Annotated in this window: 54 protein-coding genes, 6 tRNA genes and 2 other RNA genes (2 of these 62 only partly in view); 34 read left to right on the top strand and 28 right to left on the bottom strand. The window is 61.0% G+C overall.

Annotated features, from left to right (window positions below):
* Positions 1–136 carry the start of a glycosyl hydrolase family 18 protein gene (locus ACOWVD_RS17480; RefSeq protein ID WP_049243134.1) on the bottom strand. Its footprint begins 1,364 nt before the window's first position, so 136 of the gene's 1,500 nt are visible here — the first part of the coding sequence; the start codon lies at positions 134–136; its stop codon lies beyond the left edge, outside the window.
* A 294-nt stretch (positions 137–430) separates the two neighbouring features.
* Here ACOWVD_RS17480 and ACOWVD_RS17475 point away from each other — a divergent pair, with 294 nt between their 5' ends.
* The 7 genes from ACOWVD_RS17475 to ACOWVD_RS17445 all read left to right on the top strand — a co-directional run bounded on the left by ACOWVD_RS17475 (position 431) and on the right by ACOWVD_RS17445 (position 4,845).
* On the top strand, positions 431–757 hold the full coding sequence (locus ACOWVD_RS17475; RefSeq protein WP_004936551.1) for a phage holin, lambda family: 327 nt from the start codon (positions 431–433) through the stop codon (positions 755–757).
* On the top strand, positions 747–1,148 hold the full coding sequence (locus ACOWVD_RS17470) for a M15 family metallopeptidase (RefSeq protein ID WP_033643981.1): 402 nt from the start codon (positions 747–749) through the stop codon (positions 1,146–1,148). Before ACOWVD_RS17475 ends, ACOWVD_RS17470 begins: the two co-directional genes overlap by 11 nt.
* On the top strand, positions 1,145–1,525 hold the full coding sequence (locus ACOWVD_RS17465; RefSeq protein ID WP_044030723.1) for a DUF2570 family protein: 381 nt from the start codon (positions 1,145–1,147) through the stop codon (positions 1,523–1,525). The genes ACOWVD_RS17470 and ACOWVD_RS17465 overlap by 4 nt, the downstream gene beginning before the upstream one ends.
* Positions 1,506–1,679: an Rz1-like lysis system protein LysC gene (gene lysC / locus ACOWVD_RS17460; protein ID WP_004936544.1), complete on the top strand. Its 174-nt coding sequence runs from the start codon at positions 1,506–1,508 to the stop codon at positions 1,677–1,679. Before ACOWVD_RS17465 ends, lysC begins: the two co-directional genes overlap by 20 nt.
* A 214-nt stretch (positions 1,680–1,893) precedes the next feature.
* On the top strand, positions 1,894–4,173 hold the full coding sequence (gene maeB, locus ACOWVD_RS17455) for an NADP-dependent oxaloacetate-decarboxylating malate dehydrogenase (protein WP_004936542.1): 2,280 nt from the start codon (positions 1,894–1,896) through the stop codon (positions 4,171–4,173).
* 109 nt (positions 4,174–4,282) lie between these two features.
* Complete coding sequence (locus ACOWVD_RS17450) at positions 4,283–4,492, top strand: type II toxin-antitoxin system Phd/YefM family antitoxin (protein WP_274864587.1); 210 nt, start codon at positions 4,283–4,285, stop codon at positions 4,490–4,492.
* Positions 4,489–4,845 carry a type II toxin-antitoxin system death-on-curing family toxin gene (locus tag ACOWVD_RS17445; RefSeq protein ID WP_025303801.1) on the top strand — a complete coding sequence of 119 codons (357 nt, stop codon included), beginning with the start codon at positions 4,489–4,491 and terminating at the stop codon, positions 4,843–4,845. The genes ACOWVD_RS17450 and ACOWVD_RS17445 overlap by 4 nt, the downstream gene beginning before the upstream one ends.
* Positions 4,846–4,854: 9 nt before the next feature.
* Here ACOWVD_RS17445 and mmuM read toward each other — a convergent pair whose 3' ends face one another.
* Both mmuM and mmuP read right to left on the bottom strand, forming a co-directional pair.
* Positions 4,855–5,793 carry a homocysteine S-methyltransferase gene (mmuM, locus tag ACOWVD_RS17440; RefSeq protein WP_421105704.1) on the bottom strand — a complete coding sequence of 313 codons (939 nt, stop codon included), beginning with the start codon at positions 5,791–5,793 and terminating at the stop codon, positions 4,855–4,857.
* Positions 5,783–7,192 (bottom strand): S-methylmethionine permease, encoded by a 1,410-nt coding sequence (mmuP, locus tag ACOWVD_RS17435; RefSeq protein ID WP_421105703.1) that lies wholly within the window; start codon positions 7,190–7,192, stop codon positions 5,783–5,785. The genes mmuM and mmuP overlap by 11 nt, the downstream gene beginning before the upstream one ends.
* A 177-nt stretch (positions 7,193–7,369) precedes the next feature.
* Here mmuP and ACOWVD_RS17430 point away from each other — a divergent pair, with 177 nt between their 5' ends.
* From ACOWVD_RS17430 to ACOWVD_RS17415, 4 genes are all read left to right on the top strand, one after another.
* The gene (locus tag ACOWVD_RS17430) at positions 7,370–8,209 is read left to right on the top strand and encodes a ChaN family lipoprotein (RefSeq protein WP_342135135.1); all 840 of its coding nucleotides are present in this window, start codon (positions 7,370–7,372) and stop codon (positions 8,207–8,209) included.
* A gap of 102 nt (positions 8,210–8,311) precedes the next feature.
* Positions 8,312–9,109: a TonB family protein gene (locus ACOWVD_RS17425; protein WP_049243141.1), complete on the top strand. Its 798-nt coding sequence runs from the start codon at positions 8,312–8,314 to the stop codon at positions 9,107–9,109.
* A gap of 54 nt (positions 9,110–9,163) precedes the next feature.
* Positions 9,164–11,290 carry a S9 family peptidase gene (locus tag ACOWVD_RS17420; protein WP_080356252.1) on the top strand — a complete coding sequence of 709 codons (2,127 nt, stop codon included), beginning with the start codon at positions 9,164–9,166 and terminating at the stop codon, positions 11,288–11,290.
* Between the two features lie 122 nt (positions 11,291–11,412).
* Positions 11,413–13,674, top strand: coding sequence for a TonB-dependent receptor domain-containing protein (locus tag ACOWVD_RS17415; protein WP_049243142.1), 2,262 nt, complete (start codon positions 11,413–11,415; stop codon positions 13,672–13,674).
* Positions 13,675–13,696: 22 nt separating this feature from the next.
* Here ACOWVD_RS17415 and ACOWVD_RS17410 read toward each other — a convergent pair whose 3' ends face one another.
* From ACOWVD_RS17410 to amiA, 3 genes are all read right to left on the bottom strand, one after another.
* Positions 13,697–14,152, bottom strand: a complete 456-nt coding sequence (locus tag ACOWVD_RS17410) for a YaiI/YqxD family protein (protein ID WP_004936514.1) — start codon at positions 14,150–14,152, stop codon at positions 13,697–13,699.
* Positions 14,152–15,072, bottom strand: coding sequence for an oxygen-dependent coproporphyrinogen oxidase (hemF, locus tag ACOWVD_RS17405; protein ID WP_015378680.1), 921 nt, complete (start codon positions 15,070–15,072; stop codon positions 14,152–14,154). The genes ACOWVD_RS17410 and hemF overlap by 1 nt, the downstream gene beginning before the upstream one ends.
* A gap of 65 nt (positions 15,073–15,137) precedes the next feature.
* Entirely contained in the window at positions 15,138–16,019 is an 882-nt protein-coding gene (gene amiA / locus ACOWVD_RS17400) for an N-acetylmuramoyl-L-alanine amidase AmiA (protein WP_021505629.1), read from the bottom strand.
* A 204-nt stretch (positions 16,020–16,223) separates the two neighbouring features.
* Here amiA and ACOWVD_RS17395 point away from each other — a divergent pair, with 204 nt between their 5' ends.
* Positions 16,224–16,649, top strand: coding sequence for a GNAT family acetyltransferase (locus ACOWVD_RS17395; protein WP_004936504.1), 426 nt, complete (start codon positions 16,224–16,226; stop codon positions 16,647–16,649).
* Between the two features lie 41 nt (positions 16,650–16,690).
* Here the strand turns inward: ACOWVD_RS17395 and ACOWVD_RS17390 are convergent, their stop codons facing one another.
* The gene (locus ACOWVD_RS17390) at positions 16,691–17,089 is read right to left on the bottom strand and encodes a YgiW/YdeI family stress tolerance OB fold protein (RefSeq protein WP_004936500.1); all 399 of its coding nucleotides are present in this window, start codon (positions 17,087–17,089) and stop codon (positions 16,691–16,693) included.
* Positions 17,090–17,262: 173 nt separating this feature from the next.
* Here ACOWVD_RS17390 and ACOWVD_RS17385 point away from each other — a divergent pair, with 173 nt between their 5' ends.
* From ACOWVD_RS17385 to ACOWVD_RS17340, 10 genes are all read left to right on the top strand, one after another.
* Entirely contained in the window at positions 17,263–17,727 is a 465-nt protein-coding gene (locus ACOWVD_RS17385; protein ID WP_049243144.1) for a DUF2919 domain-containing protein, read from the top strand.
* 156 nt (positions 17,728–17,883) lie between these two features.
* Entirely contained in the window at positions 17,884–18,471 is a 588-nt protein-coding gene (locus tag ACOWVD_RS17380) for an RpoE-regulated lipoprotein (RefSeq protein WP_004936494.1), read from the top strand.
* Positions 18,472–18,639: 168 nt separating this feature from the next.
* Complete coding sequence (locus tag ACOWVD_RS17375) at positions 18,640–19,539, top strand: Dyp-type peroxidase (RefSeq protein ID WP_004936493.1); 900 nt, start codon at positions 18,640–18,642, stop codon at positions 19,537–19,539.
* A 200-nt stretch (positions 19,540–19,739) separates the two neighbouring features.
* Complete coding sequence (locus ACOWVD_RS17370; protein ID WP_033632428.1) at positions 19,740–20,762, top strand: sulfate ABC transporter substrate-binding protein; 1,023 nt, start codon at positions 19,740–19,742, stop codon at positions 20,760–20,762.
* Positions 20,763–21,602 carry a sulfate/thiosulfate ABC transporter permease CysT gene (cysT, locus tag ACOWVD_RS17365; RefSeq protein ID WP_004936486.1) on the top strand — a complete coding sequence of 280 codons (840 nt, stop codon included), beginning with the start codon at positions 20,763–20,765 and terminating at the stop codon, positions 21,600–21,602. It begins immediately after the preceding gene.
* Complete coding sequence (gene cysW / locus ACOWVD_RS17360) at positions 21,602–22,477, top strand: sulfate/thiosulfate ABC transporter permease CysW (RefSeq protein WP_049243148.1); 876 nt, start codon at positions 21,602–21,604, stop codon at positions 22,475–22,477. The genes cysT and cysW overlap by 1 nt, the downstream gene beginning before the upstream one ends.
* Positions 22,467–23,555, top strand: coding sequence for a sulfate/thiosulfate ABC transporter ATP-binding protein CysA (gene cysA, locus ACOWVD_RS17355; RefSeq protein WP_049243150.1), 1,089 nt, complete (start codon positions 22,467–22,469; stop codon positions 23,553–23,555). The genes cysW and cysA overlap by 11 nt, the downstream gene beginning before the upstream one ends.
* 82 nt (positions 23,556–23,637) lie before the next feature.
* Positions 23,638–24,519: a cysteine synthase CysM gene (gene cysM, locus ACOWVD_RS17350; protein ID WP_004936477.1), complete on the top strand. Its 882-nt coding sequence runs from the start codon at positions 23,638–23,640 to the stop codon at positions 24,517–24,519.
* Positions 24,520–24,775: 256 nt separating this feature from the next.
* Positions 24,776–25,456, top strand: coding sequence for a response regulator transcription factor (locus ACOWVD_RS17345; RefSeq protein WP_021505622.1), 681 nt, complete (start codon positions 24,776–24,778; stop codon positions 25,454–25,456).
* 6 nt (positions 25,457–25,462) lie between these two features.
* Complete coding sequence (locus ACOWVD_RS17340) at positions 25,463–26,785, top strand: ATP-binding protein (protein WP_164095974.1); 1,323 nt, start codon at positions 25,463–25,465, stop codon at positions 26,783–26,785.
* 75 nt (positions 26,786–26,860) lie between these two features.
* Here the strand turns inward: ACOWVD_RS17340 and crr are convergent, their stop codons facing one another.
* From crr to cysZ, 5 genes are all read right to left on the bottom strand, one after another.
* The gene (gene crr / locus ACOWVD_RS17335) at positions 26,861–27,370 is read right to left on the bottom strand and encodes a PTS glucose transporter subunit IIA (RefSeq protein ID WP_004936467.1); all 510 of its coding nucleotides are present in this window, start codon (positions 27,368–27,370) and stop codon (positions 26,861–26,863) included.
* Between the two features lie 49 nt (positions 27,371–27,419).
* The gene (ptsI, locus tag ACOWVD_RS17330) at positions 27,420–29,147 is read right to left on the bottom strand and encodes a phosphoenolpyruvate-protein phosphotransferase PtsI (protein WP_004936461.1); all 1,728 of its coding nucleotides are present in this window, start codon (positions 29,145–29,147) and stop codon (positions 27,420–27,422) included.
* A gap of 46 nt (positions 29,148–29,193) precedes the next feature.
* Complete coding sequence (gene ptsH, locus ACOWVD_RS17325) at positions 29,194–29,451, bottom strand: phosphocarrier protein Hpr (RefSeq protein ID WP_004936458.1); 258 nt, start codon at positions 29,449–29,451, stop codon at positions 29,194–29,196.
* A gap of 399 nt (positions 29,452–29,850) precedes the next feature.
* Positions 29,851–30,819: a cysteine synthase A gene (gene cysK, locus ACOWVD_RS17320; RefSeq protein WP_004936453.1), complete on the bottom strand. Its 969-nt coding sequence runs from the start codon at positions 30,817–30,819 to the stop codon at positions 29,851–29,853.
* 185 nt (positions 30,820–31,004) lie between these two features.
* The gene (gene cysZ, locus ACOWVD_RS17315; RefSeq protein ID WP_033632432.1) at positions 31,005–31,763 is read right to left on the bottom strand and encodes a sulfate transporter CysZ; all 759 of its coding nucleotides are present in this window, start codon (positions 31,761–31,763) and stop codon (positions 31,005–31,007) included.
* 221 nt (positions 31,764–31,984) lie between these two features.
* On the opposite strand from cysZ, the gene zipA reads away from it, so the two are divergent.
* The 3 genes from zipA to ACOWVD_RS17300 all read left to right on the top strand — a co-directional run bounded on the left by zipA (position 31,985) and on the right by ACOWVD_RS17300 (position 35,326).
* Positions 31,985–33,010, top strand: a complete 1,026-nt coding sequence (gene zipA / locus ACOWVD_RS17310) for a cell division protein ZipA (protein ID WP_085337352.1) — start codon at positions 31,985–31,987, stop codon at positions 33,008–33,010.
* Positions 33,011–33,089: 79 nt separating this feature from the next.
* Entirely contained in the window at positions 33,090–35,111 is a 2,022-nt protein-coding gene (ligA, locus tag ACOWVD_RS17305) for an NAD-dependent DNA ligase LigA (RefSeq protein ID WP_049243161.1), read from the top strand.
* Positions 35,111–35,326 carry a DUF3820 family protein gene (locus ACOWVD_RS17300; protein ID WP_004936441.1) on the top strand — a complete coding sequence of 72 codons (216 nt, stop codon included), beginning with the start codon at positions 35,111–35,113 and terminating at the stop codon, positions 35,324–35,326. Before ligA ends, ACOWVD_RS17300 begins: the two co-directional genes overlap by 1 nt.
* Before the next feature lie 26 nt (positions 35,327–35,352).
* Here ACOWVD_RS17300 and ACOWVD_RS17295 read toward each other — a convergent pair whose 3' ends face one another.
* Positions 35,353–36,345 carry a bile acid:sodium symporter family protein gene (locus ACOWVD_RS17295; RefSeq protein ID WP_197800072.1) on the bottom strand — a complete coding sequence of 331 codons (993 nt, stop codon included), beginning with the start codon at positions 36,343–36,345 and terminating at the stop codon, positions 35,353–35,355.
* A 97-nt stretch (positions 36,346–36,442) separates the two neighbouring features.
* Between ACOWVD_RS17295 and ACOWVD_RS17290 the strand changes: the two genes are divergently transcribed.
* Positions 36,443–37,363 (top strand): LysR family transcriptional regulator, encoded by a 921-nt coding sequence (locus tag ACOWVD_RS17290; protein WP_049243165.1) that lies wholly within the window; start codon positions 36,443–36,445, stop codon positions 37,361–37,363.
* Between the two features lies 1 nt (position 37,364).
* Here ACOWVD_RS17290 and ACOWVD_RS17285 read toward each other — a convergent pair whose 3' ends face one another.
* Positions 37,365–37,832: a FlxA-like family protein gene (locus ACOWVD_RS17285; protein ID WP_049243168.1), complete on the bottom strand. Its 468-nt coding sequence runs from the start codon at positions 37,830–37,832 to the stop codon at positions 37,365–37,367.
* A 52-nt stretch (positions 37,833–37,884) separates the two neighbouring features.
* Positions 37,885–38,433 carry a nucleotidyltransferase family protein gene (locus ACOWVD_RS17280; protein ID WP_015378665.1) on the bottom strand — a complete coding sequence of 183 codons (549 nt, stop codon included), beginning with the start codon at positions 38,431–38,433 and terminating at the stop codon, positions 37,885–37,887.
* 159 nt (positions 38,434–38,592) lie between these two features.
* Here ACOWVD_RS17280 and ACOWVD_RS17275 point away from each other — a divergent pair, with 159 nt between their 5' ends.
* Together ACOWVD_RS17275 and eutC are read left to right on the top strand one after the other, a co-directional pair.
* Positions 38,593–39,978: an ethanolamine ammonia-lyase subunit EutB gene (locus tag ACOWVD_RS17275; RefSeq protein WP_004936427.1), complete on the top strand. Its 1,386-nt coding sequence runs from the start codon at positions 38,593–38,595 to the stop codon at positions 39,976–39,978.
* Positions 39,975–40,766 carry an ethanolamine ammonia-lyase subunit EutC gene (gene eutC, locus ACOWVD_RS17270; RefSeq protein ID WP_197800070.1) on the top strand — a complete coding sequence of 264 codons (792 nt, stop codon included), beginning with the start codon at positions 39,975–39,977 and terminating at the stop codon, positions 40,764–40,766. Before ACOWVD_RS17275 ends, eutC begins: the two co-directional genes overlap by 4 nt.
* Here eutC and ACOWVD_RS17265 read toward each other — a convergent pair.
* Positions 40,745–41,647 carry a LysR family transcriptional regulator gene (locus ACOWVD_RS17265; RefSeq protein WP_049188764.1) on the bottom strand — a complete coding sequence of 301 codons (903 nt, stop codon included), beginning with the start codon at positions 41,645–41,647 and terminating at the stop codon, positions 40,745–40,747. The genes eutC and ACOWVD_RS17265 overlap by 22 nt on opposite strands.
* A 450-nt stretch (positions 41,648–42,097) precedes the next feature.
* Between ACOWVD_RS17265 and budA the strand changes: the two genes are divergently transcribed.
* From budA to ACOWVD_RS17250, 3 genes are all read left to right on the top strand, one after another.
* Positions 42,098–42,877: an acetolactate decarboxylase gene (gene budA, locus ACOWVD_RS17260; RefSeq protein ID WP_004936416.1), complete on the top strand. Its 780-nt coding sequence runs from the start codon at positions 42,098–42,100 to the stop codon at positions 42,875–42,877.
* Between the two features lie 32 nt (positions 42,878–42,909).
* Entirely contained in the window at positions 42,910–44,595 is a 1,686-nt protein-coding gene (alsS, locus tag ACOWVD_RS17255) for an acetolactate synthase AlsS (RefSeq protein ID WP_004936413.1), read from the top strand.
* A 140-nt stretch (positions 44,596–44,735) separates the two neighbouring features.
* The gene (locus ACOWVD_RS17250; protein ID WP_421105702.1) at positions 44,736–46,322 is read left to right on the top strand and encodes an ABC transporter substrate-binding protein; all 1,587 of its coding nucleotides are present in this window, start codon (positions 44,736–44,738) and stop codon (positions 46,320–46,322) included.
* Positions 46,323–46,350: 28 nt separating this feature from the next.
* Here ACOWVD_RS17250 and ACOWVD_RS17245 read toward each other — a convergent pair whose 3' ends face one another.
* From ACOWVD_RS17245 to ACOWVD_RS17200, 10 genes are all read right to left on the bottom strand, one after another.
* Positions 46,351–47,157 (bottom strand): ABC transporter ATP-binding protein, encoded by an 807-nt coding sequence (locus ACOWVD_RS17245; protein WP_164095978.1) that lies wholly within the window; start codon positions 47,155–47,157, stop codon positions 46,351–46,353.
* Between the two features lie 17 nt (positions 47,158–47,174).
* Positions 47,175–48,212, bottom strand: coding sequence for an iron-enterobactin ABC transporter permease (gene fepG / locus ACOWVD_RS17240; RefSeq protein ID WP_004936405.1), 1,038 nt, complete (start codon positions 48,210–48,212; stop codon positions 47,175–47,177).
* Complete coding sequence (gene fepD, locus ACOWVD_RS17235; protein ID WP_421105701.1) at positions 48,212–49,267, bottom strand: Fe(3+)-siderophore ABC transporter permease; 1,056 nt, start codon at positions 49,265–49,267, stop codon at positions 48,212–48,214. The genes fepG and fepD overlap by 1 nt, the downstream gene beginning before the upstream one ends.
* 212 nt (positions 49,268–49,479) lie before the next feature.
* A complete protein-coding gene (gene fepB, locus ACOWVD_RS17230) occupies positions 49,480–50,487 on the bottom strand; it encodes a Fe2+-enterobactin ABC transporter substrate-binding protein (protein ID WP_004936399.1) in 1,008 nt (335 codons plus the stop codon).
* A gap of 199 nt (positions 50,488–50,686) precedes the next feature.
* A non-coding RNA gene (locus ACOWVD_RS17225) (RtT sRNA) lies at positions 50,687–50,810 on the bottom strand.
* Between the two features lie 75 nt (positions 50,811–50,885).
* A non-coding RNA gene (locus ACOWVD_RS17220) (RtT sRNA) lies at positions 50,886–51,009 on the bottom strand.
* Positions 51,010–51,084: 75 nt separating this feature from the next.
* Positions 51,085–51,160: transfer RNA gene (locus ACOWVD_RS17215), tRNA-Lys, on the bottom strand.
* Positions 51,161–51,167: 7 nt separating this feature from the next.
* Positions 51,168–51,243: transfer RNA gene (locus ACOWVD_RS17210), tRNA-Val, on the bottom strand.
* Between the two features lie 39 nt (positions 51,244–51,282).
* Positions 51,283–51,358: transfer RNA gene (locus tag ACOWVD_RS17205), tRNA-Val, on the bottom strand.
* Between the two features lie 29 nt (positions 51,359–51,387).
* Positions 51,388–51,463: transfer RNA gene (locus tag ACOWVD_RS17200), tRNA-Val, on the bottom strand.
* Between the two features lie 294 nt (positions 51,464–51,757).
* On the opposite strand from ACOWVD_RS17200, the gene gltX reads away from it, so the two are divergent.
* Positions 51,758–53,173 (top strand): glutamate--tRNA ligase, encoded by a 1,416-nt coding sequence (gene gltX / locus ACOWVD_RS17195; RefSeq protein WP_049243119.1) that lies wholly within the window; start codon positions 51,758–51,760, stop codon positions 53,171–53,173.
* Between the two features lie 70 nt (positions 53,174–53,243).
* On the opposite strand, the gene ACOWVD_RS17190 is transcribed toward gltX, so the two are convergent.
* Entirely contained in the window at positions 53,244–54,029 is a 786-nt protein-coding gene (locus ACOWVD_RS17190; RefSeq protein WP_015378658.1) for a formate/nitrite transporter family protein, read from the bottom strand.
* 308 nt (positions 54,030–54,337) lie between these two features.
* Between ACOWVD_RS17190 and ACOWVD_RS17185 the strand changes: the two genes are divergently transcribed.
* Positions 54,338–54,413, top strand: a tRNA-Ala gene (locus tag ACOWVD_RS17185).
* Between the two features lie 59 nt (positions 54,414–54,472).
* Positions 54,473–54,548: transfer RNA gene (locus ACOWVD_RS17180), tRNA-Ala, on the top strand.
* Between the two features lie 118 nt (positions 54,549–54,666).
* Here ACOWVD_RS17180 and ACOWVD_RS17175 read toward each other — a convergent pair.
* A protein-coding gene (locus ACOWVD_RS17175; protein WP_004936373.1) for a NupC/NupG family nucleoside CNT transporter crosses the window boundary here: on the bottom strand, positions 54,667–54,737 show its end. 1,117 nt of this gene lie beyond the right edge of the window; only the last 71 of its 1,188 coding nucleotides appear in the window; the start codon falls outside the window, past its right edge — the gene reads right to left on this strand; the stop codon is at positions 54,667–54,669.

The raw sequence follows: 54,737 nt of genomic DNA, 5'->3' as shown, positions 1-54,737 counted from the left end.
GCGTCAGCTGTTTGGCTTTGGCCGGCGTGATGTTGGAAACCGGGAACGGCACGATAGAGGTATCGGACTCGGTGTAATTATTGATTTGGTTGGTTGGAATAAAATAATACCCAATAACGGCTTTGCGTGTGGACATGGTATTTCTCCAGAGTGGATGTTTTTATGATGGGGAAGTATTTCCCACCGCCATTAATGTTTATTTTTCGTAAAAACAAAAGTCGAAATAAATCACCATAAGAATGAATTTTTTATTTACTGCCGCCTGTCTTGGCGTTTATGTGTTGTGCCAACGTTCAGCGTGAATGAATTCGACCATAGGGCCTGTATTTATTCATTTGCTTTGTAATAGCATCCTTAACTAGATTCTGATTATCCGATGTTCCACCGGCCGTGATTGGCATTTAATTAAAAATAAAAAAGGAGATGAGCTATGTCCAGCATAGAGCCTGACGCTGTTGGCTTAATAGTCCAGCGAGTATGTGAATATCTTCAGCCGGTATTGAACGCCATTTTGGCCGGCGTGATGGCGCTATTACATGGCGCCTACCGCAACGTGGGCATTCGGCGACGCTTATTGAATGCGGCGATGTGCGCGTTATTGGCCTGGACGGTACGCGATGCGCTGGCGTTGATGGGCCTGGAATTAAAGTGGGCGAATTTGGCCAGCGTACTGATTGGTTTTATGGGGGCGGATTACATCAACGCCTTAATTAAAAAATTCATCGGCAAAAAGACGGGGTTTAAAAATGTTAAATGACATTGAAGAGATTCGTTTTACCGCCCGCAGCGAAGAGAACCTGCGCGGCGTGCACCCGGATCTGGTGCGCGTTATTCGCCTGGCGCTGCGTTATTCGCTGGTGCCGTTTTCCGTCAGCGAGGGGCTGCGCAGCATGGCGCGCCAGCGGGAAATGGTGCGCGCCGGCAACAGCCAAACGCTGCGCAGCCGCCACCTGACCGGGCACGCGGTGGACGTGGTGGCGATGCCGGCGGGCGTGGTCTCCTGGGAGTGGGATTACTACGCGCAAATTGCGGTGGCGGTGCGGCGCGCGGCGCGTGAATGCGGCATCAACGTCGAATGGGGCGGTGAATGGAAAACCCTCAAGGATGGCCCGCACTTCCAGCTGCCGTTTCGGGACTATCCGGCATGAGCGGCTGGCTGCAAAAACTGATGCAGGGCGGGTTGCTGCTGCTGTTGCTGGCGGCTATCTGCCTCGGCGGCTACAGCGCGCTGTTGTCGCACCAGTTGGCGTCCGCGCGGCAACAGGCGGCGGAATTGCAAAAAAGCCTGGCGCAGCAGGCGGGGCTGATCGCCACCTTGCAGACACAGGACGCGCAAAATCGTGCGCTGATGGCGGCGCAGCAGCGGCAGGAACAGCAGCTGCGCCAGCAACACGAGGCTTATCAGAGGAAATACCGTGAAGCGATTAAAAACGATCCCTGCGCCGCTCAGCCTCTGCCTGGCGCTGTGTTTGAGCTCCTGCGCCCGGCCGCCGGCGCCGCCGGCCGTGCCGCTGTTGCCCCCTGAGTCGGTGTTCGCGCCCTGTGAGCAGCCGCAGCTGCAGGGGGAGACCTGGGGCGATGCGGTGAGCTATGCCCTGGCGTTACAAACCTCGTTACACATTTGCGCCGGCCAGGTGGAGACGCTCAACGCCTGGCGCGCCACGCTGCCGCCGCGCTGACGGCGGCGTTTCTCCGCTCGTCCCGCAGGCCTTCTTTTTTTACTTTTAAAACGCTCTTTCGACCAAGGTTATGGCGCGCTTCAAAGTTTGTGATGTTTCTCTCACTATACTTCAAGGCTGTGCCCTGTCATTGTAATTGGGCGCCATGGCCCACGGCAGGGCGCAGCCTCAAAGCCTTACCTCAACATAAAAGCAAAAAACAAAGGAATCCATAATGGACGAACAGCTCAAACAGAGTGCCCTTGATTTCCATCAGTTTCCTGTCCCAGGGAAGATCCAGGTTTCCCCTACCAAACCGTTGGCGACTCAGCGCGATCTGGCGCTGGCCTATTCGCCGGGCGTCGCCGCGCCTTGCCTCGAGATCGCCGAAGATCCGCTGGCGGCCTACAAATACACCGCGCGCGGCAATCTGGTGGCGGTGATTTCCAACGGCACGGCGGTACTGGGTCTGGGCAATATCGGCGCGTTGGCCGGTAAGCCGGTGATGGAAGGCAAGGGCGTTTTGTTCAAGAAGTTTTCCGGTATCGATGTATTTGATATCGAAGTGGATGAGCATAACCCTGACAAATTAATCGACATTATCGCCGCGCTGGAACCGACCTTCGGCGGCATCAACCTGGAAGATATCAAGGCGCCGGAGTGTTTCTACATCGAACAGAAACTGCGTGAACGCATGAAGATCCCGGTGTTCCACGACGACCAGCACGGCACGGCGATCATTACCACCGCCGCGGTGCTTAACGGCCTGCGCGTGGTGAAGAAGAACATCTCCGATGTGCGGCTGGTGGTGTCCGGCGCCGGCGCGGCGTCCATCGCCTGCCTGAACCTGCTGGTGGCGCTGGGGCTGCGTCAGCAGAACATCACCGTCTGCGACTCCAAAGGCGTCATCTATAAAGGCCGCGACGCCAATATGGAACAGACCAAAGCCGCCTACGCCATCGAGGATAACGGCCAGCGCACGCTGGGCGACGCCATCCCGAACGCCGACATCTTCCTCGGCTGCTCCGGCCCGGGCGTCCTGACGCAGGATATGGTGAAAACCATGGCGCGCGATCCGCTGATCATGGCGCTGGCCAACCCGGAACCGGAAATTCTGCCGCCGCTGGCCAAAGCGGTGCGCCCGGACGCCATCATCTGTACCGGCCGTTCCGACTACCCGAACCAGGTGAACAACGTCCTGTGCTTCCCGTTCATTTTCCGCGGCGCGCTCGACGTGGGCGCCACCACCATCAACGAAGAGATGAAGCTGGCCTGCGTGCACGCCATCGCCGATCTGGCGCTGGCGGAGCAGAGCGACGTGGTGGCTTCCGCGTATGACGATCAGGATCTCTCCTTCGGGCCGGAATACATCATTCCGAAACCGTTCGATCCGCGTCTGATCGTCAAGATCGCGCCGGCGGTGGCCAAGGCGGCGATGGATTCCGGCGTGGCGACGCGCCCGATCGAAGACTTCGACGCCTACGTGGAGAAGCTGGCGGAGTTCGTCTACAAAACCAACCTGTTCATGAAACCGATCTTCTCGCAGGCGCGCAAAGAGATGAAGCGGGTGGTGCTGGCGGAAGGCGAGGAAGAGCGCGTGCTGCACGCCACGCAAGAGCTGGTGTCGCAGGGGCTGGCCTTCCCGATCCTGGTCGGCCGGCCGAGCGTGATCGAGATGCGCTTGAAAAAGCTGGGCCTGCAGCTGACGCCGGGCAAAGATTTCGAAGTGGTGAACAACGAGTCGGATCCGCGCTTCAACGAATACTGGGGCGAGTACTACCAGATCATGAAACGCCGCGGCGTCTCGCAAGAGCAGGCGCGCCGCGCGGTGATCGGCAACCCGACGCTGATCGCCGCCATCATGCTGCACCGCGGCGAAGCGGATGCGATGATCTGCGGCACCATCGGCAGCTACCACGAGCATTACGACGTGGTGAAGAACGTGTTCGGTTTCCGTGAAGGCGCGCACGTCGCCGGCGCGATGAACGCGCTGCTGCTGCCGAGCGGCAACACCTTTATCGCCGACACCTACGTCAACGACGATCCGACGCCGGAACAGCTGGCGGAGATCACCCTGATGGCGGCGGAAACCGTGCGCCGCTTCGGCATCGAACCGAAAGTGGCGCTGCTGTCTCACTCCAGCTTCGGCTCGTCTGATTGCCCGGCGGCGCGCAAGATGCGTAAAACGCTGGAGCTGGTGAACGAGCTGGCGCCGGAGCTGGAGATCGACGGTGAAATGCACGGCGACGCCGCGCTGGTGGAAAGCATCCGTCACGATCTGATGCCGGACAGCCCGCTGAAAGGCTCGGCCAACCTGCTGATCATGCCGAACATGGAAGCGGCGCGCATCAGCTACAACCTGCTGCGCGTCTCCTGCTCGGAAGGGGTGACCGTCGGGCCGGTGCTGATGGGGGTCGCCAAGCCGGTGCACATCCTGACGCCGATCGCCTCGGTGCGCCGCATCGTCAACATGGTGGCGCTGGCGGTGGTGGAAGCCCAGACCGAACCGCTGTAAGGCCGGGATGAGTGACTGGCCCCCTGCGCCGTTGGCGCCGGGGGCTTTTTTATTTCCAGCGGACGTGGTACAAATAATCGTCAAATATGTACATGTACAGGTAAAGAAAATGACTACGATCAGCTACACGGCGGCGAGAAACAATTTGGCTGAGGTGCTTTTGGAAGCGCAAAAACAGCCGGTGGAAGTGACGCGCCGCGGACACGATGAGGTTTACATCATCAGTAAGGCCGACTATGAGGTTTTGGTCAAAGCCAAGGTGAAAGCGCGCATTCAGGCTAAACACGCGGATACGATTAAGACGCTGGCCAATAGATGATCTTTTTGACCGCAGAGGATATTGCGGAATTCAATGCTGAAATTGTGCCTCACGGCCGCCAGGAAGGCAGCAAGGTTGAGGCTGTAGCCAACCGCGTGCTCAATGCTTACCACTATGAGAACGTCACCGACGTTTACCGTTTGGCCGCGCTCTATCTCATCGCCATCAGCCACGGTCACATTTTTCTTGATGGCAATAAGCGCACGGCCTTCCAAAGCATGGCGCTATTTCTCGGTATTAATGGCATTGCACTGCGGGAAGACGCAGAACTGGTCGAAATTACGGTTGAAGCAGCCCAAGGCCGCCTCAACGTTGAACAAGCCGCTGAACATTTACGCCGGCTAACCGAATAACCCCCTTTCTCATTTCTTGCAGCGCGCGGCGATGGCGCGAATATCCTGCGGGGTGGTGCGGCAACAGCCGCCGATCAATTGCGCGCCGAGCGCGCGCCACTCCGTCGCCTGATCGGCCAGGCTGCCGTGTTCGCCGCCGCAGGCGTGCCAGGTTTTGCTCACCGCATCGTAATGCTCGCCGGAGTTCGGGTAGACCAGCAGCGGTTTGTCGGCCAGCGCGCTCAACTGACGCAGCGCCGGGGCGACCTTGTCCAGCGCGATGCAGTTGATGCCGATCGCCAGCACCTGCGGATTGCCGCGCAGCGCGGACATGACCTCCGTCAGCGGCGTGCCGTCGCTGAGATGTTGGCTGTCGCGCAGGGTGAAGGCGAACCAGGCGCCGAGCGTCGGGAACTCCTGCAGCAGCGTCAGCAGCGCCTGCAGTTCAGCGAACGACGGCAGCGTTTCGCAGGCCAGCAGATCGACGTCGGCGGCGGCCAGCGCGGCGAGGCGCGGGCGGTGGAAGGCAATGAAGTCATCCTGCGCCAGCCGATAGTCGCCGCGGTATTCCGATCCGTCGGCCAGATAGGCGCCGTACGGGCCTACAGAACCGGCGATCAGCAGCGGCGCGGCCTGCGGGTGTTCGGCCAGATAATCGTGGCGTGCGCGTTGCGCCAGCTGCACGCTTTTGGCGATCAGCGCCAGCGACCGATCCTGATCCAGGCCGCGACGCAAGAAGCCCTGCGGCGTGGCCTGATAGCTGGCGGTGATGGCGCATTGAGCGCCGGCGTTGAAATAATCGAGATGCACCTGATAGATAAGCTCGGGATTTTCAATCAGCACCTTGGCCGACCACAGCGGATCGGTCAGATCGCAGCCGCGCGCTTCCAGTTCGGTGGCCAGCGCACCGTCCAGGATCAGCATCGGCTGTTCGGCCAGCAGGCGGGCGACGGGGTTGTTAACCGACATGTTGTTCTCCCAAAGCATTTTTTTGCCCGGCGCGCCGGGTCAGGAAATAGGTGAGGTAGCACAGGGCGACGAACGGCAGCCCGCAGTAGAGCGCGATGCGCTGCTCCGGATCGAACGCCAACCCGATGCAGGCCAGCAGGCACAGCGCAAAGCCGAGGATCGGCGTCAATGGATAGCCGGGGGCGGGGTATTTCAGGCCGCTTATCGGCTGGCCGCTGCGCAGATAGGCGCGGCGGAAAGCATAGTGGGCGGCGCAGATGCTCAGCCACACCGCCACCACCGCAAAGCCGGAGATCGCCGACAGGGCGACGAACACCGTGTCCGGCGCGATCACGCTGGTCAGCAGCGCCAGCACGCCGCCGAGCATGCTGAAGGTCAGGGCGTTGATCGGAATGCCGCGCGCATTGACGCGCGCAAAGTAGGCCGGCAGGGTGCGCTGGTGGGCCAGCGACCACAGCATGCGCCCCGAAGCGTACAGGCCGGAGTTGGCCGCCGACAGGATGGCGGTCAGGATCACGAAGTTGAAGATATCGGCGGCGTAAGGCACGCCGATGCGTTCAAACACCAGCACGAACGGGCTTTTGACGATCCCCGCCTGATCCATCGGGATCAACGCCGCCAGCACAAACACCGTGCCGATAAAGAACAGCATCAGGCGGATCACCGTGGTGCGGATCGCCAGCGGCACGACTTTCTCCGGGTTCTCGGTTTCACCGGCGGCGATGCCGATCAGTTCCGTGCCGGAGAAGGCGAAGTTCACCGCCACCATGGTCATCAGGATCGGCAGCGTGCCGTGCGGCAGCCAGCCGGAAGCGGTCAGGTTATGCAGGAACGGCGCCGGCGTGCCGTCTTTCATCGGCAGCAGGCCGAACATGGCGGCGCCGCCCAGAATGATGAACGCCAGAATGGTCACCACTTTGATCAGCGAAAACCAGAATTCGCTTTCGGCAAAAAAACGGGTGGTCACGACGTTGAGCAGGAAAATCGCCGCGCAGAAGATCAGGCACCACAGCCACACCGGCGACTGCGGGAACCAGTACTGCATGCAGAATCCGGCGGCGGTCAGGCTGGAGCCCAGCGCCACCGTCCAGGTGAGCCAATACAGCCAGGCGACGGCATAGCCGGTGGCCGGCCCCAGATAGCGCGAAGCGTAGACGTGAAAGGCGCCGGTTTCCGGCATCGCCACCGACAGCTCACCCAGGCACAGCATCACCAGATACACCACCAGCGCGCCGATCAGGTAAGCCAGCAGGGTGCCGAGCGCGCCGGTGGTGGAGATGATGTAGCCGGTGTTGAAAAACAGCCCGGTGCCGATCACGCCGCCCAGCGACAACATCACCAGGTGCCGGGCCTTCATGCTGCGTTTGAACTGCCCTGCGGCGGGCGCCGATGCGTGCATAATAATCTATCCGTATAGACGTCTAAATATCTGAATGGCTATTGGTTATACCCGTAATGCCTTTTTAACGCAATGCGCCACCGGCGATCGCCGCGTAAAAAAATCGTTAAGTCGGATCTATATGCAAATGATAATTATTATCTATAATGTCGCCATTTTCGATAATGGGACAACATGATGAGATATCTGATTTTATTGGCGGCCTTGGCGCTCGGCGCCTGCAGCCAAACGCCGGTGAAGGCGCCGGCCAATGACGTCGCGAGTTTGGGGAGCATCACCGATCTGCACAGCGGTGCGAGCCTGACGCCGGAGCAGCTGTTGACGCGATTGGCGCAGCAGCCGCGGGTGATCGTCGGGGAAAAACATGACAATCCTTGCCACCATCAGGTTGAGCAATGGCTGGTGCAGCAACTGCCGCAGCGGCGGCCGCAGGGCAGCGTGCTGATGGAGATGATCAACCCGAACCAGCAGGCGCAGGTGGACAAAGTCAAGCAGTGGCTGCAGAGCGACCCCACAGTGCGTGACGGCCGCGTGGCGGAGCTGATCGCCTGGCAGCCGGGCTGGAAGTGGGAACTGTATGGCGGGGTGACGATGGCGGCGATGCGCGCGCCATACCCGCTGTGGTCAGCCAACCTGGATCGCAGCGAGATTACGGCGTTCTATCAGCAGCCGCAGTTCCCGGTGGGGCAGCTATCGGCGCAGCCGGCGGTGCGCAAGGCGTTGGAAGAGACCATCCGCACTTCGCACGGCGGCAAGATTGAGGCCGACCAACTGCACGCGATGTTGGCGATCCAGCAGCAGCGCGATCGGCGCATGGCGGAACGTTTGCTGGCGGCGCCCACGCCCGCGCTGTTAATCGCCGGCGGCTATCACGCCGCCAAATCGGTGGGCGTGCCGCTGCACGTGCGGGATCTGCAACCGGCGGCGGCGCCGACGGTGCTGATGCTGGCGGAGCCGGGCGTACAGGTCGATGCGAACACGGCGGACTACCTGTGGATCACACCATCAGTGAAATGAATACGTTAAGGCAGTGAAAAGGGGTGTTAATTATAATTGCAAATGATTATCATTAGTAAGTGTGATCTGCAATCATTCGCAATTAAGCAAGCTAATGCCCCTATGTTAAGTCAGTCTTATTCCCTTCCGGCCTTTGAGCTGCCGCAGCCGCGCTGGGCGCGCGGCCTGCTGCTCGCCCTGGCGGCGCACGCGGCGTTGGTGCTGCTGTTTTATTGGCCGCAGACGGCGCTGGAGCCGGTGGCGTTGCCGCCGCCGGCGGTGATGATGAGCTGGGCGGCGCAGATTGAAGCGCCGGAAAGCAAACCGCTGCCGCTGGGCGTGCAGCAGGCGGAGTCCGCCGCGGCGCAGCCCGCTGAGCAGCAGCAGCAGCCGGATCTGCCCAAGCTGGCGCGCGCCGATAAGGCGAAGATCGTGACGGCGCAGAAGAAGCGCGCCGAACACCGCCCCCCGCAAAAAGCGCAGCCGAAACCGCAGGAACAGGCCAAAGAGACGCGCAATGCCGCCGCGTCCAGCGCCGCCGCGCCGCAGGCGCAGACGCTCTCTCACCACACCGCCGCGCCGATCAACAGCGACGCCAACAGCAGCGCGCAGGCCAAGCTGTCGTGGGAGAGCCTGGTGAAAGGCAAGCTGAACCGCATCAAGGAATATCCCCCGGATGCCCGCAACCGCCGGCGCAGCGGCATGCCGCAGGTCAGTTTCAGCGTCGACGCGCAGGGGCGGGTATCGAACGTGATCCTGCTGGCGCGTTCCGGCACCGCGTCGCTGGATCGGGAAGCGGTAGCGGTGGTGTCGCGCGCGCAGCCGTTGCCGCCGCCGCCGCCGGAGATGCTCCAGCAGGGGGCCGTCAGGGTAACGATGCCAATCGATTTCAATCTGGCGGAGCTGAACGCCCGCCGTTAATGCTGGCAGACGCCGCCTCGCCGCCGTCCGCCTTTTCAAACTTCGTGAGGGATTATGAACCCGCTGTTATTCACCCCGCGTCGCCGCATCGCGGCCGCGCTCTGGCTTTCTTTAGGCGTCGCCGGCGCCGCGCTGGCGCAACCGCAGCCGCCGTTGGCGGAACGCGCGCCGAAAGCGCTGACTGCCCACGGCGAGACGCGCACCGACGATTACTACTGGCTGCGCGACGACAGCCGAAAAGAGCGGAAGGTGCTGGACTACCTGAAGGCGGAGAACCGCTACACCGAGCAGATGATGGCGCCGTACCAGAAGCTGCGCGCCACGCTGTATCAGGAGATGCTGGGCCGCATGAGCCCTGACGATCGTTCGGTGCCGTATCAGCTCAACGGCTATCGCTATCAGGAAAGCTACGCCGCCGGTAAAGATTTCGCGCGGTATCAGCGCCAGGCGCTCACCGCCGACGCGCCGTGGCAAACCCTGTTGGACGCCAATCAGCGCGCGGCCGGCCATGCCTATTATCGCCTGGGGGCGATGGACATTAGCCTGGACAACCGCCGCCTGGCGGTGGCCGAAGATCTGCAGGGCCGCCGCCAATACCGCATCTCCCTGCGCGAGATAGGCAGCGAACGCTGGTCGCCGGAAACGCTGGAAAACACCTCCGGCAACATGGTGTGGGCCAACGACAACCAAACCCTGTTCTACGTGCGCAACCACCCGCAAACGCTGTTGCCATACCAGGTCTATCGCCATCAGTACGGTACGCCGACGGCGCAAGATAAGCTGGTGTACCAGGAGAACGATCCGGCGTTCTACCTCAGCCTCGGCCGTTCTTCTTCGCGTGACTACCTGATACTCACCATCAGCGGCAACACCACCTCCGAAGTGCGCCTGATCGACGCCAACCAGCCGCAGCGCGAGCCGCAGCTATTCGCCGCCCGGCAAAATGGCCGCGAGTATTATCTCGATCACTACCGCGGCGAGTTCTATCTGCGTTCCAACCATCAGGATCCGAACTTCGGCCTGTATCGCACGGCGGTGGCGGGCAAACCCTGGCAGACGCTGATTGCGCCGCAGGCGCAGCACGAGGTGGAGAGCTTCAGCCTGTTCCGCGACTGGCTGGTGGTGCAGGAACGCGCCAACGGGCTGGTGCAGCTGCGGCAAATCAGCTGGGACGGCAAAACCGAGCGCGCCATCCCGTTCGACGACGCCAGCTACATGGCCTGGCTGGGCTATAACCCCGAGCCGGACAGCGATCGGTTGCGCTACGGCTATTCGGCGATGACCACGCCGACCCGCACCTATGAGTGGGATCTGAATAAGGGCGAGCGCACCCTGCTCAAGCAGCAGGACGTGAAAGGCGTCGATCCCAGCCTGTATCACAGCGAGCGCATTTGGATCGCAGCGCGGGACGGCGTGAAGGTGCCGGTCTCGCTGGTGTATCGCAAATCGCTGTTCAAAAACGGCCATAACCCGCTGCTGGTTTACGGCTATGGCGCTTACGGCATGAGCATGGATCCGGCGTTCAGCGCCAATCGCATCAGCCTGCTGGATCGCGGCTTCGTCTATGCGCTGATCCACGTGCGCGGCGGCGGCGAGCTGGGACAGAGCTGGTACAAACAGGGCAAGCTGACGCACAAACCGAACAGTTTCAACGACTTCATCGACGCCACCCAGGCGTTGATCAACGGCGGCTACGGCCAGCCGGGGCGCATCTACGCCATGGGCGGCAGCGCCGGCGGATTGCTGATGGGGGCGGTGATCAATCAGGCGCCGCAGCTGTACAACGCGGTGGTGGCGCAGGTGCCGTTCGTCGACGTGGTGACCACCATGCTGGATGACAGCATTCCGCTGACCACCGGGGAATACGAGGAGTGGGGCAACCCGCACCAGCCGGCCGCCTATGCGCTGATGAAGTCCTACAGCCCGTACGACAACGTGCGCAAGCAGCATTATCCGAACCTGCTGGTCACCAGCGGTTTGTACGACTCGCAGGTGCAGTATTGGGAGCCGGCCAAATGGGTGGCGAAGCTGCGGCGTTTCAAACAGGGCGATTCGCTGCTGCTGCTCTCCACCGACATGACCGCCGGCCACGGCGGCAAATCGGGCCGCCTGGCGCGGCTGGAAAACGGCGCGCTGGAGTACGCCTTTATTTTGGCGGCGGATCGGCAGACGCAGAAATAACCTTCAGCGCCGCGGCACGCTGCGGCGCAATAAAACAATAACAATCTTTTACCGCGCGTTTCGGCGGGCTTTTTGCTGGGCATTGTCGGCCATCAAACCTTATTGGCTATTTCTGGGGATATATGAAAATCAAAATGATAGCGAGCCTGATCGGCGCGGGACTGGCGCTGTACGGGCCGGCTGCGGCCGCGCAGGAACAGGCGGAAAATAATAAAGGCAGCGTGGCGTTCAGCCCGCTTAACGTCTCGGCCGCCGACGGCGGCAAGAGCAGTGAAAAAGAGGCGTTGGCGAGGCCTGGCGCGTTCAGCTCGCGCGACGAAAACAAAAATCTGGAGTCGGTGGACAGCATTCTGCGCAGCATGCCGGGCACCTATACCCAGATTGACCCCAGTCAGGGGGCGGTCAGCGTCAATATTCGCGGCCTGAGCGGCTTTGGTCGGGTCAACACCATGGTCGATGGCATTACCCAAAACTATTACGGTACTTCCACGTCTGGCGTGATATCGCACGGTTCGACCAATAACCAGGCGGGCGTTTTGATTGACCCCAATTTCATCGTCGGCGTGGACGTGGCGCGCGGTGAGAACAGCGGCGGCAGCGGCGTAAACGCGTTGGCGGGCAGCGCCAACTTCCGCACTATCGGTGTTGATGATGTGATCTTTTCCGGCAATCCTTTCGGCGTGAGAACCAAATTCTCGGTCGGCAGCAACGGCATTGGCCGCAGCGGCATGATCGCCGTCGCCGGCAAGGGACAGGCGTTTACCGATACCGGCAGCATTGGCGCGATGGCCGCGGTCAGTGGGAGCTCTATTTATTCGAACTTCAACAATGGCGACGGTATCAGCAGCGAAGATTTTGGGTACGATGAATTTATGAAGCAAAATCCCAAGTCACAGCTGTTCAAACTGGATATCAAGCCTAACGAGTTCAATAGCATTGAGTTTTCCGCCAGGAACTACCAAAACCGCTTTTCTCGGCGCGATATCGATAGTCATGACCTCTACCTCAAATATCACTATGCGCCGTTTTCGGAGCTGGTGGATTTAAACTTCACCGTCAGCACCAGTAAAGGCAATCAGAAATACGACGGCGGTTCGCTATTCACCTTCTTTAACACCAATGCAAAAAACCGCTCCGATGCGCTGGATATCAACAACACCAGCCGATTCAGCCTGCTGGATACTGATGTAGCCTTCAGTTATGGCGGCAAGCTGATGCGCAACCAATACCGCAAACATGTTGAATCGGCGATAGAGAATGCGCAGACGGCGCAGGAGGCGATAGAAAATAACACCTTCGCGCCATCCGGCGAGCAGCGAATCGGCAGTTTATATACCGGCCTGCAGCTTAACCGGGATATTTATCAACTCGATCTCAATCTGAACTACACCAGCAACAAGCTGACCGGCTACAAGCCTGAATGCGATTATCGCGTGGAATGCTTCCCGCAAGGGGCCGCGAACATCAATTTGAAAGAGCAAGGGTTCAATCCTTCGGTAATGCTATCGGCGCAGGTGACGCCGTGGTTGCAGCCGTTCGTCAGCTACAGCAAATCGATGCGTGCGCCGAACATTCAAGAAGTGTTCTATTCCAACTCGGGTGGCGCATCGATGAACCCGTTCCTCAAGGGGGAACGGGCGGAAACCTGGCAGGCCGGCTTCAATGCCAACGGACACGATCTGTTGGTGAAGGAAGATTCATTGCGCCTTAAGGTCGTGGGCTATACCAGTAAGGTACGTAATTACATCTTCAGCGAGTCCTACATGGTATGCCGCAATGGGCGGAAATGCAGTTATCGCGAAAATCTGGAAAACGATTGGGCTGATGCGAGCGAAGATTACTCGGACAACATGTATATCTACGTCAACTCTCTGACGCCGGTACGCATGCATGGTGTTGAGGTTGAAGCCAACTATGACGCCGGTCGAGCATTCGCCCGCGTCTCTTTCAGCAAGCAACACACCGAGCAGCCGACCTCCATCGCCAGCACCTATTTCGGCGCCGGGGATATCAATGAACTACCGGACATGTATTTTACGTTGGATACCGGGGTGCGTTTCCTTGATGAATCGCTAACCGTCGGCAGCATCGTGAAATACACGGGCAAAACGCGTCGCTTGTCGCCGGATTATGAACAGAGCGAAGTGACCGGTGAAATCCTGAAGCAAGAGATGCCGAACATTCCTACCATTATTGACCTGTACAGCACTTATCAGATCAACCGCAACGTCATGCTGAAATTTAGCGTGCAAAACGTGATGAACAAGAGCTATTCCGAGGCGTTGAACAAACTGAATATGTTGCCGATCCAAGGGGATGACGCGACGGCCGCCAACACCGCCCGTGGGCGGACTTATATCTTCGGCGGGGAGGTGCGCTTCTAAACCGCAGCAGAGCAGGGCGCAGTCACTGCGCCCGTTTCGCCTGCAGCAGCCATTTGTCCAGCTCGTTGGCGAACTGCTGGCGGTCGCGCTGGTTCAGGGCGTTCGGGCCGCCGGTCTGAATGCCGCTGGCGCGCAGAGTATCCATAAAATCGCGCATGTTGAGGCGCTCGCGGATGGTGTCCGGCGTATAGCGCTCGCCGCGCGGGTTCAGCGCCACCGCGCCTTTCTCTATCACCTCCGCCGCCAGCGGGATGTCGGCGGTGATCACCAGATCGCCCGCTTCGCAGCGGCGCACGATCTCGTTATCGGCCACGTCGAAACCGGCCGCCACCTGCAGCGAACGGATGTACTTCGACGGCGGCGTGCGCAATGGCTGGTTCGCCACCAGCGTGACGGTGATGGCGGTGCGATCGGCGGCGCGGAACAGCACCTCTTTGATCACGTTCGGACAGGCGTCCGCATCGACCCAAATCTGCATCATTTCGGCTCCTGCAGCCAGTCGCGCACCGGCAGGAAATCGCGCGTCAGCGCCGCTTCCGGGCTGTCGGCCTCCGGCTGGTAGTTATATTCCCAACGCACCAACGGCGGCATCGACATCAGGATGGACTCGGTGCGGCCGCCGGTTTGCAGCCCGAACAGCGTGCCGCGATCCCACACCAGGTTGAATTCCACATAGCGGCCGCGGCGATACAGCTGGAACTGGCGCTCGCGCTCGCCCCAGGTCAAGGCCTTGCGTTTTTCGACGATCGGCAGATAGGCGTCGAGGAAGCCCTGGCCCACCGCGCGGGTGAAGGCGAAACAGTGGTCGAAATCCGGGGTGTTCAGATCGTCGTAGAACAGGCCGCCGATGCCGCGCGCTTCGTTGCGGTGCTTGATGAAGAAGTAATCGTCGCACCATTGCTTGTATTTCGGGTAGACCTCGTCGCCGAACGGCGCGCACAGCTCGGCCGCGGTGCGGTGCCAGTGCACGGCATCCTCTGCGAAACCGTAGAACGGCGTCAGGTCAAAACCGCCGCCGAACCACCACACCGGCGCCTCGCCCGGTTTTTCGGCGATGAAGAAGCGCACGTTGGCGTGGCTGGTGGGCACGTAGGGGCTGAGCGGGTGGATAACCAACGAGACGCCCATCGCCTGGAAGCTGCGCCCGGCCAGTTCCGGACGGTGCGCGGTCGCCGAGGCCGGCAGAGTGGCGCCGGAGACGTGCGAGAAGTTGACCCCCGCCTGTTCGAACACCGCGCCGTTGGTCAGCACGCGGCTGCGGCCGCCGCCGCCTTCTTCACGCGTCCATTGGTCTTCGGTGAACACGGCGCCGCCGTCGGCCTGGGCGAGCTGCGCGCAGATGTGATCCTGCAGCGCCAGCAGGAAGGATTTTACTTCAGCGATGTTAGGTAAACTCATGCGGGGTCTTTATAGCGTCTGGCTGAACAAGGCGCTGAGTATACTCTTATTCGCCGCCCGCGGCATCAGCGGGGTTTGCGTTGGTGTGCGTCGAAATAGTCGAAGAAGTTGATGATGCCGTCCGCGATGGCGCGGGCGATTTTCTCGCGAAACGCGGTGGTGCCCAGCAGCCGCTCTTCGTTCGGGTTGGTGATGAACGAGGTTTCCACCAGCACCGAGGGGATGGACGGGGATTTCAGCACCGCGAACGCCGCCTGTTCGGTGCTGTCGCTGTGCAGATGGTGCACCGGGCGAATTTGGCCGAGCACGTGGCGGCCGAGCGTCAGGCTGTTGTTGATGGTGTCGGTTTGCACCAGATCGAACAGCACCTGCTGCAGGTAGTTGTCCTGATCCTTGTACTTGCCGCCCGCCACGTCGTCCGCGGCGTTTTCACGGTTGGACAGGTAGCGCGCCATGGCGCTGCTGGCGCCGCGGTTGGAGAGGGCGAACACCGAAGCGCCGGAGGCCGACGGGCTGGTGAAACCGTCGGCGTGAATCGAAATGAACAGATCGGCCTGGTGCTGGTGGGCGATCTCCACCCGCTGGAACAGCGGAATGAATTCGTCTTCTTCGCGCGTCAGGCGCGCCTCGACGTGATCGTGCTCATGCAGGAAACGGCGCACGTGGTTGGCGATTTCCAGCACGATGTGTTTTTCCTGCGAGCCTTCATGGCCGACCGCGCCGGAGTCGATGCCGCCGTGGCCGGGATCGATCATCACCCGCTTTTTGCCGCCGGCCGGTTTCGCCGCCGGTTTGCTGTGCTGATTGCGCAGCAGGCCTTCCGCCTTGGCGTTTTGGCTTTTCACGCCGAACAGCGCCACCGCCAGGCCGGAAAGCAAAAGTTGGCGTCGCGTCGGGGAAACGGCAAGCGGCTTAAAATTGAGGAAGGGTTTACCCTGCTTTTTCATGACGCAACACTCCGTCGACGTTTCTATTTTGCGACGTTATATCGTATTGATAATCATTAATCGACCCGATAACTATTTCCATTTATTACGCTTGTTACCGGCGATTCCTGGGCAAATAGCGCGCTAAATCGCAGTTTGATATTGCGTAAGTGAATAATCACGCGATAATCAGATAAACACCTTAATTAACAGCGGCCAACATCGATGGAAATTCGCGTATTTCGACAAGACGACTTTGAAGAAGTCATTACCCTGTGGGAGCGCTGCGATCTGCTGCGGCCCTGGAACGATCCGGAAATGGACATCGAGCGCAAGCTGAACCACGATCCGGAGCTGTTCCTGGTGGCGGAAGTCGGCGGCGAAGTGGTCGGTTCGGTGATGGGCGGCTATGACGGCCACCGCGGCTCGGCGTATTACCTCGGGGTGCATCCCGACTATCGCGGGCGCGGCATCGCCAATGCGTTGATCAACCGTCTGGAGAAGAAGCTGATCGCCCGCGGCTGCCCGAAGATCCAGATTATGGTGCGCGAAGACAACGACACGGTGGTTGAGATGTACGAGAAGCTCGGCTACGAAATCCAGGGCATCACCAGCCTGGGCAAGCGGCTGATCGAAGATCAGGAATATTGATCGAGCGGCGGACGGCGGTATAGCCCGCCCGCCGCAGCGCATTACGGCAGCTTTTTGACGGTTTTTACGTCCACTTCCACGCTGCTCCAGTCTTTATCCACTTTCCCTTCCAACTGCACCTTGTCTTTCGGTGTGACGGTTTGGCCGTTCCAGCGCTTGCGATCGATCTCGACCGTCAGGGTGCCGGTGGCGTCGCGGAAGGTGTAGGTATCGTCGCCGATGCGCTGCTCGATGTTGCCCTGCAGCATCACCCAGGTGTCGTCGCTCAGCGATTTCACCTTGTCCACGGTGGTCAGCGCCGCGCTGGGGCCGGAGAAACCGCCCTGCGGAGCGGGTTGCGTTTGTGCCTGCGGCGCGGCCGGATCGAGGAACCCGCCTTGTTGCGCCAGTACCGGTGCGCTGCACAGCGCGATCAGAGCGGCCAGAGTCAGTTTTTTCATGTTGCGCTTCCTTATCGTTATCGAAAATCACATCCCGCTGATATCGGGTGCTTGCTTGGTGATAAGGATTAAAACACGCCGATCTTAAGAGCTTCTTAAGCCGACGCATTGAAATTCTCGCTGGCGGCGCCCATCTGTAGCCATAGTCTTTATTCTGTGGCAAGGAACGAGCGTTGAAGCCATTCTCCCCCCGGTTTTCCCCGGACGATTACGACCAGCATGGCGCGCTGCGGCTGCCGCTGGGATTTTGGGCCGTGCTGATTTTGCAGGCGCGCACCTGGCTGTTGTTCGTGATGGCCGGCGCTTCACGTGAGCAGGGCGAAAGCCTGTTGGCGCTGTTTTATCCGGATACCCAACGTTTTTGGTACGGCATGCTGCTCGGCCTGCCGGCGGCGCTGGCGTTTTTGCTGAGCGGCCGTCGCCACCAATGGCCGCGACTGTGGCGCGGCTGGCGCTGGGGGCTGGCTGTCTCGCTGCTGGCGTCGCTCGGCGGCTCGCTGTTCAGCCTGTGGCGCCAGGACGGCGATGCGCCGGGGCTGGAGCTGGCGTTGGTGTTGCTCGACGCGCTGGCGCTGAGCTATCTGCTGCTGAATGCGCGCCTGAAAGCCTGTTTCGCGCCGGCGGAGCACGCCGACTAATTGCCGAGAAGTGCGGCACTTTTCGCATTTTCCGCACTCCAAGCTGGCAACCGTTGGCGTAGTGCGGGCCGTTGTGAGAGGCTGGCATGCAGCAAAACGCCGAGTGCGGCAGGCGCGGGCTACCGCGCCGTGCCATTGATGTCTAAGGAGCTAGAGATGAATATTCGCCCCCTGTTGTTAGGGCTTCCGCTGTTACTGACCGGCTGTTCGAGCATGTCCAATTTCTCCTGGTCCAGCCTGTCGCCGTTCAACTGGTTCGGCAGCAGCCTGGAGGTCGGCGCCAAGGGCGTCGGCAAGCTCAACGCCGGCACGCCGATGTCGGAAAGCGCCATCAATGACGGGCTGGACGGCAACTACCGCCTGCGCGGCGGCATGGCGACCAACAACGGCCAGATCGTCTCTTATTACCAGGCGCTGTCCGGCGACGAAGTGAAACTGGTGATCACCGGCGAACCGAAAGGGCGCCTGCAGCGCGTGGACGTGCTGGATCCGAAAGTGGCGACGGAGTGGGGCAACAAGCTCGGCACGCCGTTCGGCGATATGTACAGCAAGGCGTTCGGCTCCTGTAAGCCGGGCAGCGGCGAAGACGCCGGTAAAGTGGAGTGCGTGGCGGAGCAGAGCAAGTACGTCACCTACATCTTCAGCGGCAAGTGGGCCGGGGCGCAGGATATCATTCCGCCGGACGACACCCTGAAAAGCTGGACGGTCAGCAAAATCATCTGGCACGCCAAGCCGCAGCAGTAACGTGTTCAACGGGCGCCGGTTCGCGGCGCCTGCCCATTACCCCTATTTTCTTTGCGCTGCTGCAAGGCAATCGTCCGCGCTTGCGGTATGATAGCGCGCGTTTGTAACAGGGAACCCGCGCGTCAACCGCCATACCTGTTGCCTGGTTTTGGTATTGAGGATAACAACATGACACAGGTTCAGAGCGGCATTCTGCTGGAGCACTGCCGTTTCGCCATTTTTATGGAAGCCAGCGTACAGGGCGAATTCGCCGACTTGCGCCAGGGCTGCAAGCAGTTTTGTCAGACCCTGAGCGAGCTGCAGCAGCAGTTCCCCGATGCGCGCCTCGGCGCGGTGATCGCTTTCGGTTACGACGTTTGGCACGATCTCTCCAGCGGCCAGGGCGCGAAAGAGTTGAAGCCGTTCACGCCGCTCGGCAAAGGGCTGGCGCCGGCCACCCAGCGCGATATGCTGATCCACATCCAGTCGCTGCGTCATGACGTCAACTTCACGCTGGCGCAGGCGGCGCTGGCGGCGTTCGGCAATGTCATCAAGATTGAAGAAGAAACCCACGGCTTCCGCTGGGTGGAAGAGCGCGATCTGAGCGGCTTCATCGACGGCACCGAAAACCCGCAGGGCGACCAGCGCCCGGCAGTGGCGACGATCGCCGAAGGCGAAGAGGACGCCGGCGGCAGCTATGTGCTGGTGCAACGCTACGAGCACAACCTGCGCCAGTGGCAGCGCTTTACCACCGAACAGCAGGAGCAGATCATCGGCCGCACCAAGCACGACAGCGAAGAGCTGCCGGCCGATCAGCGCCCGGATACCTCGCACGTCAGCCGCGTCGATCTGAAAGAGAACGGCAAGGGCCTGAAAATTTTGCGCCAGAGCCTGCCTTACGGCACCGCCAGCGGCAAGCACGGCCTGTTCTTCATCGCCTATTGTGCGCGCTTGCACAATATCGAGCAGCAGCTGCTGAGCATGTTCGGCGATCTGGACGGCAAACGTGACGCGATGTTGCGCTTCAGCCGTGCGGTGACCGGCAGCTACTACTTTGCGCCATCGCTGACGCGCCTGCTGTCACTTTGATGCCGTCGCCGAAGCCGGCGCGTCCGGCTTCGGTCTGTTTTCCCGCCTCAAAACGCCTCGTATTTCCTGCCTTATAGCGTTTGATGCTTGTAAATCACTAAACGGTATATAAAAGCGTTACAGCTCCGCACCGAGTTATAAATACACTGGTCGTCAATAAGGCGAAAGCCTGAAGGAATGACTCAGTGATAAGGTGCAGAATGAAACAAAACCGGGTTAAAAATCTCGTGCTGAAAGGTTGGCTGGCGGCTGCGCTGTTGGCGAGCGGCGCCGCGTCGGCGGCGGAATTGCTGAACAGCTCTTATGACGTTTCCCGTGAATTGTTCGTCGCGCTGAATCCCGGCTTTGAACAGCAGTGGAATCAACAGCATCCGAACGACAAGCTGACCATCAAACAATCGCACGCCGGCTCGTCGAAGCAGGCGCTGGCGATCCTGCAGGGCCTGCGGGCCGACGTGGTGACCTACAACCAGGTCACAGACGTGCAGATCCTGCACGATCGCGGGCAGCTGATCCCGGCGGACTGGCAGGCGCGCCTGCCGAACAACAGCTCGCCGTTCTATTCCACCATGGCGTTTTTGGTGCGCAAGGACAACCCGAAGGGCATCCACACCTGGAACGATTTGGTGCGTGACGACGTGAAGCTGGTGTTCCCGAACCCGAAAACCTCCGGCAACGGCCGTTACACCTATCTGGCCGCCTGGGGCGCCGCCAGCCAGGCTGACGGCAACGATGCGGCCAAGACCCGCGCCTTCATGACCCGCTTCCTGAAAAACGTGCTGGTGTTCGATACCGGCGGTCGCGGCGCGACCACCACCTTCGTCGAGCGCGGTTTGGGCGACGTGCTGATCAGCTTCGAGTCCGAAGTGAACAACATCCGCAAGCAATACGGTGAAGACAAGTACGAAGTGATCGTGCCGCCGGTCGATATTCTGGCGGAGTTCCCGGTGGCCTGGGTCGACAAAAACGTAGAGCGCAACGGCACCGAGCAGGCGGCCAAAGCCTATCTGAACTACCTCTACAGCCCGGCGGCGCAGCAGGTGATCACCAGCTTCTACTACCGCGTCTATGACCAGAAAGCGATGGCGGCGGCGAAGGGGCAATTCCCGGACACCCAACTGTTCCGGGTGGAAGACCAGTTCGGCGGCTGGCCGCAGGTGATGAAAACTCACTTCGCCACCGGCGGCGAGTTGGATCAGCTGCTAGCGGCAGGGCGCAAGTAAATGTTGGCGTTGTCGTCCAGTAAACGGGTGCTGCCCGGATTTGGCCTCAGCCTCGGCAGCAGCCTGTTTTATACCTGTTTGATCCTGCTGCTGCCGCTCAGTGCGCTGGTGATGCAGCTGGCGCAGATGAGCCTGGCGCAGTACTGGGAAGTGATTTCCAACCCGCAGGTGGTGGCGGCGTACAAAGTGACGCTGCTGGCCGCCGGCGTCGCCAGCCTGTTCAACGCGGTGTTCGGCATGCTGATGGCCTGGATCCTGACGCGCTACCGTTTTCCCGGCCGTTCGCTGCTGGACGGCCTGATCGATCTGCCGTTCGCGCTGCCGACGGCGGTGGCCGGCCTGACGCTGGCCGGTCTGTTTTCCACCACTGGCTGGTACGGGCAGTGGCTGGCGCACTTTGACATTAAGGTCACCTTCACCTGGCTTGGGATCGCGGTGGCGATGGCGTTCACCAGCCTGCCGTTTGTGGTGCGCACCGTGCAGCCGGTTTTGGAAGAGCTGGGGCCGGAATACGAAGAGGCGGCCGAGACGCTGGGCGCCACGCGTTGGCAGAGCTTTCGCCGCGTGGTGTTGCCTGAGGTGGCGCCGGCGCTGCTGGCCGGCACCGCCATTTCCTTTACCCGCAGCCTGGGCGAGTTTGGCGCGGTGATTTTCATCGCCGGCAATATCGCCTGGAAGACGGAAGTGACCTCGCTGATGATTTTTGTGCGTTTGCAGGAGTTCGATTACCCGGCGGCCAGCGCCATCGCCTCGGTGATCCTGGCGGCGTCGCTGCTGCTGCTGTTCAGCATTAACGTCTTGCAAAGCCGCTTCGGCAGACGTTTGGGAGGAGGGCACTGATGGCTGATATTTCCGCCTTCAACGGCGCCGAGCGCCCGCGCGTCAACTGGGGCAAGTGGACGTTGATCGCCATCGGCACGCTGTTTTCGGTGCTGCTGCTGGTGGTGCCGATGATGTCGATTTTCGCCGAGGCCTTCTCCAAAGGGTTCGGCGCGATGTGGAGCAACTTGCTCGATCCGGACATGCTGCACGCCATCTGGCTGACGGTCTTGATCGCGCTGATCACCGTGCCGTTCAACCTGGTGTTCGGCACGTTGCTGGCGTGGCTGGTGACGCGTTTCACCTTCCCCGGCCGCCAGCTGCTGCTGACGTTGATCGATATCCCGTTCGCCGTTTCACCGGTGGTGGCGGGGCTGATTTATCTGCTGTTTTATGGCAGCAACGGCCTGCTGGGCGGCTGGCTGGATGCGCATAACATCCAGATCATGTTCTCCTGGCCGGGCATGGTGCTGGTGACCATTTTCGTCACCTGTCCCTTCGTGGTGCGCGAGCTGGTGCCGATGATGCTCAGCCAGGGCAGCCAGGAAGACGAGGCCGCCATTCTGCTGGGGGCGTCCGGTTGGCAGATGTTCCGCCGCGTGACGCTGCCCAACATTCGCTGGGCGCTGCTGTACGGCGTGGTGCTGACCAACGCGCGCGCCATCGGCGAGTTCGGCGCGGTGTCGGTGGTATCCGGTTCGATTCGCGGCGAAACCTACAGCCTGCCGCTGCAGGTCGAGCTGTTGCAGCAGGATTACAACACCGTCGGGGCCTTTACCGCCGCCGCCCTGTTGACCCTGATGGCGATCGTTACCCTATTTTTGAAGAGCGCGCTGCAGTGGCGTCTGGAACGTCAAAACGCGCGTCTCGAGCGGGAGGAAAATCATGAGCATTGAGATTAACGGCATCAACAAGTACTTCGGTCGCACCAAGGTATTGAACGATATCTCGCTCGATATTGCTTCCGGCGAGATGGTGGCGCTGCTCGGGCCGTCCGGCTCCGGCAAGACCACGCTGCTGCGCATCATCGCCGGGCTGGAAAGCCAGAGCGGCGGCAAGCTGGGCTTCCACGGCACCGACGTCAGCCACATGCACGCGCGCGACAGGCGCGTGGGCTTCGTATTTCAGCACTATGCGCTGTTCCGCCACATGACGGTGTTCGACAATATCGCCTTCGGCCTGACCGTGCTGCCGCGCCGCGAGCGGCCGAATGCCGCGGCGATCAAACAGAAAGTCACTCAGTTGCTGGACATGGTGCAGCTTGGCCATTTAGCCAATCGCTACCCGTCGCAGCTGTCCGGCGGCCAGAAACAGCGCGTGGCGCTGGCGCGCGCCCTGGCGGTGGAACCGCAGATTCTGCTGCTGGATGAACCGTTCGGCGCGCTGGATGCGCAGGTGCGCAAAGAGCTGCGCCGCTGGCTACGTCAGCTGCATGAAGAGCTGAAATTCACCAGCGTGTTCGTCACCCACGATCAGGAAGAGGCGATGGAAGTGGCCGACCGCATCGTGGTGATGAGCCAGGGCAATATCGAACAGGTTGGCTCGCCGGAGGAGATTATGCGCGAGCCGGCCAGCCGCTTCGTGCTGGAGTTTATGGGGGAAGTGAACCGTCTGAACGGCGAAATTCGCGGCTCCCAGCTGTTCGTCGGCGCGCACCAGTGGCCGCTGTCGTTCCAGCCGATGCACCAGGGCAGCGTCGATCTGTTCCTGCGCCCGTGGGAAATGGAAGTGGCGACCGAGAGCAGCGAGCGCTGCCCACTGCCGGTTCAGGTGTTGGAAGTCAGCCCGCGCGGCCATTTCTGGCAGCTGACGGTGCAGCCGATCGGCTGGCACCAGGAACCGATCGGCGTGGTGCTGCCGGAAGGCAACGCTACGCCGGTGCGCGGCGGCCGTTATTACGTCGGCAGCCTCAATGCGCGGCTGTATGCCGGCGATCAACTGCTGCAACCTGTTGCGTTAGCCAAAAGCGCCTGATAGGTTTTAGCCAGTCCTTTTCTTTAAGGCAACCCCGGGGTTGCCTTTTTACTTTACGCACACCAACACACAGGCAAAGATCGTGACAACGCTCGAACAATGCATCGGGAATACCCCGCTGGTACAACTGCAACGGCTGGCCGCCCAGGCGGGCAGCGAGGTATGGGTCAAACTGGAAGGCAACAATCCGGCGGGATCGGTGAAGGATCGCGCCGCGTTGGCGATGATCCAGCAGGCGGAGCTGCGCGGTGAGATCAAGCCCGGCGACGTGCTGATCGAGGCTACCAGCGGCAACACCGGCATTGCACTGGCGATGATCGCTGCATTGAAAGGTTATGCGCTGAAGCTGCTGATGCCGGAGAACATGAGCCTGGAGCGGCAGGCGGCGATGCGCGCCTACGGTGCGGAACTGATCCTGGTCAGCCGTGAGCAGGGGATGGAAGGGGCGCGCGATCTGGCGCTGGAGATGCAGCGCCAGGGGCAGGGCAAGGTGCTGGATCAGTTTAACAATTTCGACAATCCCTATGCCCACTTCACTACCACCGGCCCGGAGATCTGGCGCCAGACCGAAGGGCGCATCACGCACTTCGTTTCCAGCATGGGCACCACCGGCACCATTACCGGCGTGGGCGGTTACCTGAAGAGCCAGAATCCGCAGGTGCAGATCATTGGCCTGCAGCCGGCGGAAGGCAGCAGCATCCCCGGCATTCGCCGTTGGGCGCCCGCTTACCTGCCGGGTATTTTCCGCCCGGAGCTGGTGGATCAGGTGTTGGATATCGAGCAGCGCGATGCCGAGCAGACCATGCGCCAGCTGGCGCAGCGTGAAGGCATTTTCTGCGGCGTCAGCTCCGGCGGTGCGGTGGCCGGCGCCCTGCGCGTCGCGGCGGCTAATCCCGGCAGCGTGGTGGTGGCGATCGTCTGCGATCGCGGCGACCGTTACCTCTCCACCGGCGTGTTCGACTGAGCGTTCCTTCCCGGCGGCGCGTCCCGCCGGGAAACGCCTTCTCACCTCCCTGTTACAGACTGCCTGTCCGGCCCGCCGACGCGGCGGCTATCGCCTGCTCGCGCGCCAATCCCCTGACTGAAGTAGAGAAATCGCGCGACAGCGGCCACACTAACGGTGGCGAGACGCCAAGAGCGATGTGTAAGGATTGAGTAAAACCGGCTGCAGGCCGGCGGAATTGGCGGGAAAATAACGAAAATCGGTGAAGGAGCAAGGCATGAAAATTTTACTGGTCGACGATGATCTGGAGCTTGGCACCATGCTGAGCGAATACCTGACGGGCGAAGGCTTCGACGCCACGCTGGTGCTGACCGGCAAGGCGGGGGTAGAGGGCGCGCTGTCGGGCGACTATACCGCGATGATCCTCGACATCATGCTGCCGGACATGAGCGGCATCGACGTGCTGCGCGACGTGCGTAAAAAGAGCCGGCTGCCGATCATCATGCTGACTGCCAAAGGCGACAACATCGATCGGGTGATTGGCCTGGAGATGGGGGCCGACGATTACATGCCCAAGCCATGCTATCCGCGCGAATTGGTGGCGCGTCTGCGCGCGGTGCTGCGCCGTTTCGAAGAGCGGCCGCAAGAGGCGGAGGACGAGGCCGCCATCAGCTTCGGCGAGCTGACGCTGAACCCTTCAACCCGCAGCAGCGAATGGCGCGGTAAGGCGTTTGATCTGACGGCTTCGGAATTCAATCTGCTGGAGCTGTTGCTGCGCGCGCCGGACCGCGTGGTGTCGAAGGACGAACTGTCCGAGAAGGGGCTGGGTCGCCCGCGCGAGGCCTATGATCGCAGCGTGGACGTGCATATCAGCAATATCCGCCAGAAGTTGAGCGCGCTGGCCGGCAGTAAGCTGAGCATCGAGACGGTGCGCAGCATCGGCTATCGCATACGGTAACCAGACATGCGCGGAAGACTGTTCTGGAAAATTTTGCTCGGCTTTTGGCTGACCTTCCTCATTATGACGCAGGCCTTGTGGGTGGCGTTTTCTCTTTATGGCGACCGCTATGTGCCGCCGGAGAATTCCATGGCGCGGCGGGCGATAGGCCTGCAGCTGACCTCCGCCGCCACCCAGTTGCGCAGTGGCGGCATGCCGGCGCTGGAAGCCCTGACGCGTGACTGGCCGGAGGACGATCGGCGTCTACTGTCGGTGACCCCGATGACCCAACCGCCGCCTGAGCCGGAAGAACCGGTGTTTGAAGGGCGACGGATGCCGAAAGAGATTTCCGCCTGGGTGCAGACCGGAGAAGGGCAGGGTTACTGGCTGAGTTATAACGTGCGCGGGCTGCGGGAAGAGTATCGGCCGGAGCGGCGTTCCCACTTCTTCAACATTCCAGCACCGATGCTGTGGGTCGGCGGGCTGGGCGGTTTGCTGTTCAGTGCCGTGCTGGCCTGGAACCTGACCCGGCCGATGCGCCAGCTGCGCGGCGGCCTGGATCGGGTGGCGCAGGGCGATCTGTCGGTGCGGCTGTACCCAAATATGCGGCGGCGTCATGACGAGCTGTCCGACGTGGCGCGCGATTTCGATACCATGGCCGAGCGGCTGGAGCTGCTGGTCAGCGCCCGCGAGCAGTTGCTGCACGATGTTTCGCACGAACTGCGTTCACCGTTGGCGCGCCTGCAGCTGGCGATCGGCCTGGCGCGACAGAATGCCGGCAATGTCGAAACCTCGCTCAAGCGCATCGAACATGAGTCGGGGCGGTTGGACAAAATGATCGGCGAGCTGCTGGCTCTGTCGCGTACCGAACACAGCAGCTTGCCGGACGAAGAGTATTTCGATCTGTACGGTCTGGTGGACGCGGTGGTGAGCGATGCGCGCTACGAGGCGCAGGTTCCCGGCGTGGATATCGTGCTGCAGGCCGAATCGGACGTGGAGTATACCGTCAAGGGCAATGCGGAGCTGATGCGGCGTGCGGTGGATAACGTCGTGCGCAATGCGTTGCGCTTCTCCAGCCACGGCCAGCGGGTGACGGTGGCGCTGTCGCGCGTCGATAACCAGTTCCAGATCGCCGTCAGCGATCAGGGGCCGGGTGTCGAGGAGTCGAAGCTGTCGAGCATCTTCGATCCTTTCGTACGCGTGAAATCGGCGCTGTCGGGCAAGGGCTACGGCCTGGGGCTGGCGATTACCCGCAAGGTGGTGCTGGCGCACGGCGGCCAGGTTGAGGCTCGCAACGGCGACAAAGAGGGGCTGGTCATCACTCTGCGCGTGCCGCGCTGGTCGTCATGACGCAGCGAGATGGGGATACCCCGAAGGGATAAAAAAACGGCGCCGAGGGCGCCGTTTTTTATTGCTCATCCGCGATTACTTCTTGATGCGGATGATCGGGGTTTCGCCAACGGTCACGCTGCCCGACAGTTTGATCAGCTCTTTGATCTCGTCCATGTTGGAGATAACGACCGGCGTCAGGGTAGACTTGGCTTTTTCTTCCAGCAGTGGCAGGTTGAACTCGATAACGACGTCGCCTTTCTTGACGCGCTGGCCTTCTTCGGCGATGCGTTTGAAGCCTTCGCCTTTCAGTTCTACGGTATCGATGCCGAAGTGGACGAACAGCTCAATGCCGCTGTCGGATTCGATAGAGAATGCATGGTTGGTTTCGAAAATCTTGCCGATGGTGCCGTCAACCGGAGCAACCATTTTGTTGCCGGCCGGTTTGATGGCGATACCGTCGCCAACGATTTTTTCAGCGAACACTACGTCCGGCACATCTTCGATATTGACGATTTCGCCAGAAAGGGGAGCGACGATCTCGATAGTGCCCGTGTCTTTCTTGTCATCAGAAACCAGAGATTTCAGTTTATCGAACAAACCCATGATCTTCTCCTAAGCATTAAATTGGGCGGCGTTCCAGTGTCGTGGAAGTTTAGCAGAGCGTTTTTTCTTCGATGAATTTATTGACGCAATTCATCAGGTCTTGTGCCGTTGGCTGTGCCAAGGCCTGCGCTGCCAACGCCTTCACATCTTCGAAATTCGTGTTACGAATAATTTTCTTGATGCGCGGGATTGAAATCGCACTCATGCTGAACTCATCCAGCCCCATGCCCAATAACAACAGTGTAGCACGCTCATCACCAGCCAGTTCGCCGCACATGCCGGTCCACTTGCCTTCCGCGTGAGATGCATCAATAACCTGTTTGATCAGGCCAAGCACTGATGGGGACATCGGGTTATAGAGATGAGAAATCAGCTCGTTGCCGCGATCTACCGCCAGAGTATACTGGGTTAGATCGTTTGTCCCAATACTAAAGAAGTCGACTTCTTTCGCCAGGTGGTGAGCAATGACCGCCGCAGCCGGTGTTTCCACCATCACGCCCACTTCGATGCTCTCGTCAAACGCCTTGCCTTCTTCGCGCAGCTGCGCTTTCAGCGTCTCGATTTCGCCTTTCAGATCGCGCACTTCTTCCACGGAGATGATCATCGGGAACATGATGCGCAGTTTGCCGAACGCCGAGGCGCGCAGGATGGCGCGCAGCTGGGCGTGCAGGATTTCACGGCGGTCCATCGCGATGCGGATGGCGCGCCAGCCGAGGAACGGGTTCTCTTCCTTCGGCAGGTTCATGTACGGCAGGTCTTTGTCGCCGCCGATGTCCATGGTGCGGACGATCACCGCCTGCGAGCCCATGGCTTCCGCCACGGCCTTGTAAGCCTGGAACTGCTCGTCTTCGGTCGGCAGCGAGTCGCGGTCCATGAACAGGAATTCAGTACGATACAGGCCGACGCCTTCCGCGCCGTTGCGCTCTGCACCCGCGACGTCGCGCACGGTGCCGATGTTGGCGCAGACTTCAACCTGATGGCCGTCCAGCGTAATCGCCGGCAGGTCCTTCAGCTTGGCCAGATCGTTTTTCTCGGTGATGTATTGGTTCTGGGCGGCTTTCAGCTGATCGATAACGTCAGCGGTCGGGTTAACGTAAATCTGGTTGTTAACCGCGTCCAGAATCAGGTAGTCGTCGTTTTTCACCTGCTTGGTCACGTCGCTGGTGCCGACGATCGCCGGCAGCTCCAGGGAGCGCGCCATGATGGAGGTATGGGAGGTACGGCCGCCGAGGTCGGTGATGAAGCCCAGCACTTTGTCCAGGTTCAGCTGTGCGGTCTCGGACGGGGTCAGATCGGTGGCCACCAGGATCACTTCGTCCTGAATGGAGCCCAGATCGACGATCGGCATGCCCAGGATGTTTTGCAGCAGGCGCTTGCCGATGTCGCGCACGTCGGCGGCGCGTTCTTTCAGGTATTCGTCGTCCAGCTCTTCCAACGCTTTCGCCTGGCCTTCGATCACGGTGTAGGCGGCGGCGTCTGCGGAGGCCAGATCGTCTTTGATTAGGGCTATGATTTCCTGCTCAAGCTCTTCGTCTTCCAGCAACATGATGTGGCCTTCGAAGATAGCTTCCTTCTCTTCGCCGAAGGTTTCGCCAGCTTTGGTCTTGATCGCTTCCAGCTGTTCGGACGCTTTCGCGCGGCCGGCCAGAAAACGTGAGACTTCCTGCTCTACTTGATCAGCAGAGATTTTCTTCCGGTTGATGACGATGTCGTCTTCTTTCAGCAAGAGAGCCTTACCAAAAGCGATGCCCGGTGATACTAAAATGCCTGAAATCATAACCCTACCTTACTCTTGACTGGTGTTAACTAAAAAGACGGGCCGATTACTCAAGCTCTGCCATCAGTTTTACCAAGTGCTCAACGGCTTTCTGCTCGTCTTCACCTTCAGCTGAGATGGTCACTACGGTCCCTTGAGTCAGCCCCAGAGTTTGCAGTTTGAACAGGCTTTTAGCGCTGGCGCTTTTGCCGTTGGAGGTCACGGTGATGTCAGACGTGAAGCCTTTGGCTTCTTTAACGAACTGAGCGGCAGGGCGAGTATGCAGACCATTCGGAGCGGTAATAGTAACTTCTTGCTGGAACATTGATGTTTCCCCAACTTATTGGATTAATGTTGTGGAGTTAAAGTTTAGCCCAGGGGGCTGACTTTAACTTGTCTGGTTATAGCGCCTGACTATGGACAGGGGCGAACGTTGATGCAACAGAAAACGACGCGTTAGGCACTTCAGATCAAAAAACTCGGCTTTAGACGTCGTTCCAATCCGCTCCCCATTATGCCCGATTCGCCGCGTCGGCGACAGATGAGTAAATCGATTCAGCCTCGACCGGGCTCGGAGAGTGATTAATTTTGCGCATCGAAATAATGCACCGTTAAATACTAAAGGCGACGGGCAAAAGCAATCTTGGACTGCTATAAAGTTTGATCCAGTCCACAAAAAAGCACCCTACAGGGTGCTTTTTTTGCGATTTGTGCAGTGGCGGAATTACTGCTGCAATTCCTGCTCGGTGAACAGATCGGCGAACAGCGCGGTGCTGAGATAACGTTCGCCGGAAGAGGGCAGGATGACCACGATAGTCTTGTCGGCGAACGCCGGTTCTTCGGCCAGTTTCACCGCCGCCGCGACCGCTGCGCCGGAGGAGATGCCCGCCAGGATGCCTTCTTCGTCCATCAGGCGGCGCGCCATGCTGATGGCTTCGTCGTTGGAGACTTTCTCGACGCGATCCACCAGATCCAGATCGAGGTTGCCCGGAATGAAGCCGGCGCCGATGCCCTGGATCTTGTGCGGGCCCGGCTTCAGCTCTTCACCGGCCAGCGCCTGGCTGATGACCGGCGAGTCGGTCGGCTCGACCGCCACGGTGGTGATGGCTTTGCCTTTGGTGTTTTTGATGTAGCGGCTGACGCCGGTCAGCGTGCCGCCGGTGCCGACGCCGGAGATGAACACGTCGACTTCCCCGTCGGTGTCTTCCCAGATTTCCGGGCCGGTGGTTTTTTCATGGATCGCCGGGTTGGCCGGGTTGCTGAACTGTTGCAGGATCAGGTAACGGTTCGGATCGGTGGCGACGATCTCTTCCGCCTTGGCGATGGCGCCCTTCATGCCTTTCGCCCCTTCGGTCAGCACCAGGTTGGCGCCCAGCGCTTTGAGCAGCTTGCGGCGCTCGATGCTCATGGTTTCCGGCATGGTCAGCGTCAGCTTGTAACCGCGCGCGGCGGCGACGAAGGCCAGCGCGATGCCGGTGTTGCCGCTGGTCGGCTCCACCAGTTCTTTACCGGCGGTCAGCACGCCGCGTTGTTCCGCATCCCAAATCATATTGGCACCGATGCGGCATTTGACGCTGAAGCTCGGGTTGCGTGATTCAACCTTGGCCAGAATGCGTCCGTTGCCGATACGGTTCAGACGAACCAGCGGCGTATGGCCGATTGTTAATGAGTTGTCTTCATATATCTTGCTCATAGCCCGTCCTTTAACTCTATGAAAATGTGGGGAACATCGAAAGCATACGCTAACAGTACCGGCAGGGAAGTAAAGAATTGGTATATCTATATGTTATTAGGAAATAAGTTTTAAGCACAATGATAAGGGCGCGAAATGCGCGCCCTGTCGAAAATTTCCGCGCTGTCGGCGGCAAAAAACGGCGGTTATCGGACGAATTGCGAGCGGTAGCGATCGACCCACATCGCGGTGGCGCCGCAGACGGCGACCGGCAGGATCACCAGGTTGAGGATCGGGATCATGGTGAACAGGCTGACCAGCGCGCCGAACTGCAGGTTGTCGGTTTTGTGCTGGCGCAGTGCGCGGCGCATATCGGCAAAGCTCACCTTGTGGTTGTCGAACGGATAGTCGCAATACTGGATCGCCAGCATCCAGGCGCTGAACAGGAACCACAGCACCGGCGCCACCGTTTGACCGATGCCGGGCACGAAGTACAGCGCCAGCAACAGCAGCGCGCGCGGCAGGTAATACATCAGCTTGCGCCATTCGCGCGCCATGATGCGCGGCAGATCTTTGGCGATGCCGAGCAGGCCGGTGTCCGGCAGCGGTTTGCCGGTCAGGCTGCCTTCGAGCTGTTCCGCCAGCAGGCCGCAGAACGGCGCGGCAATAAGATTGGTGATGGTGCTGAACAGATAGCTGAACACCAGCAGCACCGAAATGACCGCCAGCGGCCACAGCAGGTAGCTCAACCATTGCAGCCAGTCGGGAACGTGGCTCATCATCGCCGGGATCCAGTCGCCGAGGCGGCTGAACAGCCACCAGAAAGCGGAACCCATCAGCAGCACGTTGACCAGCAACGGCAGAACCACATAGCGTTTAATCCCCGGGCGTGAAATCAGACGCCAGCCTTCGGCGAAATAGTGAATGCCGCTGGTCGATCGGGGAGAGGGCTGCGTATAGGACATATCTTAAGTTATCTCGTTGTCTGAACAGGCATCATTATCATATAGGGATGATTTTCCACTGGCTAGGGTAGGGTTGGCTGAAAAACCAGCAGAAAAAGGCAGTATAATCATCTTTATTGGCATAAAGTTCAGCACGGACTTGCACTTGTGTGCGCGGGCAAATAGAGTTAAAGAGTGAATGTTTGCCGCGGTGGCAATGTATTGGAACAACAGAGATAGCAATGATGCAGGATTTGCGTCTGATATTAATCGTTGTTGGCGCGATCGCCATAATAGCGCTGTTATTGCACGGTCTGTGGACCAGTCGCAAAGAACGGTCAGCGCTCTTCCGCGATCGCCCAGCCAAACGTTCCCAAAAGGAACGTGAACAAACTCCGATCGACGATCTCGAAGAAGGCGTCGGTGAGGTGCGCGTACGCGCCGCTCACCCGCAAGACGAGCCGTCATTCGGCCATTTCGATGCCGCACGCGAAGAACCCGTGGCCGCGCCGAAGCCCGCTCCGGCGGCTGCGCCAGCGCCCCGCGCCGTTCAGCCGGCCGCTCATCAAACGCCGCCTCCGCTGTCTCAGCGGCCGGAGTACGATGACATCCTGCTGAACAACTACGCGCCGGACGAAGAACCGGCCGAACCGCAGCAACCGCAACCGGCCGCGCGCCGTGAGCCGCGCGTCGACGATCTGCCGCATGAACATGAGGCGCCGCAGAGGGCTGAACCGGCATTCCACGCCGAGCCGGCCCCTGTGCAGCCCGCGCCGGAAGTGAAGCCGGCGCAGGAGCCTGCGCCACAGCCACAACAGCCGGCGGCTGCGCCAATTCAGGCCAAGCTGAAAGAGACCGTGCTGGTGCTGCACGTCGCGGCCCATCAGGGCGGCGTAATCGGCGGCGAAGTGCTGCTGCAGAGCGTGTTGCAGGCGGGCTTCCAGTTTGGCGAGATGGGCATCTTCCACCGCCATATCAGCCCGGCCGGCAGCGGCCCGGTGCTGTTCAGCTTGGCGAACATGGTCAAGCCGGGGTCGTTCGATCCTGACATGATGTCCGACTTCTCCACGCCGGGCGTGTCGATGTTCATGATGGTGCCGTCTTACGGCGACGCCAATCAGAACTTCAAGCTGATGCTGCAGTCGGCACAGCGCATCGCCGACGACGTGGGCGGCGTGGTGCTGGACGACGAGCGCCGCATGATGACGCCGCAGAAGCTGGAAACCTACAAAGCGCGTATCCGTGAAGTGTTGGAAAACAACGCCTGACCGGATTGCCGCGCGCACTGAACATCCGTAACAACAAAGCCCCCGCTAGCCGGGGGTTTTTTATCTTTGATGGTGAGCCATGGAATCGATAATCCAACAAATCAATCAACTACGAGCCACACTGCGCCATCATGAATACCAGTATCATGTGCTGGATGCGCCCGAAGTGCCGGATGCGGAATATGACCGCCTGATGCGCGAGCTGCGCGAGCTGGAGAGCGAGCATCCGGAGCTGATCACCGCCGATTCGCCGACCCAGCGCGTGGGCGCGGCGCCGCTGGCGGCGTTCGACCAGGTGCGCCACGAAGTGCCGATGCTGTCGCTGGACAACGTGTTTGACGAAGAGAGCTTCCTGGCGTTTTACAAGCGCGTGCAGGACAGGCTCAAGAGCAGCGATCCGCTGACCTTCTGCTGCGAGCTGAAGCTGGATGGCCTGGCGGTCAGCCTGCTGTACGAAGACGGCGAACTGGTGCGCGCGGCGACGCGCGGCGACGGCACCACCGGCGAGAACATCACTACCAACGTGCGCACCATTCGCGCCATCCCGCTGCGCCTGACCGGCGACAACATCCCGCGCCGGCTGGAAGTGCGTGGCGAAGTGTTCATGCCGCAGGCCGGTTTCGAACAGATGAACGAAGAAGCCCGGCGCAAAGACGGCAAGGTATTCGCCAACCCGCGCAACGCCGCCGCCGGCTCGCTGCGCCAGCTCGATCCGCGCATTACCGCCAAACGTCCGCTGACCTTCTTTTGCTATGGTGTCGGCCTGCTGGAGGGCGGCGAGCTGCCGCGCAGCCACTTTGAACGCCTGATGCAGTTCAAGGCCTGGGGCCTGCCGGTCAGCGATCGCGCCCAGCGCCGCACCGGCAGCGAGGAAGTGCTGGCATTTTATCGCCAGGTCGAGCAGGACCGCGCGCAGCTCGGGTTCGACATCGACGGCGTGGTGATCAAGATTGACGATATCGATCTGCAGGAAACGCTGGGCTTTGTGGCGCGTGCGCCGCGTTGGGCGACGGCGTTCAAATTCCCGGCGCAGGAGCAGATCACCGTGGTGCGCGAAGTGGAGTTTCAGGTTGGCCGCACCGGTGCGATTACGCCGGTGGCGCGCCTTGAGCCGGTGCTGGTGGCCGGGGTGACCGTCAGCAACGCGACCTTGCACAACGCCGATGAAATTGAGCGTCTGGGGCTGCGCATCGGCGATACGGTGATCGTGCGCCGCGCCGGCGACGTGATCCCGCAGGTGGTGGGGGTGCTGGAAGACCGCCGGCCACAGGATGCGCGCGAAGTGGTGTTCCCGCTGCACTGCCCGGTGTGCGGTTCCGACGTTGAGCGCGTGGAAGGCGAGGCCGTGGCGCGCTGCACCGGCGGTCTTATCTGCGGCGCGCAGCGCAAAGAGGCGTTGAAGCACTTCGTTTCCCGCCGCGCGCTGGACGTTGAAGGCATGGGCGACAAGATCATCGAGCAGCTGGTGGACAAGGAGTACGTGAAGAACCCGGCCGATCTGTTCCGGCTGTCCGCCGGCATTCTGACCGGCCTGGATCGCATGGGGCCGAAATCGGCGCAGAATCTGGTCAACGCGCTGGAGAAATCCAAGCAGACCACCTTCGCCCGTTTCCTGTATGCGCTCGGCATTCGCGAGGTCGGTGAGGCGACCGCCGCCAACCTGGCCGCGCATTTCGGATCGCTCGAGAAGCTGTTCGCCGCCGATATCGAGGCGTTGAAAGAAGTGCCGGATGTCGGCGAAGTGGTGGCCAAACACACCCGCAATTTCCTCGATGAAGCGCTCAATCAGCAGGTGATCAACGAGCTGGTGGGCGCCGAGATCGGCATCCGCTGGCCGGCGCCGGTGGTGGTGGTGGTGGAAGAGATAGACAGCCCGTTCGCCGGCAAAACCGTGGTGCTGACCGGCTCGCTGAGCCAGCTGTCGCGCGACGAGGCCAAAGATCGCCTGACGGCGCTGGGCGCCAAGGTCAGCGGCAGCGTGTCGAAGAAAACCGATCTGGTGATCGCCGGCGAGGCGGCCGGCTCCAAGCTGGCGAAGGCGCAGGAGCTGGGTATCGCCGTGATCGACGAAGCGGAAATGATCCGCCTGCTGGGTGACTGATGGAAAAGGAAAACCTGCTGGAGATCGCCAATACCGTGATGCCGTTCGGCAAGTACCAGGGGCGGGTGCTGATCGACCTGCCCGAAGAGTACCTGCTGTGGTTCGCCCGCAAGGGCGAATTCCCCAAAGGCAAGCTCGGCATGCTGATGGAGATGACGCTGGCGATTAAAATCGAAGGGCTTGATCACCTGGTCAAGCCGCTGAAGAAAAGCTGATCTGACGGGCCTCGGCCCGTCTTTTGTTACCCGCGCGACGCCTGTGCGTTGGGCACCGGCTGTTGCGCCCGCTGCTTGCGCTGGTACCTTTTCGCCAGCACTGCGCAGGTCATCAACTGCACCTGATGAAACACCATCAGCGGCAGCACCATGATCCCCACCGTCGCCGCCGGGAACAGGATATTGGCCATCGGAATGCCGTTCGCCAGGCTCTTCTTCGAGCCGCAAAACACGATGGTGATCTCGTCCGCCTTGCTGAACCCCAGCCAACGTGCCATGTAAGTGTTCACCACCAGCACGATCGCCAGCAGCACGATGCTGCCGCCGACGATAAACGCCAGCGAACCAAGCCCTACCTGATGCCAGATACCGTGCGTCACCGCTTCGCTGAAGGCGGCGTACACCACCAGCAAAATCGAGGTCTGGTCGGTTTTGCCGATCAGCGGGCGATGGCGCTCGATCCAGCCGCCGATCAGCGGCCGCAGCAGGTGGCCAGCGACGAACGGCACCAGCAGCTGCAGCACGATCGAGCCCACCTGCCGCAGGCTGCCGGTATCGCCGTGCACATTCATCAGCAGGCCGACCAACAGCGGCGACACGAAGATCCCCAGCAGGCTGGAGGCGGAGGCGCTGCACACCGCCGCCGCCACGTTGCCGCCCGCCAGCGAGGTGAAGGCGATGGCCGATTGCACGGTGGCGGGCAGGATGCACAGGTAGATGAAACCGGCGTACAGCTCGGGGCTGACGTCGATCGGCGCCCACCAGGCGAACAGCATGCCCAGCGCCGGAAAAATGATGAAGGTGCTGAACATCACCCACAGATGCAGCCGCCAGTTGTTGCTGCCGGCCAGGATGGCCTCGCGCGACAGCTTGGCGCCGTGCATGAAGAACAGCAAGGCGATGGCGGCGATGGTCAGGGCGTTGAGCCAGCCGACGAACTCACCGCGTGCCGGCAGGAACGACGCCAGCAGTACGGTGGCGATCAGCGTCAGGGTAAAACGATCGGGCAGAAATCTCATGGCGGTGCGCTCAGGGTAGAAAATCGATGGGGCTATTCTCACGCGCGGGGATATAATAATTAAATTGATTTATTTAATTCATATATGAATAAAACACATGAATTACTCACTCAAACAGCTGCGGGTGTTTGTCGCCATCGCTCGCCACGGCAGTTTCAGCCGCGCCGGCGAGGCGATCGGTCTGACGCAATCGGCGGTCAGCCACAGCGTGAAAGAGCTGGAAGCGGAGGTCGGCGTTCGCCTGCTGGATCGCACCACGCGTGAAGTGGTGTTGACCGATGCCGGCCTGCGGCTGGCCAACCGGGTCGAACGGTTGCTGGACGAGCTGCAGACCACTCTGCTGGATGTGCGCAGCTTTGGCGTACAGCGCAGCGGTACGGTGCGGGTGGCGACGAGCCAGACCATTTCCGCCCATCTGATGCCGCAGTGCATCGCCGCCGGCGAGCGCCAATACCCGGAGATCCGCATCATGCTGCGCGATCAGGCGCAGCAGCAGGTGCTGCACAGCGTGCGCAACGCGGAGGTGGATTTCGGCATCGTGGTCGATCCGGTGCAGGCGGTGGATCTGGAGTGCGAAGCGGTGCTGCACGAGCCGTTCCTGTTGCTGTGCCGCGACGATCATCCGTTCGCGGCGCAGCAGGCGGTGCATTGGTCGGCGCTGAACGGTTGCCGCCTGGTGTTGCAGGACTATGCGTCGGGCAGCCGACCGCTGATCGACAGCGCGCTGAGGCAGCAGGGCGTGGAGGCGCAGGTAGTGCAGGAAATCGGCCATCCGGCCACGCTGTTCCCGATGGTGGCGGAGGGGATCGGCATCAGCATTTTCCCGGCGTTGGCGCTGCCGCTGCCGGAAGGGGGGCGGCTCCGGGTGCGTCGGCTGGTGCCGGAGATCAACCGCGCGTTGATGCTGGTGCGGCGCAAGAACCGCTCGCTGACGCCGGCGGCGGAGGCCATCTGGCAGGTGGCGCGTCAGCAGGCGGCGCTGCTGCACCAGCGCCGGCAGGAAAACGCGGCATATTGACTCAGATATAGACGTCCACCGCGTTGAGCGGCGTCGGGCGGTTTACGCCGTCGCCGGATTGCGCTGCGGCTTTTGCCATCTGCTCCTGCTGCTGCTTTTCCATTTCTTCTTTCTGGATGCGTGCGATCTCGGCTTGCAACATCTTGATCTGCGCTTCGATCAGCTGTTTCTGCTTTTCGATTTCCTTAGGATCGGCGTCGGAGTCCTTTAGCTCCACCAACTTTTGCTGCAGCGACTGAATCTGCCGGTTCAGCGCCTTGATGCGGGCCGAGGCGCGGCTTTCGTTGAGGTTGACCGGTTCGTCATTGCCGTTGGCGCGTTCTTTTTTCTCCATCTTGCCGCCTTGCGGCTGGTTGTTGACCGGTTTGGCCATCAGCAATTCGCCCTGATGGCCCGGCGCGCTGAACACGTTGCTGACGCCGGGAACGGTATTTTTGATCGGTACGATCATGGTGATGGTGGTCGACATGAATGCTCTCCCTGAGTCGGTATATCGCTGTTCAGGGTATCGGCAGCGGCGGCTAAATCTTTACCTGCCGCAGGCGCGGCCAACGCTGCAGCCAGCCTTTGTCGAGCACGCGCTGGGCATAGGCCGCGCGATCGCCGTTTTTCGCGTTAAAGGTAATGGTGTCGTCGAACAGCGCCGCGAGCCCGAAGGGGGCCACCAGCGTGATGCTGTCGTCGGCGTTCAGGCGCGCGCCGATCGCCGTTTCCACTTCGGTCCAGAAGCTGATGGCCTCTTCGCTGTCGCGATAAGGCGCCCGGCCGCCGCGCAGGTGCATGCGCGCCTGGTTCTTGACCGACCAAGGTCGCGGCAGCCACTGTTGCAAACGCACCTCCAGCATGCGATCGCGCTCAGCGTCCGCACGCTCCGCATCGAAGTGGATCACGTCGATATCGTTGAGCGGCGTGGGCTCCGTATAGCCATGGCGCCGATCCCACACCAGATTGCGCACAAAGCCGGCGCCGAGGCACCAGTCATTCAAGCCGAGCCGGCGCACGGTGCGCAGGGCGGCCATGCGTGCGTTATCTTGTTGCAGCCAGTCGATAATTTGCCGTTGCGGATCCATCACCCCTCCTGTTTTCGCGGCTACTGTAACCCGAAGCGGCAACGGGTGAAATGGGGGAAAGCGTGATGGCGGCGATCGCGTGCAAAATAATTTTCTTTTCCCACTGACTACACTTGGTGCAGGGCTTTTATCTCGTCACGCAGGGCAAGGGAGGGGGCTATGTTTCAGGCAACGGTGGGCCAACGCGGCTATCGCTTTGGCGATCTGCGCCAGCTGATGGCGAAAGCATCGCCGGCGCGTTCCGGCGATTATCTGGCGGAGGTGGCGGCGGAGAGCGCCGAAGAGCGCATGGCGGCGCGCATCGCGCTGGCGGATGTGCCGCTCAAGGCGTTCCTGCAGCAGGTGCTGGTGCCGTACGAACAGGACGAGGTGACGCGCCTGATTATCGACAGCCACGACGCCGCCGCCTTTGAGCCCATCTCGCACCTCACGGTCGGCGATTTTCGCGACTGGCTGCTGAGCGAGCAGGCGGACAGCGCCATGCTGGCGCAGGTGGCCGCCGGCATTACGCCGGAGATGGCGGCGGCGGTAAGCAAGATCATGCGCAATCAGGATCTGATCCTGGTGGCGAAGAAATGCCGGGTGGTGACGCGCTTTCGCAATACCATCGGCCTGCCGGGCCACCTCAGCGTGCGGCTGCAGCCCAATCACCCGACCGACAGCCTGCAGGGCATCGCCGCCAGCATGCTGGACGGTCTGCTGTACGGCAGCGGCGACGCGGTGGTCGGCATCAACCCGGCCAGCGACAGCCTGCCGCTGCTGGAAAAGCTCAACTACATGCTGGACGACGTGATCCAGCGCTTCGCCATACCCACCCAATCCTGCGTGCTGACCCACGTGACCAACACGCTGCGGCTGATGGAGCGCGGCGCGCCGGTGGATCTGGTGTTTCAGTCGATCGCCGGCACCGAGGCGGCCAATCGCGGTTTCGGCATCAGCCTGGCGCTGCTGGCGGAGGCGCAGCAGGCGGCGCTGAGCCTCAGGCGCGGCACGCTGGGCGATAACGTGATGTATTTCGAAACCGGGCAGGGCAGTTGCCTGTCCGCCAACGCGCATCACGGCGTCGATCAGCAGACCTGTGAGGCGCGCGCCTATGCGGTGGCGCGCCATTTCTCGCCGCTGCTGATCAACACCGTGGTGGGGTTTATCGGCCCCGAATACCTGTATGACGGCAAACAAATTATCCGCGCCGGGCTGGAGGATCATTTCTGCGGCAAGCTGCTCGGCCTGCCGCTGGGCTGCGACGTCTGCTACACCAACCATGCCGAAGCCGATCAGGACGACATGGACACGCTGCTGACGCTGTTGGCCGCCGCCGGGCTGACGTTCCTGATCGGCGTGCCGGGCGCGGACGACATCATGCTCAATTACCAAAGCACTTCGTTCCACGATGCGCTCTATATCCGTGAACTGCTGGGGCTGAAGCACGCGCCGGAGTTCGCCGCCTGGCTGGCGGCGATGAACATCACCGACGAGCGCGGGCGGCTGCGCGACGCCGCCGCCAACCACCCGCTGTTGCTGGCGCTGCAGGGAGAACGGACATGAGCAAACCGGTTCACGTCAACAGTTGGGACTCGCTGCGCGCCTTTACCGACGCGCGCATCGCGTTGGGGCGCACCGGCGCCAGCCTGCCGACCGACGAGCTGCTGCGCTTCGGCCTGGCCCATGCCCAGGCGCGCGACGCGGTGCATCAGCCTTTCGACAGCGAGCGGCTGGCGGCGGATTTGCACCAGGCCGGTTGGCCCTCGCTGGCGGTGCACAGCCAGGCCGCCGACCGCGCCGCCTATCTGCGCCGTCCGGATCTGGGGCGGCGATTGGCGTCGGACAGCCGCAGCCTGCTGCTTGGCTCACCATCGCGCCGTGTCGATCTGCTGCTGGCGGTGGCGGATGGCCTTTCTTCCAAGGCGGTGCACCGCCAGGCATTGCCGCTGCTGCAGGCGCTGCGGCCCTATCTCGATACGCTGGGGCTGAACGTCTCACCGGTGGTGTTGGCGCATCAGGCGCGGGTGGCGCTGGGGGATGAGATTGGCGAATGCCTGCAGGCCCGGGCGGTGGCGGTGCTGATCGGCGAACGGCCGGGGCTGTCGTCGCCGGACAGCCTGGGCATTTATTTGACCTGGGAGCCGAATGCGCGCAGAACGGACGCCGAGCGTAACTGCATCTCCAACGTGCGGCCGGAGGGGCTGGATTACCCGCAGGCGGCGTTCCGTCTGGCCTGGCTGCTGGAGCAGGCGTTCCAGCGGCGGCTGAGCGGCATCGAGCTGAAGGACGAGAGCGACAATCCGGCGCTGCACAACCGGGTGACACCGCTTTACCCCCAGCTGGGCGGCTGACCGAGGGTTTGCTGCAGCAGGGCGGTGAAGGCCGCCAGCCGGGCGGACACCTTCGCCATCGGGCGCAGCAGATAGATGCCTTGCTGCTCATGGCGCGGATCTTCGAGCATCTGAACCAGTTGCCCATTCTGCACGTCCGGCCCCACCACCCAGTTGGGCAGGAAGGCAATGCCGAGGCCGAGCAGCGCCGCCTGGCGCTGCGCGGTGAAGTCGTCGCAGCGCAGCGCCATGGTGCAGCGGCTCATCAGCGCCGCGTCGAGGATCTGCGCCCAGCAGGCCGGCTGCTGTTTGTGGTAGCGGGCGATCAGCCGATGCTGCGGCAACGCTTCCAGATCGCTCGGCAGGCCATAGCGGGCGACGTAGGCGGGGCTGGCGCACATCACCCAGCGTTGCGTGGCGATACGGCTGGCGTACAGCGCGCTGTCCTTCTGTTCGCCGATGCGGAGGGCGGCGTCCAGCCGTTCCTGCGTCGGATCGGTCTGGCGTTCGGTCAGATCGAGATCGATAGACAGCTGAGGATAGCGTTCCGCCAGCGTCGGCAGCAGCGGCAGCACATAGGTTTTGCCGAAGGTCGGCAGGCAGCTGATGCGCAGCGTGCCCTGCGGCGTTTCGTTCAGCGCGTTCAGCTCGGCGTGAATGCCGGTAATGTCCGTCATCAGCGCGGCGGCGCGCGTCAGCAGCAGCTCGCCGGCGTCGGTCAGCAGCAGCCCACGGGTGGAGCGGACGAACAGCGTGGCGCCGAGCGCGCTTTCCAGGGCGTCGATATGGCGCACCAGCGAGGAGGGCACCATGCCCAGCCGGCGAGCGGCGGCGGAAAAGCTGCCCAGGCGGGCCACGTCGAGAAAGATCGGCAGATGTTCAACATAACGGGCGTCATTCATTTTTGCATTATATGCAAAAGCGTTTCTTATGAATACCCGCTTCTCTGTCGGCGGCGCTGCGGCTACTCTGGCTGCGGGTTGACGGCGGCTTCAACGCCGCTGCATCCCGGCCGTATAGAGAGAAAACGCATAAACCTCGCGGCGCTTAGCACTAAATAACAGATGTTTTTCCCAGGCTGCATGAGCCGCCTGCGGAGTTGATTGTCGCTCCAACACCAGATTAACCGTTCAATTTGATATCTGACTCGGCATTAATGATTAGTGAGCCTTTACTTTCACACGTCATGCCGTGGGTTCTGGATATCGGCCGGCCAGCCGTGCCGGTTTTTTTGTCGCCTCAGGCTGAATCGTTCCAACTGATGAACGCGCCTTGGGGGGCATCTTGGCCCACCGTCGGTGGGTCTTTTGAACGCGCAGGATCGCGATCCCGCGCTGGTGGAGGAGTGAGTCATGAACGAAAAACACGGGTGTTCCTGTGCGCGCCATTTGGCGCAGGGTTTTGCCAGGCAGTCGATCAACGCCGGGGAGGGCGAAATCTATCAAATCTCGCTGATGAGCGCGCTCATCGACGGGGTCTACGAGGGTGAAACCACCATTGCCGAGTTGCTCAAACACGGTGATTTCGGCCTCGGCACCTTCAATCACCTGGATGGCGAACTGATCGCTTTCGACCAGGAAATACACCAGCTGCGCGCCGACGGCAGCGCCCGCCCAGCCGGTTTGCAACAGAAAACCCCTTTCGCCGTCGTCACCTTTTTCCAGCCCAGTATCAGCCAGCAGTTCGACCGGCCGATCACCAAGGCGCAGCTGCACCAATGCATCGATGAACAGGTCGCCTCGCCGAACCTGTTTTGCGCGGTGCGGGTCGACGGTGAGTTCAGCCACGTGGAAACCCGCACCGTGCCGCGTCAGGAACGGCCCTATCGCCCGATGCTGGAAGCGATAGAAGAGCAGCCGACCTTCTCGTTTCATCAACGGCGCGGCACGCTGGTCGGCTTCCGCTCGCCGGATTACATGCAGGGCATCGGCGTGGCCGGCTATCACGAACATTTCGTTACCGACGACCGCAGCGGCGGCGGCCACGTGCTGGATTACCAGCTCGATCACGGCCGCCTGCAGTTCGGCGTCATCACCCGTCTCAATCTTCAGTTGCCGCATGATGCGGATTTCTTGCGCGCCAACCTCTGCCCAGAGGATTTGGATCGCGCGATTCGTTCCGCCGAGGGCTAACCCCGGCGATCGTTTTCTTAGGAGGTGGAACCATGGCACAGGAAAAAACAGGCAATGACTGGCAATGCGGCGCCGATTTGGTGGTGAAAAATCTGGAAGCACAGGGCGTCAAACACGTTTTCGGCATTCCGGGCGCCAAGATCGACCGGGTGTTCGACTCGCTGGAGGACGCACCGTCGATTGAAACGGTGGTGGTGCGGCATGAGGCCAACGCGGCCTTTATGGCGGCGGCGGTCGGCCGCCTGACCGGCAAGGCCGGGGTGGCGCTGGTCACCTCCGGGCCGGGCAGCTCCAACCTGATCACCGGGCTGGCCACCGCCACCTCGGAGGGGGACGCGGTAGTGGCCTTTGGCGGGGCGGTGAAGCGCGCCGACAGCCTGAAGCAGACACACCAGAGCATGGATACCGTCAGCATGTTCCGGCCGGTGACCAAGTATTGCGCCGAAGTGCACGCCGGTTCGGCGATTTCCGAGGTGATCGCCAACGCCTTCCGCCGCGCCGAGTTTGGCCGGCCGGGAGCCTCGTTCGTCAGCCTGCCGATGGATATCGTCAATGAACCGGTCAGCGCGCCGGTGTTGGCCGGCTGCCGCTTGCCGCGCATGGGGGCCGCGGCGGCGGACGACATCCAGGCGGCGGTGAAGCTGATCCGCCAGGCCAAATGCCCGGTATTGCTGCTCGGTTTGCAGGCTAGCCGGCCGGAGAACAGCGAGGCGGTGCGCCATCTGCTGTACCGCACCCACATGCCGGTGGTCGGCACCTATCAGGCGGCGGGAGTGATCGACGTCAATCACTTCGCCCGTTTCGCCGGCCGCGTTGGCCTGTTCAACAATCAGCCGGCCGATCAGCTGTTGCAGAAGGCCGATCTGGTGGTGAGCGTCGGCTATGATCCGATCGAATACGATCCCTGCATGTGGAACAGTCATGGGCGGCTGAAACTGGTGCACATCGACGTGCTGCCGGCGGATATCGATACCTGCTATCGGCCTGACGTCGAGCTGGTGGGCAACATCAGCGCCACGTTGAACATGATGACCGAAACGTTCAATGAGGCGGTCTGCGTGCCGCCGGAGGTGGAGCTGATCCTCACCGATCTCGGCCGCCAGCGCACAGAACTGGCGGAGCGCGCCGCGCGCCGCGGCGGCATGCCGATCCACCCGCTGCGCATCGTCAAGGAGCTGCAGGATATCGTCAGCGACGACGTGACGCTGTGCGTGGACATGGGCAGCTTCCACATCTGGATCGCCCGCTATCTTTACAGCTTCCGCGCCCGCCAGCTGTTGATCTCCAACGGCCAGCAAACCATGGGGGTGGCGCTGCCGTGGGCCATCGGCGCGGCGTTGGTGCGCCCCGGCGACAAGGTGGTGTCGATCTCCGGCGACGGCGGATTCATGCAGTCGAGCATGGAGCTGGAGACCGCGGTGCGGCTGAAAAACAACATCGTGCACGTGATCTGGGTCGATAACGCCTACAATATGGTGGAGATGCAGGAAGTGAACAAATACCAGCGCAAATCCGGCGTGGAGTTCGGGCCGATTGACTTCAAGGCCTATGCGGAATCCTGCGGCGCGGTCGGTTTCGCCGTGCAGTCGGTGGACGATCTGCGGCCGATGCTGCGCAAGGCGATGGCGATCCAGGGGCCGGTGGTGGTGGCCATTCCGGTCGACTACGCCGACAACTATAAGCTGATGGCGCAGATGAACTTCAGCCAGATGATTTAATTTCATCATCGCGTGGTTTCACCGGGGCAGGCCGCTTGCGCGCCTGCCCGTTTTTATGCGCGGAATTTGTCCTTTACATCGCTAACTGCATGATTTATTGCTATCCGTTGGGCTGTTTTTTCACCACTGGGGATAGCGCAATGAAAAGAAAAGCAATAACGATCGGGCTGCTGGCGTTGGCGATTGCCGGCGGCGTGCGGGCCAATACGCTGGTCTACTGTTCTGAAGGCTCGCCGGAAGGTTTCAACCCGCAGCTGTTCACCTCCGGCACCACGGTGGATGCCAGCTCGGCGGCGATCTACAACCGGCTGGTGGATTTCAAACCCGGCACCGTCGAGCTGCAACCCAGCCTGGCGGAAAGCTGGGAGGTCAGCGAAGACGGCAAGCGCTATACCTTCCACCTGCGCAAGGGCGTGGCATTCCAGAGCAATAAATATTTTACCCCCACCCGCGATTTCAACGCCGATGACGTCATCTTCTCGTTTATGCGCCAGAAGGACGCCAACAACCCGTATCACAAGGTCTCCAACGGCGCCTACACCAACTTCGAGTCGATGGAGTTCGGCACGCTGATTGACCGGATCGTCAAGGTGGATGACCACACCGTGCGCTTTGAGCTCTCCCGCGCCGAGGCGCCGTTCGTCGCCGATCTGGGCATGTACTTTGCCACCATTTTATCGGCGGAATATGCCGACGCGATGCTGAAGGCCGGCACGCCGCAGCGGGTGGACAACGATCCGATCGGCACCGGGCCGTTCCAGCTGGTGCAGTACCAGAAGGACGCAAAAATCCTCTACAAGGCGTTCGACCGCTACTGGGAAGGCAAACCGAAGATCGATCGGCTGGTGTTCTCGATCACGCCGGATGCGACGGTGCGTTACGCCAAACTGCAAAAGAACGAGTGCCAGGTGATGCCGTTCCCCAACCCGGCGGATCTGGCGCGCATGCGGCAGGACGGCAACCTGCAGGTGATGGAAAAATCCGGCCTGAATATCGGCTTCCTGGCGTTCAACACCCAGAAGAAGCCGTTGGATAACGTCAAGGTGCGCCAGGCGTTGGCGCTGGCTGTCAACAAGCCGGCGATCATCGACGCGGTGTTCCACGGCGCCGGCCAGCCGGCCAAGAATCTGCTGCCGCCGACCCAATGGGGCAGCAACGCGCAGCTCGAAGATTATCCGTATTCGCCGGAACGGGCGAAGCAGCTGCTGCAGGAGGCCGGGCTGGGGCAGGGGTTCGATATCGATCTGTGGGCGATGCCGGTGCAGCGGCCCTATAACCCCAACGCCAAGCGCATGGCGGAGATGATCCAGGCCGACTGGGCCAAGATCGGCGTGCGCGCCAAAATCGTCACCTTCGAGTGGGGCGAGTATTTGCAGCGGATTAAAAACGGCGAGCACCAGACCGCGCTGATGGGCTGGACCACCGCCAACGGCGATCCGGACAACTTCTTCGGCCCGCTGTTCACCTGCGCTTCGCTCGGCGGCTCCAACTCGGCGAAATGGTGCTACAAACCGTTCGACCAGTTGATCCTGCAGGCGCGCGAGGAGAACGATCACGCCAAACGGGTGGCGATGTATCAGCAGGCGCAGGTGGTGATGCACGATCAGATGCCGGCGCTGATGATTGCGCACTCGACCATCTTCGAACCGGTGCGCAAGGAAGTAAAAGGCTACGAGATAGACCCGTTCGGCAAACACATCTTCAAACAGGTGTCGCTGGAGAAATAACCACGAGGCCGGGTTAACCCGGCCTTTTTCATGCCTGCGGCGCGTCGCAGTGATAGCGGCCGCGCGGGATCACCAGCGGCGTGTGGGACAGCGGATCGTCGATGATCATGCACGGCATGCCGAACACCCGCTCCACCAGTTCGGCGGTGATGATCTCCGTCGGTTTCCCTTCCGCCACGATCTTGCCGTCGCGCATGGCGATGATGTGATCGGCATAGCGGCAGGCGTGGTTGAGATCGTGCAGCACCGCGATCAGGGTTTGACCGCGCTCGCGGTTGAGCTGGCGGAACAGATCCAGCAGCTCGATCTGGTGCGCGATGTCCAGATAGGTGGTCGGCTCATCCAGCAGCAGCAGCGGCGTTTGCTGTGCCAGCGCCATCGCCACCCAGACGCGCTGACGCTGCCCGCCGGACAGCTCGTCGACGCTGCGATCCGCCAGCTGGCTGACGTTGGTGGCCGCCATGGCGGCTTCCACCGCCTGTTTGTCGGCCTGCGTCCATTGTTTCAGCAGGCTTTGGTGCGGATAGCGGCCGCGCGACACCAGGTCCGCCACGGTGATGCTGTCCGGCGCGATCGAAGTTTGCGGCAGCAGCCCAAGCTCGCGCGCCAGCGCCTTGGTGGCGAAGCTGCTGATGTTCTTGCCGTCCAGCATCACCTCGCCGGCGCTGGGTTTCAGCAGGCGGCACAGGGCGCGCAACAGCGTCGATTTGCCGCAGGCGTTCGGCCCGACGATCACCGTGAAGGCGCCGTCGGGGATCGCCACGCTCAGATCGTCAGCGATGATTTTATTGTCGTAGCCCAGCTTCAGGTGCGAGGCGTGCAGGCGGTGGCTCATGGCATTATCACTCTTCATTATCTGCGGGCCTCTCGGATGAGCAGCCAAATCAGGTACAGGCCGCCGATGCAGACGGTCACAACCCCGACCGGCAGTTGGATCGGCGCGAAAAGATGTTGGGACACCACGTCGGCGCCGAGCAGCAACGCCGCGCCCATCAGCGCCGAGGAGGTCAGGGTGACCGAGGATTGGCCGGCGAGGCGACGGGCGATCTGCGGCGCCGCCAGCGCGATAAAGGAAATCGGCCCGGCGGTGGCGGTGACGGCGGCGGTGAGGGTAACGCCGAACAGCATCAGCCACAGCCGGCTGCCTTCGGCGTTAACGCCCAGCGCGCGCGCCGTGTCATCGCCCATTTCCAGCAGCTGCAGCCGTTTGCCCATCAGCAGCGCGGCCGCGGCCGCCAGCACGATGAACGCCGTGGCGGGCTGGGCTTTTTGCCAGGTCATGCCGTTGAGCGAACCGGCCTGCCACATGGCGGCGTCCATGGCGCGCTCGAGCGAGGCGGTGATGATCAGCCAGGTGTTGGTGGAGACCAGCACTGCGCTGATGGCGATGCCGACGATGATCAACCGGAAGCCGGCGATGCCTTGCCGCCAGGCCAGCAGATAGATGGCCAGCGCGGCGAGAATGCCGCCGGCCAGCGCGCCGCCGGCGATGTAATAGTAGCCGCCGTTGAACAGGGTGATGGCGATCAGCGCGCCGGTGTAAGCCCCCATGTTAAAGCCGATCACGTCCGGGCTGCCGAGCGGGTTGCGGATAATTGACTGGAAAATGGCGCCGCTCATGCCGAGCGCGGCGCCTAACAACAGCGCCATGGCGATGCGCGGCAAGCGCCATTGGGTGACCACGGTCACCAGGTTTTTCGGCGCCTCGCCGGTCAGCGCGGCAAAGACTTGCTCCAGCGAAAGTTGCAGCGTGCCGTAGCACAGGGCGGCGACGGCCATCGCCAGACACAGCGCCAACAGTGAAAGGTTGACCAGCAGCAGGCGCAGCGGCAGGCGCCCGTTGATGACGCCGTCCGGGCGGCCGATATGCAGCGTATGCGGCAGACTCATCACAGACCCCCCAGCGTTTTCTTGCGGCGCACCAGCCAGATCAGCACCGGCGCGCCGATGAAGGCCGCCACGATGGAAACCCGCAGCTCACCGGCCGCCAGCAAGCGGCCGACCACGTCGGCGCACAGCAGTAAAATCGGCGCCAGCAGCATGGAGTAGGGCAGGATCCAGCGCTGGTCGGGGCCGACCCACCAGCGGGCGATATGCGGCACCATCAGGCCGATGAAACTGATTGGGCCGACGGTGGCGGTTGCCGCGCCGCACAGCAGCGTGATGGCGATCACCGCGATCACCTGAGTCAGCACCACGCGCGCGCCGAGTGCGATAGCCAGATCTTCCCCCATACCGATGGTATTCAGCGGCCGGGCGATGAGCAGCGTCAGCAGGCAGCCGAGCAAAATGGCGGGGGCGGTGACTGGCAGCGTGGACAGCGTGCGGATATCCAGCGTGCCGGCCTGCCAGAAGCGCAGTTGGTCGAAGGTTTGCGGATCGATCAGCGACAGCCCGGTGGTGATGCCGAGCAGCACCGCGCCGATAGCCACGCCGGCCAGCGTCAGCCGCACCGGGTTGATGCGCCCGCCCGCCAGCGTGCCGATCAGGTAGACCAGCAGGGTGGTGAGGGCTGCGCCGGCAAAGGCGTAGGCCATGTAGCTTTCGGTGGTGGCGGCGCCGAAAAACATGATGCCGATGACCACGGCGAAGCTGGCGCCGGCGTTGATGCCGAGCACGCCGGGATCGGCCAGCGGGTTGCGCGTCAGCGCCTGAATCAGCGCGCCGGCGGCGCCGAGCGCCATGCCGGCCAGGATGCCCGCCAGCGTACGGGGCACCCGGGCATTGAGAATGATGGTGCTGTCGGAACCGCTCGCGGCGCCCTGCAGGCTGAGCCAGACGGTATGGAAGGGGATGGCTTTGGAACCCAGCATCAGGCTGGCCATGATGCACAGCAGCAACAGCGCCAAACCGATACCGAACCCGGCGATGCGTTTGAAGCCACTGGCGTAAGCTTCGTGCGGTGCGGACGAAAGCGTCCGCTCAGTCGGAGTGGGTACGTTCACACCGGTAACTCCTGTATGATTTTTATTCTCATTGTTATTTGCGTTCATGCGGGGCAATAGTAGCACGAGTTTACGCCCGCATGCACCCGCCGGTTGGTGGCAAAGGTGCGTGGACGATGTTAATAACTATTGATATTTCAATTGATTGAATGTGAACGTTCGCCCCGCTTGCGGAAAGTGTCGGCAGGGGGCTGACCTGCCGACGGCGTGATTCAGGGCTTTTTGAACAACCGTTCGATTTGATTCAGCATGTTGGTGGCGCTGTAGTAATCGAGGCGGAAGGTGTCGTTGCCGACGGCGTAGACGTGCCGCTGTTCCACCGGCTCCAGATGTTTGAGGAACGGGTTGGTCAGCACCTCTTGCACTTTGCGCTCATTGGTGGCGAACAGGATCAGGGTTTTGCCATTCAGACCTTCGGCCATTTTTTCGCCGGAGATCTGGATGATGTCATGGCGTTTACCCATGCTGGTGTTGCCTTTGGCGCTTTCCGGCGGGGTGGCCAGCTGGAAGCCGAGCTGGGTCAGCAGTTTGCCTTGGGCGGAACCCGGCGTCCACAGCATGGCCTCGCGGCCGTTGTCGGCATACACCAGCGGAGTGGTGGGCTGCGGCGGCAGCGCGATCGCCTGTTTCACTTGCTCCACGCGCTGCTCGAAACGATCTTCCGCCTGTTTGGCGCCGGCTTCATGACCGGTGATCTCGCCGAGCTCGCTGGCCAGCTGTTGCCAGCTTTTGTCGCCATAGTCGAGCACCAGAGTCGGCGCAATGGCGGACAGCTGGTCATAAAGTTTCAACGCCGAATCACCGCCGGTCGCGGCGACGACGATCAAATCCGGCGCGGCGGCGGCGACGGCCTCGGCATTGGGCTCCACCTGGTACAGCCGCTCGACGTGGCGCTGTTTGGCCACCTCGCTCCACTGGGTAAAGAAACCTTGTTTATCGGCCACCAGGGGATTTGGGCTGGTGGCGGCGCTGGCGACCACCGGGGCATCGATCGCCAACAGCGTGCCGGTGATGGTGACGCTGGTGGACACGATGCGCTGCGGCGGTTTTTCCAGCGTGAATTTCCCTTTGACGCTGTCGATGGTGCGCGGCCAACTGCCGTCGGCTGCGGGGGCGGACGGTTTCTGTCCGTCGCTCTTGTCGTCCGGGCCGCAGCCGCTGAGCAACAGGCTGGAAGTGGCGATAAATGCAATGAACAGCTGGCGTAAGGATAGGGTCATGAGCGGGCTCTTTCTTTCCTTGAACTAAGGCGTATCAATCCGGCGGCGGATTGGCTGCGTGGTGGATGCCGGCTAATTTACCATTCAAGCCGCCAAAATGATAACCATTCGTATCTCAGCGCGTGGTGAAGGAAAGAATAGAAAGAAGAAGCGGAGTGACAGAAACGAAAAAAGCGCCAAAAGGCGCTTTTTTCTGAATTGGTGGGTCGTGCAGGATTGATTCGGCCTGTGGCCTCACCCTGCGGGCAACGCTGCGCGTTGTCGTATCGCTGCGCGATGCTCGAACCTCTACGGTTCTTCATCCTGCACGACTCGGTAAACTATGCCTGCGAGAAGATGAAGTCGGGAGCAGGTGGCGCAGAAACGAAAAAAACGCCAAAAGGCGCTTTTTTCTGAATTGGTGGGTCGTGCAGGATTGATTCGGCCTATGGCCTCACCCTGCGGGCAACGCTGCGCGTTGTCGTATCGCTGCGCGATGCTCGAACCTCTACGGTTCTTCATCCTGCACGACTCGGTAAACTATGCCTGCGAGAAGATGAAGTCAGAGGTGGGTGGCGCAGAAACGAAAAAAGCGCCAAAAGGCGCTTTTTTCTGAATTGGTGGGTCGTGCAGGATTCGAACCTGCGACCAATTGATTAAAAGTCAACTGCTCTACCAACTGAGCTAACGACCCGCAGAAGTGGTGGGTGATGACGGGCTCGAACCGCCGACCCCCTCCGTGTAAAGGAGATGCTCTACCAACTGAGCTAATCACCCACTTCAGGACTTCCAGGTTACTGCTAAACGAGAGAATGATGGTGGGTGATGACGGGCTCGAACCGCCGACCCCCTCCGTGTAAAGGAGATGCTCTACCAACTGAGCTAATCACCCTCATTCGTTCTCATTTTTTCTCAACAAGATGGTGGGCGATGACGGGCTCGAACCGCCGACCCCCTCCGTGTAAAGGAGATGCTCTACCAACTGAGCTAATCGCCCCGTCTTGTTGGAGTCGCATTATAGGGATAGTTCAAAGTGAGTCAACGGTTTTTAAAATGATTTCAATCGTTCGCCGCAAATTTAGGCAGGGCGCGATAATAATCGCCAGCAGCGCCGATTCTTTGCGCGATGCTATGCGAAACTCGCCGCAAAACGCGCGAAATCGACCGGTGCAATATCGTGTCGGCGTTGAGGAATTAGCGCGTGGTGATACAATGTCGTCCACTCTTTTTTCAATTCCGAGCAATCGTCGGCAACCGCCGACACGCGTTGCGTAATAAGGCAGTGAACCCAATGAAAATCAAAACCCGTTTTGCACCGAGCCCGACCGGCTATCTTCACGTCGGCGGCGCGCGTACCGCACTTTATTCCTGGTTGTTCAGCCGCCATGCGGGCGGTGAGTTCGTTCTGCGTATCGAAGATACCGATCTGGAACGTTCTACCCAGGACGCGATCGACGCAATTATGGATGGCATGAACTGGTTGAACCTGGATTGGGATGAAGGCCCGTACTTCCAGACCAAGCGTTTCGATCGCTACAACGCGGTCATCGACGAAATGCTGGATCAGGGCACGGCCTATAAATGCTATTGCTCCAGGGAGCGTCTGGAAGCGCTGCGCGAGAAGCAGATGGAAAATGGCGAAAAGCCGCGTTACGACGGCCACTGCCGCGACAGCCAGTGCAGCCACACCGACGACGAGCCGCACGTGGTGCGCTTCCGCAACCCGCAGGAAGGGTCGGTGATCTTCGACGATAAAATTCGCGGCCCGATCGAATTCAGCAACCAGGAGCTGGACGATCTGATCATCCGCCGTACCGACGGTTCGCCAACCTATAACTTCTGCGTCGTTGTCGATGACTGGGACATGGAAATCACCCATGTGATCCGCGGTGAAGACCACATCAACAACACCCCGCGCCAGATCAACATTCTGAAAGCGCTGGGCGCGCCGGTGCCGGAATACGCGCACGTGTCGATGATCCTCGGCGACGACGGTAAAAAGCTGTCCAAACGTCACGGCGCCGTGGGCGTGATGCAGTACCGCGACGATGGCTATCTGCCGCAGGCGCTGCTGAACTACCTGGTGCGTCTGGGCTGGTCCCATGGCGATCAGGAGATCTTCTCCATCGACGAGATGAAAGAGTTCTTCACGCTGGAAGCGATCAACAAATCCGCCAGCGCGTTCAACACCGAGAAGCTGCAGTGGCTGAACCATCACTACATCAACCATATGCCGGCGGAAGAAGTGGCGGTGCATCTGGCGTGGCACGTTGAGCAACTGGGTCTTGAAACCCGCAACGGTCCGGAACTGAAGGACATCGTCAAGCTGCTGGGCGAGCGTTGCAAGACGCTGAAGGAAATGGCGGAGTCTTGCCGTTACTTCTACGAAGACTTCAGCGAGTTCGACGCCGACGCCGCCAAGAAACACCTGCGCCCGGTTGCACGTCAGCCGCTGGAAGCGGTGCGCGCCAAGCTGGCCGCCATCACCGTCTGGACGCCGGAAAATGTGCATGATGCCATTCAGGGTACGGCGGACGAGCTGGGCGTCGGCATGGGCAAGGTTGGCATGCCGCTGCGCGTGGCGGTGACCGGCGCCGGTCAGTCGCCGGGCATGGACGTGACCGTGCATGCGATCGGCCAGAAGCGTTCGCTGCAGCGCATCGATATGGCGCTGGCTTATATCGCCGAGCGTGAAGCGCAGGCCTGATTAGGCTGATACGCTGTCCATAAAGAAAAAGCCCCGAGGAGCAATCTCGGGGCTTTTTTCATGGCGGTTGTCAGGCGTGTTCGCTGGCCGGCAAACCGGGGCGATAGGCGAGGAAATACATCAGCCCGACAAAGCCGGCGCCGCCCAACGCATTGCCGAGAAATACCGCGACGAAATTAGGCAGGTACTGTTCCCAGCCCATGCCGCCGGCGAAGATGGCCGCCGGAATGATGAACATGTTCGCCACCACGTGTTGGAAGCCGATGGCGACAAAAGCCATGACCGGGAACCACATGCCGATCACTTTGCCCGGCACATCTTTGCTGGCGAAGGCTAACCACACCGCCAGGCATACCAGCCAGTTGCAGCCGACGCCGGAGATGAAGGCGTGCAGGAAGTCCGCATCCACTTTGGCCTGCGCGATCGCCAGCGTCTTATGTAAAAACGCGCCTTCGGTCAGGCCCAGCAGGTGGCCGAAGAAGTAGGCGACGGCCACGCTGCCGGCGAAGTTGGCCAGGGTGACCCAAAACCAGTTGCGTAGCACGGCGATGGCGGGAATTTCACGGGCGAACCAGGCCATTGGCAAGGTCATCATGTTGCCGGTCAGTAGTTCGCCGCCGGCCAGAATGGTCAGGATCAAACCGATAGGGAACACCGCGGCGCCCAACAGCGCGCCGAAAGAGCCCCATTCGGCCGGCAGGGTGCCGATGACGTGAATATCCAGCAGGAAGCCGGTGGCGATAAAGGCGCCGGCGAGAAAGCCCAGAATCAGCAGATTAGCGAGCGGGGCGCGGCTTTTGTTTACCCCGGCCTGAACGGCGAGGGCGGCGATTTCTTTTGGTGAATGCAAAGACATGACGGACTCGGTTTATAGTAATGAAGTTTATGGCGCGGGCAGTCTATGCCGCTCGGGAGTCCGACTCAAGCGCATTTCGCTAACATTCCGTTAATTAAAAATCAACGTGATATGCAGGGTCTTTCGCCATTTTGAGATGTAGCGCGCAAAATGGATGAACTCTGCGCAAAGTGATGATTTTTTGGCGCCAAAGATGCTGATTTGGCGGCTTTTTCAACGCTTGATTCAGTAATTCAATTTAGCCGTTGACAGCTTTGAGCGGGTTTCATATTATGCGCCCCGTTCACAGCACAAAGTGATTGTGGAACGGGGCTATAGCTCAGCTGGGAGAGCGCTTGCATGGCATGCAAGAGGTCGACGGTTCGATCCCGTCTAGCTCCACCAATCTTCTTCTCAGAAAGGTTGGGGATACCGTAACGCCGGTCAAAGCGTACCACTTTTGTGGGGCTATAGCTCAGCTGGGAGAGCGCTTGCATGGCATGCAAGAGGTCGACGGTTCGATCCCGTCTAGCTCCACCACCATTTAAAAAGCCGACCTTAGGGTCGGCTTTTTGCTTTTCGTCATTCAACTATTGCCGAATAACAACCAATAAAAAAGGCGCCCGCAGGCGCCTTGTTATCGCAGTTGGTTCGAGGCTTAGCCCAGCACCAGACCCGCGATGGAAGCGGACAGGATGCTGACCAGCGTAGAGCCGTACACCAGCTTCA

Source organism: Serratia sp. SA088, from assembly GCF_049065515.1.
Lineage (GTDB): Bacteria > Pseudomonadota > Gammaproteobacteria > Enterobacterales > Enterobacteriaceae > Serratia > Serratia nematodiphila.
Note: the sequence above shows the minus strand (reverse complement) of the source record. Positions and strands in the feature narration are given on the sequence as shown.

What these genes read in the sequence shown, in the direction of transcription:
- ACOWVD_RS17475 (WP_004936551.1), top strand. Translation starts at nt 431, where the DNA reads ATGTCCAGCATAGAGCCTGACGCTGTTGGCTTAATAGTCCAGCGAGTA.
- ACOWVD_RS17470 (WP_033643981.1), top strand. Translation starts at nt 747, where the DNA reads ATGTTAAATGACATTGAAGAGATTCGTTTTACCGCCCGCAGCGAAGAG.
- ACOWVD_RS17465 (WP_044030723.1), top strand. Translation starts at nt 1,145, where the DNA reads ATGAGCGGCTGGCTGCAAAAACTGATGCAGGGCGGGTTGCTGCTGCTG.
- maeB (WP_004936542.1), top strand. Translation starts at nt 1,894, where the DNA reads ATGGACGAACAGCTCAAACAGAGTGCCCTTGATTTCCATCAGTTTCCT.
- ACOWVD_RS17450 (WP_274864587.1), top strand. Translation starts at nt 4,283, where the DNA reads ATGACTACGATCAGCTACACGGCGGCGAGAAACAATTTGGCTGAGGTG.
- ACOWVD_RS17445 (WP_025303801.1), top strand. Translation starts at nt 4,489, where the DNA reads ATGATCTTTTTGACCGCAGAGGATATTGCGGAATTCAATGCTGAAATT.
- mmuM (WP_421105704.1), bottom strand. Translation starts at nt 5,793, where the DNA reads ATGTCGGTTAACAACCCCGTCGCCCGCCTGCTGGCCGAACAGCCGATG.
- mmuP (WP_421105703.1), bottom strand. Translation starts at nt 7,192, where the DNA reads ATGCACGCATCGGCGCCCGCCGCAGGGCAGTTCAAACGCAGCATGAAG.
- ACOWVD_RS17430 (WP_342135135.1), top strand. Translation starts at nt 7,370, where the DNA reads ATGAGATATCTGATTTTATTGGCGGCCTTGGCGCTCGGCGCCTGCAGC.
- ACOWVD_RS17425 (WP_049243141.1), top strand. Translation starts at nt 8,312, where the DNA reads ATGTTAAGTCAGTCTTATTCCCTTCCGGCCTTTGAGCTGCCGCAGCCG.
- ACOWVD_RS17420 (WP_080356252.1), top strand. Translation starts at nt 9,164, where the DNA reads ATGAACCCGCTGTTATTCACCCCGCGTCGCCGCATCGCGGCCGCGCTC.
- ACOWVD_RS17415 (WP_049243142.1), top strand. Translation starts at nt 11,413, where the DNA reads ATGAAAATCAAAATGATAGCGAGCCTGATCGGCGCGGGACTGGCGCTG.
- ACOWVD_RS17410 (WP_004936514.1), bottom strand. Translation starts at nt 14,152, where the DNA reads ATGCAGATTTGGGTCGATGCGGACGCCTGTCCGAACGTGATCAAAGAG.
- hemF (WP_015378680.1), bottom strand. Translation starts at nt 15,072, where the DNA reads ATGAGTTTACCTAACATCGCTGAAGTAAAATCCTTCCTGCTGGCGCTG.
- amiA (WP_021505629.1), bottom strand. Translation starts at nt 16,019, where the DNA reads ATGAAAAAGCAGGGTAAACCCTTCCTCAATTTTAAGCCGCTTGCCGTT.
- ACOWVD_RS17395 (WP_004936504.1), top strand. Translation starts at nt 16,224, where the DNA reads ATGGAAATTCGCGTATTTCGACAAGACGACTTTGAAGAAGTCATTACC.
- ACOWVD_RS17390 (WP_004936500.1), bottom strand. Translation starts at nt 17,089, where the DNA reads ATGAAAAAACTGACTCTGGCCGCTCTGATCGCGCTGTGCAGCGCACCG.
- ACOWVD_RS17380 (WP_004936494.1), top strand. Translation starts at nt 17,884, where the DNA reads ATGAATATTCGCCCCCTGTTGTTAGGGCTTCCGCTGTTACTGACCGGC.
- ACOWVD_RS17375 (WP_004936493.1), top strand. Translation starts at nt 18,640, where the DNA reads ATGACACAGGTTCAGAGCGGCATTCTGCTGGAGCACTGCCGTTTCGCC.
- ACOWVD_RS17370 (WP_033632428.1), top strand. Translation starts at nt 19,740, where the DNA reads ATGAAACAAAACCGGGTTAAAAATCTCGTGCTGAAAGGTTGGCTGGCG.
- cysT (WP_004936486.1), top strand. Translation starts at nt 20,763, where the DNA reads ATGTTGGCGTTGTCGTCCAGTAAACGGGTGCTGCCCGGATTTGGCCTC.
- cysW (WP_049243148.1), top strand. Translation starts at nt 21,602, where the DNA reads ATGGCTGATATTTCCGCCTTCAACGGCGCCGAGCGCCCGCGCGTCAAC.
- cysA (WP_049243150.1), top strand. Translation starts at nt 22,467, where the DNA reads ATGAGCATTGAGATTAACGGCATCAACAAGTACTTCGGTCGCACCAAG.
- ACOWVD_RS17345 (WP_021505622.1), top strand. Translation starts at nt 24,776, where the DNA reads ATGAAAATTTTACTGGTCGACGATGATCTGGAGCTTGGCACCATGCTG.
- ACOWVD_RS17340 (WP_164095974.1), top strand. Translation starts at nt 25,463, where the DNA reads ATGCGCGGAAGACTGTTCTGGAAAATTTTGCTCGGCTTTTGGCTGACC.
- crr (WP_004936467.1), bottom strand. Translation starts at nt 27,370, where the DNA reads ATGGGTTTGTTCGATAAACTGAAATCTCTGGTTTCTGATGACAAGAAA.
- ptsI (WP_004936461.1), bottom strand. Translation starts at nt 29,147, where the DNA reads ATGATTTCAGGCATTTTAGTATCACCGGGCATCGCTTTTGGTAAGGCT.
- ptsH (WP_004936458.1), bottom strand. Translation starts at nt 29,451, where the DNA reads ATGTTCCAGCAAGAAGTTACTATTACCGCTCCGAATGGTCTGCATACT.
- cysK (WP_004936453.1), bottom strand. Translation starts at nt 30,819, where the DNA reads ATGAGCAAGATATATGAAGACAACTCATTAACAATCGGCCATACGCCG.
- cysZ (WP_033632432.1), bottom strand. Translation starts at nt 31,763, where the DNA reads ATGTCCTATACGCAGCCCTCTCCCCGATCGACCAGCGGCATTCACTAT.
- zipA (WP_085337352.1), top strand. Translation starts at nt 31,985, where the DNA reads ATGATGCAGGATTTGCGTCTGATATTAATCGTTGTTGGCGCGATCGCC.
- ligA (WP_049243161.1), top strand. Translation starts at nt 33,090, where the DNA reads ATGGAATCGATAATCCAACAAATCAATCAACTACGAGCCACACTGCGC.
- ACOWVD_RS17300 (WP_004936441.1), top strand. Translation starts at nt 35,111, where the DNA reads ATGGAAAAGGAAAACCTGCTGGAGATCGCCAATACCGTGATGCCGTTC.
- ACOWVD_RS17295 (WP_197800072.1), bottom strand. Translation starts at nt 36,345, where the DNA reads ATGAGATTTCTGCCCGATCGTTTTACCCTGACGCTGATCGCCACCGTA.
- ACOWVD_RS17290 (WP_049243165.1), top strand. Translation starts at nt 36,443, where the DNA reads ATGAATTACTCACTCAAACAGCTGCGGGTGTTTGTCGCCATCGCTCGC.
- ACOWVD_RS17285 (WP_049243168.1), bottom strand. Translation starts at nt 37,832, where the DNA reads ATGTCGACCACCATCACCATGATCGTACCGATCAAAAATACCGTTCCC.
- ACOWVD_RS17280 (WP_015378665.1), bottom strand. Translation starts at nt 38,433, where the DNA reads ATGGATCCGCAACGGCAAATTATCGACTGGCTGCAACAAGATAACGCA.
- ACOWVD_RS17275 (WP_004936427.1), top strand. Translation starts at nt 38,593, where the DNA reads ATGTTTCAGGCAACGGTGGGCCAACGCGGCTATCGCTTTGGCGATCTG.
- eutC (WP_197800070.1), top strand. Translation starts at nt 39,975, where the DNA reads ATGAGCAAACCGGTTCACGTCAACAGTTGGGACTCGCTGCGCGCCTTT.
- ACOWVD_RS17265 (WP_049188764.1), bottom strand. Translation starts at nt 41,647, where the DNA reads ATGAATGACGCCCGTTATGTTGAACATCTGCCGATCTTTCTCGACGTG.
- budA (WP_004936416.1), top strand. Translation starts at nt 42,098, where the DNA reads ATGAACGAAAAACACGGGTGTTCCTGTGCGCGCCATTTGGCGCAGGGT.
- alsS (WP_004936413.1), top strand. Translation starts at nt 42,910, where the DNA reads ATGGCACAGGAAAAAACAGGCAATGACTGGCAATGCGGCGCCGATTTG.
- ACOWVD_RS17250 (WP_421105702.1), top strand. Translation starts at nt 44,736, where the DNA reads ATGAAAAGAAAAGCAATAACGATCGGGCTGCTGGCGTTGGCGATTGCC.
- ACOWVD_RS17245 (WP_164095978.1), bottom strand. Translation starts at nt 47,157, where the DNA reads ATGAGCCACCGCCTGCACGCCTCGCACCTGAAGCTGGGCTACGACAAT.
- fepG (WP_004936405.1), bottom strand. Translation starts at nt 48,212, where the DNA reads ATGAGTCTGCCGCATACGCTGCATATCGGCCGCCCGGACGGCGTCATC.
- fepB (WP_004936399.1), bottom strand. Translation starts at nt 50,487, where the DNA reads ATGACCCTATCCTTACGCCAGCTGTTCATTGCATTTATCGCCACTTCC.
- gltX (WP_049243119.1), top strand. Translation starts at nt 51,758, where the DNA reads ATGAAAATCAAAACCCGTTTTGCACCGAGCCCGACCGGCTATCTTCAC.
- ACOWVD_RS17190 (WP_015378658.1), bottom strand. Translation starts at nt 54,029, where the DNA reads ATGTCTTTGCATTCACCAAAAGAAATCGCCGCCCTCGCCGTTCAGGCC.